At 69.0% G+C, this 57,671-nt stretch carries 42 protein-coding genes and 1 pseudogene (1 of these 43 running past the window's edge); 28 read left to right on the forward strand and 15 right to left on the reverse strand.

Translation table 11 applies throughout. The features are described from left to right. Positions 1–309: pseudogene (locus tag HUA78_RS22105) on the reverse strand (AAA family ATPase); the annotation flags it as partial. A 263-nt stretch (positions 310–572) separates the two neighbouring features. Between HUA78_RS22105 and HUA78_RS22110 the strand changes: the two are divergent. From HUA78_RS22110 to HUA78_RS22125, 4 genes are all read left to right on the forward strand, one after another. Then, the gene (locus HUA78_RS22110) at positions 573–2,252 is read left to right on the forward strand and encodes a DUF1592 domain-containing protein (protein WP_371745637.1); all 1,680 of its coding nucleotides are present in this window, start codon (positions 573–575) and stop codon (positions 2,250–2,252) included. Then, entirely contained in the window at positions 2,249–3,595 is a 1,347-nt protein-coding gene (locus HUA78_RS22115; RefSeq protein WP_174460623.1) for a DUF1552 domain-containing protein, read from the forward strand. Before HUA78_RS22110 ends, HUA78_RS22115 begins: the two co-directional genes overlap by 4 nt. Before the next feature lie 71 nt (positions 3,596–3,666). Continuing rightward, on the forward strand, positions 3,667–4,320 hold the full coding sequence (locus HUA78_RS22120) for a CAP domain-containing protein (protein ID WP_174460622.1): 654 nt from the start codon (positions 3,667–3,669) through the stop codon (positions 4,318–4,320). 71 nt (positions 4,321–4,391) lie between these two features. After that, entirely contained in the window at positions 4,392–5,120 is a 729-nt protein-coding gene (locus tag HUA78_RS22125) for a CAP domain-containing protein (RefSeq protein ID WP_174460621.1), read from the forward strand. A 9-nt stretch (positions 5,121–5,129) separates the two neighbouring features. On the opposite strand, the gene HUA78_RS22130 is transcribed toward HUA78_RS22125, so the two are convergent. The 4 genes from HUA78_RS22130 to HUA78_RS22145 all read right to left on the reverse strand — a co-directional run bounded on the left by HUA78_RS22130 (position 5,130) and on the right by HUA78_RS22145 (position 9,414). After that, the gene (locus HUA78_RS22130; protein WP_174460620.1) at positions 5,130–6,428 is read right to left on the reverse strand and encodes an alpha/beta hydrolase; all 1,299 of its coding nucleotides are present in this window, start codon (positions 6,426–6,428) and stop codon (positions 5,130–5,132) included. A 116-nt stretch (positions 6,429–6,544) separates the two neighbouring features. Next, complete coding sequence (locus HUA78_RS22135; RefSeq protein ID WP_174453790.1) at positions 6,545–7,375, reverse strand: dienelactone hydrolase family protein; 831 nt, start codon at positions 7,373–7,375, stop codon at positions 6,545–6,547. 112 nt (positions 7,376–7,487) lie between these two features. Further along, positions 7,488–8,273, reverse strand: a complete 786-nt coding sequence (locus HUA78_RS22140) for an FKBP-type peptidyl-prolyl cis-trans isomerase (RefSeq protein WP_141645450.1) — start codon at positions 8,271–8,273, stop codon at positions 7,488–7,490. A gap of 190 nt (positions 8,274–8,463) precedes the next feature. Continuing rightward, a complete protein-coding gene (locus HUA78_RS22145; RefSeq protein WP_174453789.1) occupies positions 8,464–9,414 on the reverse strand; it encodes a DUF3445 domain-containing protein in 951 nt (316 codons plus the stop codon). 208 nt (positions 9,415–9,622) lie between these two features. Between HUA78_RS22145 and HUA78_RS22150 the strand changes: the two genes are divergently transcribed. The 7 genes from HUA78_RS22150 to HUA78_RS22180 all read left to right on the forward strand — a co-directional run bounded on the left by HUA78_RS22150 (position 9,623) and on the right by HUA78_RS22180 (position 17,285). Continuing rightward, complete coding sequence (locus tag HUA78_RS22150; RefSeq protein ID WP_174477094.1) at positions 9,623–11,155, forward strand: parallel beta-helix domain-containing protein; 1,533 nt, start codon at positions 9,623–9,625, stop codon at positions 11,153–11,155. Between the two features lie 25 nt (positions 11,156–11,180). Continuing rightward, on the forward strand, positions 11,181–12,461 hold the full coding sequence (locus HUA78_RS22155; protein WP_174453788.1) for an SO2930 family diheme c-type cytochrome: 1,281 nt from the start codon (positions 11,181–11,183) through the stop codon (positions 12,459–12,461). 124 nt (positions 12,462–12,585) lie between these two features. Continuing rightward, positions 12,586–13,632: an ABC transporter substrate-binding protein gene (locus HUA78_RS22160; RefSeq protein WP_174477095.1), complete on the forward strand. Its 1,047-nt coding sequence runs from the start codon at positions 12,586–12,588 to the stop codon at positions 13,630–13,632. Beyond that, on the forward strand, positions 13,629–15,290 hold the full coding sequence (locus tag HUA78_RS22165; protein ID WP_174460616.1) for an iron ABC transporter permease: 1,662 nt from the start codon (positions 13,629–13,631) through the stop codon (positions 15,288–15,290). The genes HUA78_RS22160 and HUA78_RS22165 overlap by 4 nt, the downstream gene beginning before the upstream one ends. After that, positions 15,290–16,324 carry an ABC transporter ATP-binding protein gene (locus tag HUA78_RS22170; protein WP_174453785.1) on the forward strand — a complete coding sequence of 345 codons (1,035 nt, stop codon included), beginning with the start codon at positions 15,290–15,292 and terminating at the stop codon, positions 16,322–16,324. The genes HUA78_RS22165 and HUA78_RS22170 overlap by 1 nt, the downstream gene beginning before the upstream one ends. 106 nt (positions 16,325–16,430) lie before the next feature. Beyond that, complete coding sequence (locus HUA78_RS22175) at positions 16,431–16,844, forward strand: hypothetical protein (RefSeq protein ID WP_141645443.1); 414 nt, start codon at positions 16,431–16,433, stop codon at positions 16,842–16,844. 21 nt (positions 16,845–16,865) lie between these two features. Next, positions 16,866–17,285 carry a VOC family protein gene (locus HUA78_RS22180; protein WP_141645442.1) on the forward strand — a complete coding sequence of 140 codons (420 nt, stop codon included), beginning with the start codon at positions 16,866–16,868 and terminating at the stop codon, positions 17,283–17,285. 68 nt (positions 17,286–17,353) lie between these two features. Here HUA78_RS22180 and HUA78_RS22185 read toward each other — a convergent pair whose 3' ends face one another. Then, positions 17,354–18,676, reverse strand: coding sequence for an amidohydrolase family protein (locus HUA78_RS22185; RefSeq protein ID WP_174477096.1), 1,323 nt, complete (start codon positions 18,674–18,676; stop codon positions 17,354–17,356). Between the two features lie 98 nt (positions 18,677–18,774). Next, entirely contained in the window at positions 18,775–20,196 is a 1,422-nt protein-coding gene (locus tag HUA78_RS22190; RefSeq protein ID WP_174477097.1) for an MATE family efflux transporter, read from the reverse strand. Between the two features lie 378 nt (positions 20,197–20,574). Here HUA78_RS22190 and HUA78_RS22195 point away from each other — a divergent pair, with 378 nt between their 5' ends. Together HUA78_RS22195 and HUA78_RS22200 are read left to right on the forward strand one after the other, a co-directional pair. Continuing rightward, complete coding sequence (locus tag HUA78_RS22195; RefSeq protein WP_254623844.1) at positions 20,575–21,540, forward strand: gamma carbonic anhydrase family protein; 966 nt, start codon at positions 20,575–20,577, stop codon at positions 21,538–21,540. Positions 21,541–21,724: 184 nt separating this feature from the next. Further along, positions 21,725–27,439 (forward strand): AAA family ATPase, encoded by a 5,715-nt coding sequence (locus tag HUA78_RS22200; protein ID WP_174477099.1) that lies wholly within the window; start codon positions 21,725–21,727, stop codon positions 27,437–27,439. Between the two features lie 105 nt (positions 27,440–27,544). On the opposite strand, the gene HUA78_RS22205 is transcribed toward HUA78_RS22200, so the two are convergent. Further along, entirely contained in the window at positions 27,545–29,779 is a 2,235-nt protein-coding gene (locus HUA78_RS22205) for a M4 family metallopeptidase (protein ID WP_174453781.1), read from the reverse strand. A 390-nt stretch (positions 29,780–30,169) separates the two neighbouring features. Here HUA78_RS22205 and HUA78_RS22210 point away from each other — a divergent pair, with 390 nt between their 5' ends. The 8 genes from HUA78_RS22210 (at position 30,170) to HUA78_RS22245 (ending at position 37,436) form a co-directional block, all read left to right on the forward strand. Then, positions 30,170–31,351 carry a DUF2169 domain-containing protein gene (locus HUA78_RS22210; protein ID WP_174477100.1) on the forward strand — a complete coding sequence of 394 codons (1,182 nt, stop codon included), beginning with the start codon at positions 30,170–30,172 and terminating at the stop codon, positions 31,349–31,351. Then, on the forward strand, positions 31,348–31,866 hold the full coding sequence (locus HUA78_RS22215) for a DUF6484 domain-containing protein (RefSeq protein WP_174453775.1): 519 nt from the start codon (positions 31,348–31,350) through the stop codon (positions 31,864–31,866). The genes HUA78_RS22210 and HUA78_RS22215 overlap by 4 nt, the downstream gene beginning before the upstream one ends. A gap of 95 nt (positions 31,867–31,961) precedes the next feature. Continuing rightward, complete coding sequence (locus tag HUA78_RS22220) at positions 31,962–32,426, forward strand: DUF4150 domain-containing protein (protein ID WP_174465711.1); 465 nt, start codon at positions 31,962–31,964, stop codon at positions 32,424–32,426. Between the two features lie 10 nt (positions 32,427–32,436). Then, the gene (locus HUA78_RS22225) at positions 32,437–33,750 is read left to right on the forward strand and encodes a TIGR02270 family protein (RefSeq protein ID WP_174465712.1); all 1,314 of its coding nucleotides are present in this window, start codon (positions 32,437–32,439) and stop codon (positions 33,748–33,750) included. Beyond that, positions 33,747–34,949, forward strand: a complete 1,203-nt coding sequence (locus HUA78_RS22230; RefSeq protein ID WP_174477101.1) for a beta-ketoacyl synthase N-terminal-like domain-containing protein — start codon at positions 33,747–33,749, stop codon at positions 34,947–34,949. The genes HUA78_RS22225 and HUA78_RS22230 overlap by 4 nt, the downstream gene beginning before the upstream one ends. A 3-nt stretch (positions 34,950–34,952) precedes the next feature. After that, positions 34,953–35,951: an AHH domain-containing protein gene (locus HUA78_RS22235; RefSeq protein WP_174465714.1), complete on the forward strand. Its 999-nt coding sequence runs from the start codon at positions 34,953–34,955 to the stop codon at positions 35,949–35,951. Positions 35,952–36,013: 62 nt separating this feature from the next. Then, positions 36,014–36,613, forward strand: a complete 600-nt coding sequence (locus tag HUA78_RS22240; protein ID WP_174465715.1) for an imm11 family protein — start codon at positions 36,014–36,016, stop codon at positions 36,611–36,613. 22 nt (positions 36,614–36,635) lie between these two features. Beyond that, positions 36,636–37,436 (forward strand): immunity 49 family protein, encoded by an 801-nt coding sequence (locus HUA78_RS22245; protein WP_174477102.1) that lies wholly within the window; start codon positions 36,636–36,638, stop codon positions 37,434–37,436. Positions 37,437–37,439: 3 nt separating this feature from the next. Here HUA78_RS22245 and HUA78_RS22250 read toward each other — a convergent pair whose 3' ends face one another. From HUA78_RS22250 to HUA78_RS22260, 3 genes are all read right to left on the reverse strand, one after another. After that, positions 37,440–37,829 (reverse strand): hypothetical protein, encoded by a 390-nt coding sequence (locus tag HUA78_RS22250; protein WP_174465717.1) that lies wholly within the window; start codon positions 37,827–37,829, stop codon positions 37,440–37,442. Between the two features lie 114 nt (positions 37,830–37,943). After that, a complete protein-coding gene (locus HUA78_RS22255; protein ID WP_174477103.1) occupies positions 37,944–38,441 on the reverse strand; it encodes a CinA family protein in 498 nt (165 codons plus the stop codon). Between the two features lie 179 nt (positions 38,442–38,620). Next, complete coding sequence (locus HUA78_RS22260; RefSeq protein ID WP_174460610.1) at positions 38,621–39,736, reverse strand: GRAS family protein; 1,116 nt, start codon at positions 39,734–39,736, stop codon at positions 38,621–38,623. Positions 39,737–40,070: 334 nt separating this feature from the next. On the opposite strand from HUA78_RS22260, the gene HUA78_RS22265 reads away from it, so the two are divergent. The 3 genes from HUA78_RS22265 (at position 40,071) to HUA78_RS22275 (ending at position 44,821) form a co-directional block, all read left to right on the forward strand. Next, the gene (locus HUA78_RS22265; RefSeq protein ID WP_174460609.1) at positions 40,071–42,833 is read left to right on the forward strand and encodes a TonB-dependent receptor domain-containing protein; all 2,763 of its coding nucleotides are present in this window, start codon (positions 40,071–40,073) and stop codon (positions 42,831–42,833) included. A 1-nt stretch (position 42,834) separates the two neighbouring features. Further along, positions 42,835–44,124, forward strand: coding sequence for a hypothetical protein (locus tag HUA78_RS22270; RefSeq protein WP_174453770.1), 1,290 nt, complete (start codon positions 42,835–42,837; stop codon positions 44,122–44,124). A gap of 100 nt (positions 44,125–44,224) precedes the next feature. Continuing rightward, positions 44,225–44,821, forward strand: coding sequence for a hypothetical protein (locus HUA78_RS22275; RefSeq protein WP_174453769.1), 597 nt, complete (start codon positions 44,225–44,227; stop codon positions 44,819–44,821). 194 nt (positions 44,822–45,015) lie between these two features. Here HUA78_RS22275 and HUA78_RS22280 read toward each other — a convergent pair whose 3' ends face one another. After that, entirely contained in the window at positions 45,016–47,607 is a 2,592-nt protein-coding gene (locus tag HUA78_RS22280; RefSeq protein WP_174460608.1) for a glycoside hydrolase family 15 protein, read from the reverse strand. Between the two features lie 211 nt (positions 47,608–47,818). Between HUA78_RS22280 and HUA78_RS22285 the strand changes: the two genes are divergently transcribed. Further along, a complete protein-coding gene (locus HUA78_RS22285; RefSeq protein WP_174477104.1) occupies positions 47,819–50,563 on the forward strand; it encodes a YncE family protein in 2,745 nt (914 codons plus the stop codon). 138 nt (positions 50,564–50,701) lie between these two features. After that, complete coding sequence (locus HUA78_RS22290) at positions 50,702–53,845, forward strand: P-loop NTPase fold protein (RefSeq protein ID WP_174477105.1); 3,144 nt, start codon at positions 50,702–50,704, stop codon at positions 53,843–53,845. On the opposite strand, the gene HUA78_RS22295 is transcribed toward HUA78_RS22290, so the two are convergent. Then, entirely contained in the window at positions 53,816–54,400 is a 585-nt protein-coding gene (locus HUA78_RS22295; protein WP_217442559.1) for a Crp/Fnr family transcriptional regulator, read from the reverse strand. The two genes, HUA78_RS22290 and HUA78_RS22295, sit on opposite strands and share 30 nt — an antisense overlap. 87 nt (positions 54,401–54,487) lie before the next feature. Here HUA78_RS22295 and HUA78_RS22300 point away from each other — a divergent pair, with 87 nt between their 5' ends. Both HUA78_RS22300 and HUA78_RS22305 read left to right on the forward strand, forming a co-directional pair. Continuing rightward, complete coding sequence (locus tag HUA78_RS22300) at positions 54,488–54,934, forward strand: isoprenylcysteine carboxylmethyltransferase family protein (RefSeq protein ID WP_174477107.1); 447 nt, start codon at positions 54,488–54,490, stop codon at positions 54,932–54,934. A gap of 223 nt (positions 54,935–55,157) precedes the next feature. Next, positions 55,158–55,682, forward strand: a complete 525-nt coding sequence (locus HUA78_RS22305) for a hypothetical protein (RefSeq protein ID WP_141642623.1) — start codon at positions 55,158–55,160, stop codon at positions 55,680–55,682. A gap of 36 nt (positions 55,683–55,718) precedes the next feature. On the opposite strand, the gene HUA78_RS47540 is transcribed toward HUA78_RS22305, so the two are convergent. After that, positions 55,719–57,053 carry a PAS domain-containing sensor histidine kinase gene (locus HUA78_RS47540; protein ID WP_217442565.1) on the reverse strand — a complete coding sequence of 445 codons (1,335 nt, stop codon included), beginning with the start codon at positions 57,051–57,053 and terminating at the stop codon, positions 55,719–55,721. 35 nt (positions 57,054–57,088) lie between these two features. Beyond that, a protein-coding gene (locus HUA78_RS22315; RefSeq protein WP_217442560.1) for a sigma-54 dependent transcriptional regulator crosses the window boundary here: on the reverse strand, positions 57,089–57,671 show its end. 857 nt of this gene lie beyond the right edge of the window; 583 of the gene's 1,440 nt are visible here — the last part of the coding sequence; its start codon lies beyond the right edge, outside the window; the stop codon is at positions 57,089–57,091.

Genomic DNA, 57,671 nt, shown 5'->3' on the forward strand with positions numbered 1-57,671 from the left:
CCGCCCCCGCCGATTCCGGATGGCCGAGACGCGATGCAACGTCCGCTCGATGCCCGCCCGGTTGTCCTCCCCCGGCGCCCCCACCCGCTCCAACACCTGCTGCAAATCCTCGGGCCCCACCAACGCCTCTCGCAGCCGCACCACCCGGTCCACCAGCCGCGCCTCGGGCGCTCGCCCCAAATCCAGCACCACCTCCAACACCCCCGAGACAGCAAGCGCCCGCACGCCCTCCCTCAACCCCTCTGGCAGCACGTCCACCAGCAACAGGAAGTCGTCAGCAACGGCGGCATCGGCACGCGATGAAGTCATGGCGCGTCTCCTCTACCGGAGCCTCGAGGCCGCTTCCATGCCCCCCACGAATCCCCTCGTGCTCGGCCACCCGGTGCCCACCCAGGGAAACCCTCTTCACCCCCACATCCCTTCCGCGACCCAGGCGAGCACGGTCCCCACCCGTCCACCCCGCCCCCCAGGACGCCCTCCGCGTTCACTGCCCATCGCGAAGCCTTGGTGAGCGTCTTGCTTTGCCCCGACCGGATTCCGCCAGGCGCGGCGCTGCGAAAGGGGTTGAGGACGTGACTTCCAGGCCTCACGAACGAAGGCTCGGGCACTGGCTCGCGAGCGCGGGCTGCATGCTGCTGCTCGCCGGCTGCAAGGGCGACTCACTGCCCAAGGCTCGCGTCCTCCCCGACCAGGACAATCCCCACACCCAGAATGACGAGTGCGAGAACGTCTCCGGTGACCCCGGCCGCGTCACCCTGCACCGCCTCAACCGCGCCGAGTACGACGCCACCGTGCGCGACCTGCTGGGCGACACCACCCGCCCCGCCCGCGACTTCCCGACCGACGACCACGGCTACGGCTTCGACAACAACGCGGATGTCCTCAGCCTGTCTCCCCTCCTCCTGGAGAAGTACGCCACGGCGGCGGAGAAGCTCGTGGAGACCGCCTGGGCCCAGGGCAAGCTGCGCACCTGCGCACTGGACGCCATCAATCCCGAGCCCTGTGCCCGCGACATCGTCTCGCGCTTCGCTCGCCGCGCCTGGCGCCGCCCCGTGACTTCCGAGGAGGTGGACCGGCTGCTGCGCGCCCTCACGCTCGCGAAGCAACAGGGAGACACGCCCGAGGCAGGCGTGAAGCTCGCCCTGCGCACAGTGCTCGTGTCGCCCCACTTCCTCTTCCGCGTGGAGAAGGACCCGGAGCCGACCTCCGCCACGCCGCGCCGGCTCGACGACTTCGAGCTGGCCAGCCGCCTCTCCTACTTCCTCTGGAGCAGCATGCCGGACGAGCCGCTCCTCCAGGCCGCCGAGCAAGGCAAGCTGCGCACGCCCGCGGAGCTGGAAGCCCAGATGCACCGCATGCTCGCGGACCCGAAGGCCCAGGCCCTGGTGAGCAACTTCGCGGGACAGTGGCTGTTCACCCGCGCGCTCAACTCGGCGGAGCCAGACCCCGCGCTCTACGGCGCCTTCAACGAAAAGCTGCGCGAGGCCATGCGCCAGGAGACCGAGCTGGTCTTCCAGGAGTTCATCACCGGCGACCACAAGCTGAGGGACCTCATCGACGCGCCCTTCACCTTCGTGAACGACGCGCTCGCCACCCACTACGGCCTGCCCCCACCCGGCAGCGGCACACCGCGACGCGTGGACCTCTCCGGTCATCCGGAACGCCAGGGCATCTTCGGCCACGGCTCACTGCTCACCGTCACCTCCAATTCGGACCGCACCTCGCCCGTGCAGCGCGGCGTCTGGGTGCTGGAGCAGCTGCTGTGCTCCGCGCCGCCACCGCCGCCGCCGAACGTGGAGGGCCTGCCGCCCCCCGTGAATCCTCACATGACGATGAAGGAGCGCATGGCGCTGCACCGCAGCCTACCCCAGTGCCAGGGCTGTCACCGGATGATGGACCCGCTGGGACTCTCGCTGGAGAACTATGACCCCATCGGCCGCTGGCGGCTGAACGAGGTCAGCGGCGCGCCCGTGGACGCCACCGGAGACCTGCCCGACGGCACCGTGCTCAACGGCAGCGTGGACATGCGGCGCTTCATCAAGGAGGACCCGAAGCTGCCCTCCTGCTTCACCGAGCACCTGCTCACCTACGCGCTCGGCCGAGGCATGGCGGAGGCCGACCACTGCGCGGTGAGGGAAATCGCCGCGACGGCGGAGGCCAGCGGCGGACGCCTCAGTGACTACATCCTCGCCATCGTCCTCAGCGACCACTTCACCTCCCGACGGGGAGACCCGGAGGCCCAGTCACCATGAGCAAGAAGCTGTCACTGTCCCGTCGGACCCTGCTGCGCGGCGCGGGCGCGCTGATGGCGCTCCCCCTGCTGGAGCGGATGGTGCCCGGCACCGCGCGCGCCGCTGAGGCCCTGCCCACCGCCCGCCGACTGGCGGTCTTCTACGTGCCCAATGGCATTCACATGCAGAAGTGGACACCGACAGGCACCGGCGCCACCTGGGAGCTGACGCCATCGCTCCAGCCGCTGGCGCCCGTGAAGAGCGACGTGCTCGTCATCAGCGGGCTCGCCAACGACTCCGGCAGGCCGGACGGAGACGGGCACCACGCCGCGGGCACCGCCGCGCTCCTGTCCTGCACCAAGGCCTTCAAGACGGAGGGCACCGACTTCCACGCGGGCATCTCCATGGACCAGGTCATCGCCAACCACCTGGCCCAACAGAAGGCCACGCGTTATCCCTCGCTGGAGCTGGGCAACGACGCGGGCCGAGGCATCGGCAACTGCGACTCCGGCTACGCATGCCCCTACGCCAACAACATCTCCTGGGCAGGGCCCCGCACCCCCATGGCCAAGGAGGCTCGCCCCAAGGCTGTCTTCGACCGACTCTTCGCGGGCGTCGACCCCGGGACGACGCAGGCCCAGATAGAGAAGCGCCGCGCCTACGGCCTGAGCATCATCGACTTCGTTCGCGAGGACGCCACCACGCTCCAGAAGCAGCTCGGCGCCACGGACCGCCGCAAGCTCGATGAGTACTTCACCAGCGTGCGCGATTTGGAGAAGCAGATGGAGGCCCTGGGCCAGCAAGGCATCACGTGTGGAAGCCAGGTCGCCCCCAGCGAAGACGAAGACCCGCGCACCAAGACGAAGGCGATGATGGACCTCATCGTCCTCGCCTTCCAATGCGACCTCACCCGCGTCGCGACCTTCATGATGGCCAACGCGCGCAGCAACAAGGTGTATGGCTTTTTGGGACTCAGCGGCGGACACCACGCCTACTCGCATCACCAGTACGTCCAGTCCAACTACGACGCCCTGGCGCGCATCGACCGGTGGGAGGTGGAGCAGTACGCCTACCTCGTGCGGCGTCTGAAGGAGTCCCAGGATGGACCAGGCGCGTCGCTGCTCGACAGCTCGCTGGTGTACTTCACCAGCGAGGTCGAGGACGGCAACGCGCACATCCACCGGAACCTGCCCGTGCTCCTCGCGGGCAAGGGGGGTGGAGCCATCGGGACGGACCGGCATCTGCGCGCACCGGGCATGCCCATCGCGAACCTCTACATCTCCATGATGCGGGCCATGGGCGTCCCCAACGTCACCACTTTCGGCGCGGATGGCACGGGCGAGCTGGCGGGGCTCGGGGGGTAGACGCCGACCTCGCGGACGCGGGGATTCAACGTCACATGCACGCGTGGGAGTCCTGACGCATCATTCTCGTCATGCGTCCGTCTTCCCTCGCGCTTCGCTGGCCTCTCCTCGTCCTGCTCGTCCTTCCGCTCAGCTGCGTCCCGGCCACCTCCAAGTCGGGGCAGCGCAAGTCCTCGACGGCCCCGCGCGCCGCGACCACCGCGTCCCGGGGGCAGCAGACGTCCGCGCGCGGCACGCCCCAGGAGTCGCGCCCCACGCCGTCCCCCGCGAAGGACTTCGCGCGGGACATGGTGGAGGCGCACAACGAGGCCCGCGCGCAGGCTCGGCCGACACCGAAGCCTTCGCTTCCGCCGCTCGTCTGGTCCGAGGACGCCGCGCGACAGGCCGCCTCGTGGGCGAAGGCGTGCAAGTTCGACCACAACCCCGACCGGGGTGACTTCGGGGAGAACCTGGCCGCCGCCACTCCGGATGCGTGGGGGACACGACAGGTGGTGAAGAGCTGGGCGGATGAAGTCGCGGACTACGACCACGCGCGCAACACCTGCAAGAAGGGCAAGGTGTGCGGCCACTACACGCAGGTGGTGTGGCGCAAGACGGGCGCGGTCGGCTGCGCCACGGTGCTGTGCAAGAAGAACTCGCCCTTCGGCAGCCAGTTCCCCACGTGGCAGCTCTGGGTGTGCAACTACACGCCGCCCGGAAACTTCGTCGGACAGCGGCCCTACTGAGTCGGGCTGCCCGTGGGTACGCGGTCCGCACACCCTTTCGGACGTGGCGAGGGCGGCGGATAATCCGCGCCATGAACCGCTCCCTCGTCCGACCTCTGCTGACCTGCGGTCTCCTCGTGGCCTGGCTCGCCGGTGCCGGCTGCGGCTCGGATGAGCCGGACGATGACGGCCCGGACACCGGAGACTCCGGCACTCCCGACTCGGGTTCTGGCACGCCGGACTCCGGTTCGGGCACACCTGACTCGGGTTCCGGTACGCCGGACTCCGGTTCGGGCACACCTGACTCGGGCTCTGGTACGCCGGACTCTGGTTCGGGCACACCCGACTCGGGCTCTGGCACGCTGTCGCCGTTCGCCCAGGACATGCTCGCGGGACACAACGCCACCCGCGCCGCCGCACAGCCCACGCCGAGCCCCGCGCTGGACCCACTCACCTGGGACACGGCGGCGGAGAACGTCGCGAAGGCGTATGCGGCGAAGTGCAAGTTCGAGCACAACCCCGACCGTGGCAGCTACGGCGAGAACCTCACCGCCGCCACGCCGAACTCCATGTCCACCCGGAACGTGGTGGAGGGCTGGAGCAGCGAGGTCAAGGACTACAACTACGCGAACAACACGTGCACGAGCGGCAAGATGTGCGGCCACTACACGCAGGTGGTGTGGCGCAACACGAAGCGCGTGGGCTGCGCCACGCAGGTGTGCACGATCAACTCGCCCTGGGGCAGCCAGTTTCCCACGTGGCAGCTCTGGGTCTGTAACTACGCGCCCCCGGGCAACTACTCGGGCCAGCGGCCGTACTGAGTCTGGCCCTCAGCGCTCCAGCGCGCGAAGCCACGCGGAGAGGGTGTCGAGCGCATCGCTCGTCACCACCTCCACTCCCGGCTGGTCCTCCCGCGCCGGCTCCGCGAGCCAGTGGTCCGCGCGAGCAATCACCTTCACCAGCGCCCTTCCCGGCGCGCCGGGCCGCAGCTTCAGCCCGCGATTCAGCGCGCGCGCCGTGAGCGAAGCGGGCGTCGTCTCATCGCGCTCGCCCAGGAGCGCGAGCACCGGCCCGCGCACCCGCCGCAGGTCCTCCGCCGCGTCGTAGGACAACACGTTGCGCCACATCTTGCGCTGCACGTCCAGGAAGCGCGCCACCGGCAGGCCCTTGAAGGGCGGCATCGCCGTCACCGCATACCAACGCTTGCGCTTGGCCCGCTGGAGCTGGAAGTCGAGCGTCTTCAACGCACGCGCCGCGCCCTCGTCCGTGTACAGGCGCGCGTCGTACAGCACGTCGAGGAACTCCGTCAGGTCCACCAGCTCCGGCCCCGTGAGGCCCCGCCGCCGACCCTCGTTGCGCATGCGGTGCTGCTCCTGCTTCCACACCGCGCCGCCCCCTCCGGACACCAGCACCAGGAACCCCACGTCCTCCGGCGACTGCGCCGCCGCGCTCACCGCCGTCCACGCGCCCTGGCCAAAACCCATCAACCCCACCGCGCCACCCGGCGCCACCCGCTCCCGCAACAGCCGCGCCGCCACCAACCCATCCACCGCCCGCTCCCGCACCCCGGACTCCCACGGCTGACTGTCCCCCGTGGAGCGCCCCGTGCCTCGCGCATCGAACGTGAGCACCGCGAGCCCCTGCTCGACGAGGAACGCCGGATAGGGCTCCAGCGACTCGCGCGTGCCCTGCCCCGCCTCGTGCAGCAGCACCACCGCGTGCCGGGGCGGCCCTCCCGCCGGCAACCACAGCGTCGCGGACAAGGTGACGTCGCCGCTGCGCAACGAGAGCTCCTCGGTGCGCACCGGCACGGGCTCCAGCACGAGCGCCCCGGCGGCCACTCCGCTCAACGTCAACGTCGGCGCGCGCCACACGGCCAGCGCCGCGGGCCGGCTGCCCTCCAGCGACCACAACCCCTCGCCCCGAGGCTCCAGCCGCCAACGCCGCCGCGAGGCGAAGTCCATCAAGAAGGCAGACGACGCGTCCCGGCCCACCCGCACCAGGCCCCCATCGGGACGCCGCCACGCTCCCGCGAACGGCGGAGGCGCGTCAGCCACCACGGGCGACGCCGCCAGCGCCACGCTCCCGGAGAGCAGCAGCCCCAGGCCCACCACGACACTCACACCCATCCTCGACAACCGCACCTCCCGAAGCCGTGCTCCTGTTCAAGCCGACCTGGAGCCCAGGAGCAACCTCGCGTCACGCTCCCGCGAACACATGTGGACCGCTGGACATCCGCGCCCTGTCAGCGCCGCAGGTGGTGCTCGAAGAACATCGACGTCTCCGCCCAGGCCATCGCCGCCGCGCGCTCGTCGTAGCGCTGGCCGGACGGGTTGGCGAACGCATGCTCCCCTTCCAGCTCGACGATGCGGTGGCGCACCCCCGCCGCGTTCAACGCCTCCCGGAACTCTTGCACCGTCTCGGGCGGAATCGACGCGTCCTTCGTCCCGAAGATGCCCAGGAGGGGCGCCCGGATGGCCGCCAGCTCCTGAGGGTCCGTCACCGGGTTGCCATAGTAGATGACCGCCGCGTCCAGCTCCGGAATCGCCATGGCCGCATGCAGCGACCAGCTCCCACCGAAGCACCAGCCCAGGCTCCCCGTGCGAGTCGCGCGCACCCGCGAGTCCTCCCGCAGGAACGCGTGCGCCGCCTTCAGCACCTGCATCCCACGCGCCGGGTCCACCGCCTTGAGCAACGCGAGCGCCTCATCCGACGTGGTGGCCACCTTGCCGCCATACAGGTCCACCGCCAGCGCCGCGTAGCCGTTGGCCGCCAGCCGGTCCGCCCAGTGTCGGATGTGAGGATTCAGGCCCCACCACTCGTGGATGAGCAGCACGGCGGGCAGCGGCGCCTTCGCGTCGGGCGGCAGGCTCAGGTACGCCTTCGTCCCGGCCACCTCCACCTCCTGACCCAGGAGCTCCGGCGGCGCGTCACCGCGCAGGGTGTGCATCGCCTTGAACTCGGCCTCGGAGACCGCGCCCGTGGACGACGGCTCGCGCAGCACCTCGTGGGGCTTGCCCCGCGTGCAACCTCCCACCAGCAACAACGCGCCCAACAGCAGCAGGTGACGGTGCATCGCGTTCCTCCCTCGGCGTGTGGCGCTCCGAGCGCCCCAAACGAAGAGGGCTGGCAAGGGATTCCCCTGGCCAGCCCTCCTCTCTCCCGCTCCGAGTGGAGCAGGGAGGTGACTACTTCTTCTGCGCGGCCGACGGAGGCGTCGCGGGAGCACCCGGCGCACCCGGCGCGCCAGCAGCAGGCGCCTCGGGGGGCTTGACGATCTCCAGCAGCTCCACCTCGAACACCAGGGCCGAACCACCCGGGATGTTCGGGGGCGCGCCGCGGTCGCCGTAGGCGATGTCGGACGGGCACACCAGCTTGGCCTTGCCGCCGACCTTCATCTTCTGCACGCCCTCCGTCCAGCACTTGATGACGCCCTGGAGCGGGAACTGCGTGGGCTCGCCCCGCTTGTAGGAGCTGTCGAACTCCGTGCCGTTGGGCAGCGTGCCCTTGTAGTGGACCTTCACGATGTCCGTGGCCTTCGGGGAATCACCCGTGCCCGCGGTCAGCTCCTTGTAGACGAGACCCGACTCGGTCTTCGTCGCGCCGGACTCCTTCGACGCCTCGTCCAGGAACTTCTTGGAGTTCTCCTTCTCCTTCTCCGCCTTCTGGGTGCTGCGCGCGCGCGCCAGCTCCTGCAGCTTCGGCCCGTACGTCTCCAGCTCCACCGCGGGCTTCTCGCCCTTGACCTGCGCGGTGAGGCCCGCCTTGACGTACTCCAGCTCCTCCGGAGTCATCTCGAACACGCTGATGCTCTTGCCGATGGACAGGCCGAGCGCGTACAGCGTCTTCTGGTCCTCGCTCTGCGGGGTGGCCGCCGCGCCCGGCGTCGTCGCCGTGGCACTGCCATCCTTCGCACCCTGAGGCTGGCACGCCGCCACGCTCAGCATCATCGCAACCAGACACATCTTCCGCATGTGTTTGCCCTTCCTTGGCTTGCAGCGGCAGCGAACCCGCTGCCAGTCACAGTTCCGGAGGGGCGACTTACTACAGAAACGCGCGTTCATCTGCTCGCCGGCACCACCTGGACGCTCAACAGCGCCAGACTTTGGCCTTCATTCCATCTGGGTGGGATATTTCTCCACCCGGCGTCTTCGTCGCCCGGACTCAGGGTGACTCGGACGGACCTTCACCCGTGGGGGGCGCCTCCAGGTACGCCAGCAGGGGCTCGCGCAGGGGGCCCAGGCGTTTGTAGCCGCTCATGTCATCGGGGACGGTGCGCAGCACCTGGGCCAGGCGGCGGCGGCGCTCGGGCGTGGGCACCTCGCCGGCGACGGGTGCCAGGTACGTGTGGATGGTGAAGAGGACGGCGCCGGACTCCGGGAGGCGGCTGAGCGTCTGGCGCTCCAGGCGCAGGAAGCAGCGCTCACCGGCGTTCTGGGGGGTGAGGCCGTCGAAGAGGTGCAGCCACTCCGCCCGCGCCCGCGGCTCCATGCACAGCCGGTCCGTGACGGTGAGGGCCCAGTTGCAGCGCGTGACGGTGCGCCCCGGCTTGAGGCCCTCCATCAACCGCAGCGTGGCGGCACCCACCTGCTCGGCGAAGCGCGGCACTGGTGCGTGGACCTCCAACAACGGCCGGCCCAGCTTCTGGTCCAGGCACCACCCGGAAGGAAAACAGAGCTGGCCGGCGACCAGCGGAAAACCCTCACGCGCGCCGTCGAGCACCAGCAGATCCTCCTGCACCTGCCGGCCCACCCAGTCCAGCGGCGCCAGGGGCAGGCTTTCCGCGTCTCCCGGCACGAAGCGGGAATCCGTGCCGAGCAGCGCGTTGCGCCAGTGCCAGCGTCCGCCCTCGCCTTCGAGCCGCGTGAAGTGAGCGGGCGACTCGTCCGCCATGCGCGTCAGTAAAAGCCTCAAAACCTCCCATTGAAGCGGCTCCGTTCCTGGCAATGCCTGGAATCGCGCGCGGAAATCCTCGCGCAGCAGCGACGCCTTCAACGCCAGCTCAGCCGCATAATGCGGTGCGTCTATCTCGATGAGTGTTTCACCTGCCCGCAGGGCGCGTACTCCAAGTGCCGTCGCATAGGTGTCCTGCTCGAAGGGGAAGTAGGGCAGCACGAGGGACGCATCTCCTGACCCGCGAAAATACAGGCTCCATTCCATTGCACATCGCACCGCGTCACGAAACCCAGGCGTGGAGGAATTCCTCACCGAACGCTTGAGGTCGGGCGGCGCGGAGACGAGTATTCGCGCATCCCTCGCCGCGCTTCTCAGCATCGCACTCATGTGAGTCGAAGAGGCGCGCCTTTCCGCAGGAGGAAACCTGATGAACCGTCTGCCGCTTTCGCGCGTGTCACGTGCCGTGCTCGTCGCCACGCTGGGTCTGCTCGCCATTCCCGCATGCTCGGATGATGACGATGACCGGACGTTCGCGAGCGCCAACCCGGACCCGGGCCCCGGTGTGCCGGACTCGGGCACGCCGGATTCGGGGACCCCGGACTCCGGGACTCCTGACTCAGGTACCGTGTGGCCCGCCGAGTTCTCATGTACCGACGCCCAGCGGACGACGGTGACCTTCAATCCGGGTCAGGAGCAGGCGCTGCAGAACGAGGTCAATGAGCTCAAGCCCTGCACCACGATTCAGCTGGGCGCGGGCACGTTCCGCTTCGACAACGCGGTGACCATCCGCCAGGACGGCATCACCATCGTCGGCGCGGGCCGGGGCGCGCAGGGTGAGGGCACCGGTGGCACCGCCAGCACCGTGCTGGACTTCTCCAACGCCGCCTCCAACACCAACGGCATGGACGTGATTGGCAAGCTGTTCACGGTGCGCGACCTGGCGCTGTGGAACGCGAAGAAGGACGCGCTGCGCGTGGAGAACTCCGCCAACGTGTTCATCCAGCGCATCCGCACCGAGTGGGCGCAGGAGAACAACCCGGACAACGGCAAGTACGGCATCTACCCGGTGAAGTCGCGCTACGTGCTCGTCGAGGACAGCGAGGCGTACAACGCCGCCGACGCCGGCATCTACGTGGGCCAGACGCGCTACACCATCGTCCGCCGCAACATCGCGAAGAAGAACGTGGCGGGCATCGAAATCGAGAACACGAAGTACGCCTATGTGGAGGGCAACACGGCCATCGACAACACCACGGGTCTGGTGGTGTTCGACCTGCCGGGCAACCCCATCAAGGGCACCGACATCCTCATCACCAAGAACATCATCACCGGCAACAACCGCCCCAACTTCGCGTCGGTGACGACCAGCAGCAGCACGGTGTCGCAGGTGCCGGCGGGCACGGGCACGTTCATCCTGGCGTCGCGCCGGGTGGAGTTCGTGGGCAACACGTGGGGTGACAACGAGACGGTGGACATCGCGGTGCTCAGCGGCCTGTCCATCGAGCCCAACCCCGTCCTGTGGGCAGCGGCCTTCTACAACTTCGCCAGCGCGGACGTGAGCATCCACGACAACACCTTCACGGGTGGCAGCGGCGGCAACATCGACCATGGCGCGCCGAGCATGACGCTCCGCCCGCTGGGCTTCCTGATGTCCAACCTCTACGCCTACGGCAAGGCCGTGCACGGCGTGGAGCGGGTGGAGCACGTGCTGTGGGACGGCATCGACCCGTATCCGCGCAACGAGACCATCGCCAACGGCATCAACATCTGCTTCGTCAACAACACGCTGCCGGCGTCCTCGAAGGAGTCCGTGGTGGACCTGGACCTGATGGCCGTGACGGCGAAGCTCACCGCGACGACGCCCGACCCGACGGGTGCCTGGGCGGAGACGCGCCGCTACAACCAGGGCGTGGCGCCGTTCAACTGCTCGGGCTTCAGCCCCGCGCTGGCGCTTCCCTGAGCAGCGGTTCAAGGACTGACTCGCCATGCGCGCGCCGTACATGACTCGCCTGGGCCTCGCCGCGGTGCTGTTCGCCGCGGCGGTGGCCGCCTGCTCGGGTGGAAACGATGACCCACCGGGCGGCGACAACCCGCCTGACTCGGGGAACCACGACAGCGGCACCCCGGATGCGGGTGACTCTGGCACTCCGTCCACACCCGACGCGGGGCCGGACGCTGGACCGGATGCCGGTGAACCCGACGCCGGAGTGGATGCGGGGACGGACGCGGGCACTCCCGATGCGGGGCTGCCCGAGGGCACCGTCACCATCCCCAACAAGCTGTCGGACCTGGGGCTGTTCACCGGGAGCCCGGCGACCAGCGACTTCCAGCCCGTGGCGGGCAACATCCCCTACGAGCTGACCACGCCGCTGTTCTCCGACTACTCGCTGAAGTCCCGCACGCTGTATGTGCCCGCGGGCAAGGCGGCGGTGTACTCGGCGTCGGACGTGTTGGATTTGCCGGTGGGGACCATCATCACCAAGACGTTCGCGTTCCCCGCCGACTTCCGGGAGCCGGACAAGAACGTGCGCCCCCTGGAGACGCGCATCCTGGTGCGGCAGCCGGGCGGCTGGGAGGCGTATCCCTACGTCTGGAATGACGCGCTGACGGAGGCGGACAAGGCCGTGGGCGGCAAGGTGTTCAAGAACTTCGAGTTCATCGACGCCCAGGGCGTGGCGAAGAAGTTCGACTACCTGGTGCCCCAGCGCAACCAGTGCCAGAAGTGCCACCACGTGGTGGATGAGCAGGACAACCAGCAGCTGCTGCCCATCGGCGTGAAGGCCCGGTATCTCAACCGGGACCATGTCTACGACGGACAGACGCTCAACCAGCTCCAGCACCTGGCGGACCTCGGGAAGCTGACGGGGTTGCCTCCCGCCATCCAGATTCCTCGCGCGCCGGACGCCTTCAACACGGCGGAGGCGAGCCTGGAGATTCGCGCGCGCACCTACCTGGATATCAACTGCGCGCACTGCCACAACCCGAAGGCGCAGCCCGGCATCACCAGCCGGCTGTTCCTGGACATCAAGACGACGGACGAGTTCAGCCTGGGCCACTGCAAGCGGCCGGGCTCCGCGGGCAACGGCGTGGGCGGTGAGTTCGACATCGTCCCCGGAGACCACTCCACGTCCATCCTCTGGTACCGCATGAACACCGAGGAGTCGGGAAAGATGATGCCGGAGATTGGCCGGGCCCTGCGCCACGACGCGGGCTCGCAGCTCATCGCCGACTGGATTGACGCCATGACGCCCCGCACCTGCAAGTAGGGCGACACGCGTATCGGCTGACAGCCCCCTCAGTGCCTTCCGGGCGCGGAGGGGGCTTTCCTTTTGAAGATGCGTCCGTGAGGGACGGCGACTTTCGGCGGGGGTGCCGCATAATCCCGGGCGCATGTCCCTTCCCGCCCTGGCCCGAGCGGCCGGCCTCGTCCTCGCGCTGGCCGTGTTCGCCTCGTGCCGCATCGAGTCCGCCGCGCCCTCGTCCGGCGCCACCCTCTCCCACGAGGGCGCGCCGTCCGGCGAGGTCTGGGTCTACACGTCCATGTACCAGCACGTGCTGGACGCGCTGGAGCCGCTGCTGAAGAAGAAGCTCCCCGGCGTCACGGTGCGCTGGTACCAGGCCGGCAGTGAGAAGGTGGCCAGCCGGGTGGAGGCCGAGCGCGCCGCCGGCGCCGTGCGCGCCGACATCCTCTCCGCGTCGGACCCGTTCTTCGTCGAACGGCTGGCACGCTCCGGCGCCTTCCTTCCCTATGCCTCCCCGCATGTGCTGCGCGTCCCGCGCTCGCTGCTGGATTTGGACGCCCGCCATGCCTCCATCCGCGTATCCACCATGGTGCTGGTGCACCGCGAGGACTCCCCTCCTCCGCCCACGTCCTTCGCGGCGCTGGTGGACGGGACGTGGACGGGACGGGTGGCCATCGGCGACCCGCTCACGTCGGGCACGGCCTTCACCTGGGCGGTGTTCTGTCAGTCGAAGTATGGCGACGGGTACTTCACCGGCCTGCGCGAGCGCGGCGCCATCGTCGCGGGCGGCAACGCGGCGGTGCTCCAGAAGGTGGAGAGCGGCGAGGCGGACGCGGGCGTGCTGCTGCTGGAGAACGCGCTGACGGCCCGCTCACGCGGCAGTCGGATTCGCGTGGTCTGGCCCACCGACGGCGCCGTCACCATCCCCGGGCCCGTGGCCCTCTTCGCGACGACACCCAACCCCGTGGCCGCGAAGGCGGTGGTGGACGTGCTCCTGTCTCCCGAGGGCCAGCGCCTCATCGTCGAGAAGGGTGACATGCACGCGGTGGATCCACGCCTCCCCGGCCCCGGCGGCGAGCCCGGCGTGGACACCCTGCTGACACGCACGCAGCCGTGGACAGCCGCGCTGATGGAAGAGGGCCTCACGCGCGGTGGCGTCATCAAGGAAGCCTTCAGCCGGGCCTTCTCGAAATGAGCCCCCCGGCGCGGTGGCTCGGGCTGTTCGCGTGGCTTGTGCCCCTGGTCCTCTTCGCGGTGGGCCCGGTGGTGCTGCTGCTCGCGCGCGGCGCGGGAGCCCCGGGAACGCTCGGCTGGGATTGGCTGGCCTCGGAGGCGGGCGCGCTGGGCAACACGCTGGCCATCTCCGGCGGGGCGGCGGTGCTCGCGCTCGTCCTGGGCACGCCCCTGTCGCTGTTGCTGTTCCGCACGGACCTGCCGCTGCGCGGCGCCTTCACCGTCCTCTTCACCCTGCCCTCGGCGATTCCCGCGTTCATCTGGGGCATGGGTTGGCTGTCATTGGCCAGTCCGCGCGCGGGCTATCTCAACCGGCTGCTGGGTGAGGGCACGCTCGACATCCACGGCCCGGTGGGCATCGCCTTCGTGGAGGGATTGTCCGGACTGCCGCTGGTGCTGCTGGCGGGCGCGGCGGCCTTGCGACGCGTGGACCCCGCATTGGAGGAGGCCGCGCGCGTGTGCGGCGCCTCGCCCGCGCGGGCCCTGCTGACGACGACGGTGCCGCTGGTGCTCCCCTCGCTCCTGTCCGGCGCGGTGATGGTGTTCCTGATGGCGGCGTCGTCGTTTGGCGTGCCGTACCTGCTGGGCGTGTCCGCGTCTCCGCCCACGCGCGTGCTCACCACGCGCATCTACGAACTCGTGCTGCTCGGGGACGAGGGCCTGGGCCGGGCCTCCGCGCTCGCGCTCGCGCTGCTGCTCCTCACACCCCTGTCCCTGCTGGCGACGTGGGCCCTGGGCCGCTCGGGCCGCGTGCGGCTGAGCACGGGCAAGGGCCTGGCCTCGCGTCCCCTGCCCCTGGGCCGCGCGCGCACCGGGGCCACCGTGGGGGTCGCGAGCACGTGCGCGCTGCTCGTGTTGCTGCCGCTCGCCGCCATCCTGCTCACCTCGCTCCAGCGCAGCTTCGGGGCGAGGCTTGCGTGGGAGGAGCTCACGCTCGCGCACTGGTCCGGCGTCCTGCTGGAGCCGCGCACCCTGCGCGCCACGGGGCTCAGCCTGCTGCTCGCGACGGGAGCGGGCGCGCTGGTGTGTGGGCTGGGGCTCGCCGCGGCCCTGCTCCAGCGGGCCTTCCGCCGACTCGGCGCGGGCGTGGAGGCCGTCGCCGTATGGCCCTATGCGGTGCCGGGCACGGTGCTGGCCCTGGCGCTGCTGCTCGCCTTCTCGCGGGACTGGCGCTTCATCCTCGTGGACAAGGTGGCCTTCGTGCTCGCGCTGGCGCACACGCCGTGGCTGCTGCTCATCGCCTACGCGGCGAAGTACCTGGCGCTGGGGACGCGCAACAGCGCGGAGGCGCTGGCCCAGTTGGACCCGTCCCTGACGGAGGCGGCGCGCATCAGCGGAGCGGGGCCGCTGCGGGCCTTCGTCGACGTGCCCCTGCCCCTCTTGCGACCCGCGCTCACGGTGGCCTTCATCCTGGCCTTCCTCTCGTGCGCGACGGAAATCACCATGTCCGTGTTGCTGGTGCCCGCGGGCTCGGAGGTGCTGGGCAAGCTGCTGTTCGACCTGCAGAGCTACGCGGACCCTGCCGCGGCGGCGGTGCTGGCCTGCGCCTTCGTCGCGCTGGTGGTGCTGGGACAAGCGGTGCTCGCGCTGGTGGCCCGGCGCGCGGCGGAGGCGCGGTGATGGCGGCGATTTCGTTGGAGGGGTTGTTCAAGTCCTACGGCGCCACGCCCGTGGTGCGCGGCCTGAGCCTCGAGGTCCGCGAGGGCGAGCTCGTCTCGCTGCTGGGCCCGTCCGGCTGCGGCAAGACGACGACGCTGCGGATGCTCGCGGGCCTGGAGCACCCCGACACGGGCGTCATCCGCATTGGCGGGGAGATGGTGGCGGGGCCGGGCGTGCGCGTGCCGCCCGAGCGGCGCGGACTGGGCATGGTGTTCCAGGGCTACGCCGTCTGGCCGCACCGCTCGGTGGAAGAGAACGTGGCCTATCCGCTGACGCTGCGTCGCATGTCGAAGACAGAGGTCGCCGCGAAGGTGCGCGAGGCCCTGCGTTGGGTCCGCCTGGAGGCGCTGGCGACTCGAAGGCCCCACGAGCTGTCGGGCGGACAGCTTCAGCGCGTGGCCCTGGCGCGCGCCCTGGTGGCCAGCCCCCGCGTGCTGCTGCTGGACGAGCCGCTCTCCAACCTGGACGCGGCGCTGCGTGAGGAGCTGCGCGCGGAGCTGGCGGCCCTGCGCGCGCGGCTGGGCACCACGCTCGTCTTCGTCACGCATGACCAGGGCGAGGCGCTCGCGCTGTCGGACCGCATCGCGGTGATGAACCAGGGCGTGCTGGAGCAGGTGGACGCGCCCGAGACGCTGTATCGCGAGCCGGCCACGCCCTTCGTCGCGGGCTTCGTCGGCGGAGCGAACGTCCTCACCGGCGAGGTGCGCGAGGGCGCCTTCCACACCGCGCGGAGCGGCACGGTGTTCCAACTGCCGGCCGACACCTCGGCGCCCCCCGGCCCCGCGACCCTGGTCGTGCGGCCCGAGGACCTGGCGCTCGGTGAACAGGGCACCCCTCTGCCCCTCTCCGCGCGCCTGTTCCTCGGACACGCCGCCGAGTACCGCTTCCCCGTCGACGGCACCCTGCTGCGCGTGGTGGCCCCACCACTTGAAGTGCGCCCGGGTCAGACACTCAAAGTCCAACTCCGCAAGGCGCGCCTGTTCTCCGTCGGCTGAGATTTCGAGAGTCTTCGGAGGAGTCGCCCTGGATGATTCCGGACTCGTTGATTGAAAAACGAGGCTCCGACAACAATCCCGTGTCCCCCCGGTATTCGGAGTCACCTTGCCCCGTCACATCCCCTTGCTCGCGCTCCTCGTGCTGTCCCTTGGCCTCTCCGCCTGCACCGAGGACGACGTCTGTACGGAGATTTCCACCTGCGGCTCGTGCGCGAGTGAGTACGTCGCCAATGCCTGCAAGTGGTGCCCGTCCGACAGCACCTGCTCCGCGTATGGTGAGAACAGCTCGTGCTCGTATTCGGAGCTGAAGGACGACGCGGACGAGTGTGGCGGCACGTCGGGCTCGTGCACCAGTCCGTACTCGGGGCCGGCGGCGGACCCGCAGTCCTCCGCGTTCTGCCAGGCCGCGTACCACTACGGCTGCCAGGGCAACACATTGAAGCGCAACGACAACTGCCGCGTGTACGCCCAGTTCGAATCAGACAATCCGGGCATGCCTTCCTGCCCCTACTGCCCCTGAGCCGATAGGTTCGAGGAATCCATGAGCGACGAAAACCCGAGCATCCTCTCTCACGTCTCCGTCGGAACGAATGACTTCGCCCGCGCGGTGGCGTTCTACGACCAGGTGCTCGCCACGCTGGGCTGTCGTCGGGTGCTCGACTTCCCCAACGCCGTGGCCTACGGCAAGCAGTTCCCGGAGTTCTGGGTGCAGATGCCCCTCGACGGACAGCGCGCCACCGTCGGCAACGGCACGCACTTCGGCTTCATCGCCACCTCGAAGCAGATGGTGCACGCCTTCCACGCGGCCGCGCTCGCGGCGGGAGCCACCGACGAGGGCGCCCCCGGTCCGCGCCCGCTCTACGGCGAGCCCTACTACGGCTGCTTCGTGAGGGACCCGGACGGCCACAAGGTGGAGGCGTCCTTCTGGGATGCCTCGCTGGGTGACGCGCACGGCGCCTGAAGCAGCCCCCACCCACGAGCGATGCGGGCCCGCGCGAGGAGGACTCGTCGGGCCCGCGGAAGGTTCGTTCAGCGGGCGGCGGAGGGCACCGCGGGCTCGGTGTCATGGCGGTAGATGACGCCCTCCTTCATCACGAAGAACACGGCCTCCGTCTTCCGGATGTCCTGGAGCGGATTGCCCGGCACCGCCACCACGTCCGCCAGCTTCCCCAGCTCCAGCGTGCCCAGCGTGGCGGACACGCCCAGGAGTTCCGCCGCGTGCACCGTCGCCGCGCGCAGGGCCTCGGCCGGCGCCATGCCCGCTTCCACCAGCAGCGCGAACTCGCCCGCGTTGCGCCCATGCTCGAAGACCCCCGCGTCCGTGCCGAAGGCGATGCGCACGCCCCGCGCAATCGCCTTGCGCAGCGACTGCTTGCGCGCCTCGTCCACCGCGCGCACCTTGCGGATGTTGTCCTCCGGCAGGCGGCCCTGGTCCGCGCGCTCCTTCACGCCCTGGAAGGCCATGGCGGTGGGCACGAACCAGGTGCCCTTGCGCTTCATCAAGTCGAGCGCCTCGTCATCCAGCAGCGAGCCGTGCTCGATGGAGTCCACGCCAGCGCGGATGGCCCGCTTGGCGCCCTCCGCGCCGTGGGCATGCGCCGCCACCTTGCGCTTGCGCGCGTGCGCCTCATCCACAATCGCATCCAACTCCGCCTGGGTGAGCTGCGGCGAGTCCACATCCGAGTTGAGGCTCAGCACGCCGCCCGTCGCGCACACCTTGATGAGGTCCGCGCCGTACTTGAGCGTGTCGCGCACCTTCGCGCGCAGCGCCTCCGGCCCGTCCGCCACGCCCGCGCCCGTCTCGTCCGCCAGCACGCCCTTGCGCCAGGAGTTGCCCTCGTCGCAGTGGCCGCCCGTGGTGCCCAGTCCCGCCGTGGCCGTCAGCATGCGCGGCCCCACCACCGTGCCTCGGCGGATGGAGTTGCGCAGCCCCACGTCGATGAAGTCTCCGGCGCCCAGGTTGCGCACGGTGGTGAAGCCCGCCATCAGCGTCGCGCGCACGCGCGGCAGGGACTCCAGCGTCTGCTCCGGAATGGTCCGCTGGAGCGAGTCGATGACGTCCTGCCTCCAGTCCTCGCCCGGCTCGCCCGTCAGGTGCGTGTGCGAGTCCATGAAACCGGGCAGCAACGTGGCATCCCCCAGCTCCACCACGCGCGCGCCCTCCGGCGCCTTCGCGCCCGCGCCCACCGCCGCCACCTTGCCGTTCGTCACCACCACCACGCCCGGCGTGACGAGCCTCCCCGTCTTCGCGTCGAACAGGCGCGCGGCCTTGAGCACGTAGGCCCGGGGCGGCTCGGCCGCGGAGGAAGGGAGTCCCAACAGCAGGCAGGCCACGAGGAGCGCACGTCTCATGGGGCCCATTGCCCTCCGCTCCCCCCACCCGAGTCAAGCGCCCGGGTGCATTCCCACCGTGAGCGCACCGCGCGCTCACGGAAGAAGCCGGAAGCCCCCTACACCTCGCGGAGCTTCCAGGTGCCTCGCCGGAAGAGGATGGCGGAGACGATGGCCAGCATGGAGAAGGCCACCGTGAGGGCCAGGAAGACGCCCGAGGGCCCCATCCCGACAGGCCCCGACAACACCCACGCCAGCGGCAGCTCGAGCAGCCAGAAGCAGAAGATGTTGATGAGGGTGGGCGTGGCGGTGTCCCCCGCGCCGTTGAACGACTGCGTGAGCACCATGCCGAAGGCGTAGAAGAGGAAGCCTCCGCTGATGATGCGCAGCGCGTGGGCCCCGTAGTCCACCACCGCCGCGTCGGGCGAGAAGGCGCTCACCAGGGGCTGGGCGAAGACGATGAACAACAGCCCCAGCGAGCCCAGGAAGACGGCGTTGATGACGCCCGCGGTCCACACCGCGCGCTCACCGCGCTCCGGCTGCTTCGCCCCCAGGCTCTGCCCCACCAGCGTGGCCGCCGCGTTGGCCAGGCCCCACGAGGGCAGGAGCGCGAAGAGGACGATGCGCATGGCGATGGTGTAGCCCGCCACCGCCGCGCTGCCGAACGTCGCGACGATGCGCGCCAGCACCACCCAGCTCGTGGTGTTCACCAGCGACTGCGCCGTGCCCGCGCCGGACAGCTTCAGCATGGCCAGCATCGTCCCCGGCTCCAGCCGCAGGTGCTCGCGGCGCACCTGGAGCCGCCCGCTGCCCCGCGCCAGCCGGTAGAGCTGGTACACCACGCCGCAACTGCGGCCGAACGTGGTGGCGACCGCGGCGCCCATGACGCCCAGCTCCGGGAAGGGCCCCAGGCCGAAGATGAGCATGGGCGCCAGGACGATGTTGATGGCGTTGGCCAGCCACAACACTCGCATGGCGATGGCCGCGTCCCCCGCGCCCCGGAAGATGGCGTTGATGAGGAACAGCAGCAGCACGCTGCCCATGCCGCCGAGCATCACCTGCGTGTAGCGCACGCCGTGCTCCAGCACCCACGGCGAGCCGCCCATCAGCTCCATCAACGGCCGGGCGAACACGACACCCGCCACCGCCACGGGAATGGCCAGCAGCACCCCCAGGCCAATGGCTTGCACCGCCGTGCGCGCGGCCCGCTCCGGGTCCTTCTCACCGATGCGGCGCGACACCAGCGCCGTGGCGCCGATGCTCAGGCCCGCCGCCGCCGCGTAGATGATGGTGAGCAGCGACTCCGTCAGGCCCACCGTCGCGACGGCATCCGCGCCCAGCCGCCCGACGAAGAACACGTCCACCACGGCGAAGATGGACTCCATCACCATCTCCAGCACCATGGGGACCGCGAGCAGGAAGATGGCCCGCTTCACCGGCAGACCCGTGAGGTCCCGCTCGGTGCCATGCATGGCTTCCTTCAGCGAAGCCCAGAGCCCCACCACGGGTTCCCGCGACGACGGCGCATCCACCTCCGACATTTCCGGCCTCCATGCCGCCCCGAACCTGGGCCCTTCTGGCAGGAAGGCGCGGGCGCGTCCAGGGACGGCCGCCGCCGTCATCGGCTGACCCCGGGCCCGGAGCACGGCGGACGGACGAGCGGGCGGGCCCTTGTCCTTCGCGCCCGGACGAGCGTGCGTGGAAGTCTCTTGCCCCGTACCGGAGGCGGAGCCCCGAGGGCTCGGTCGTCCTGCCTCGAACACCCATCCAGCGCCGGCGGGCCGTCCTTCTGTCCCGGGCCGAGGTGTAGCTTGCCTCCACTCATGGTGACGAGCTTCTCGCGTGCTGCAACCCCCACGGACCCCAGTCAGGGCGCCGCTCATTTCCGTCTGGCCAGCAGTGCGCGCCTCCTGGGACGCATGCACCTGGGACCGGGGGTCCACGTCGCACAAGGCGCGGTGGTGTGCTCTCCAGAAGGCGCGGTCCAACTGGGCGCGGGCTCCGCGGTCCGGGAGAACGCCGTGGTCATCGGCACGGCCCGACACCCCGTCGCGGTGGGAGAGAAAACCGCGCTCGGTCCACGGAGCCTCGTGCTCGGCGCATCCGCGGGCCACCTGTGTGACGTGGGCGCTGGCGCCATCCTCATGCCCGGCGCACAACTGGGAGACCGCTGCCTCGTGGCGGATGGCACGCTGGTGCCCGCGGGCATGTTCGTGCCCTCCGATTCCGTCGTCGTGGGGCGGCCCGCCCGGGTCGTCCGCCGGGTCGACACCGGGGACCTGGAGCGGCTGCGCACCGCGCGAGGCGGCACCCTCTCGCTGCCCGAACAACCCCTCACCCCCTTCTTCGCGAGAGACCGCGCCGAGGACGCCCCCATGGGACAGTTGTACTCCTTCCGAGACAAGCACCCGCTCGTCCACCCCACCGCCACCCTCTTCTCCTCCTGCGAGGTGACGGGAGACGTGCTCATCGGACCGGGCGCCATCATCGGCCCCGGTGTGAGAATCGTGGGCGAGTCCCACGTCCCGCTGCGAATCGGCGCGGGGGTGCGCATCCACGCCAACGCGGTGGTGCACCTGCAGCCGGGCGGCTCGCTCGTCATCGAGGACGGCGTCTTCATCGGGCCGGGCTGCCTGGTGCACGCCTGCTTCGTGGGCGCGGGGACGGTGGTGGAGCCAGGCGCCATCCTCTGCGACCGAAGCCGCCTGGGCCGGGGCTGCATCGTCGGCGCGGGCAGCCTCGTCCGCGCGGGGACCTTGTTCCCGGACGCGGCGCAGGTGGATGGCTTTCCCGCGGTGCAGACAGGCTTCCTCTCCGCGCTGCCACCCGCGCCCGTCTGGGCCCTGCGGCCCGAGGACCTGCCCGAGCTGCGCCGCGTGAGCTGAAGGCGGGCGCGCCGCACCCGGAGGCCGTGCGAGGCCCCGGCGGGTCGCCCGTCAGCGCGTGCGCCGCGCGTGCCGTGGGGCACCTCCGTCCAAATCGTGAAGGAAGCGGGAAGCCGCGCGGGGAGTGGCCGGGTGGGCCTGGCCGCGTGGGGACCGGACGGAGGGCTTTCACGGCGAGGGCGAGATGTGGCAGGCGCCGGGCACCGAAGGGCTTCAGGAGATTCATCGAGGACGCCGCTACGTCGTCCTGCGGACCTGGGGACAGGACGGCAGGCCCCTGGTCATCAAGCAGGTCCGCCGAGGTCCGCTCGCCGTCGGCAGCGGCCCCATGCTGCGCCACGAGGACGCGCTCCTGCGCGAGCTGCGCGACGGGGTGCCGGACATCTCCCGCGTCGTCTCGCTCACCGAGGAGCCCTCGCAACCGCTCGCGCTCGTCCTGGAGGACGCCGGGCCCCACAACCTCCAGGAGTGGCTGCATCGCAGGCCGGTGGGCGTGGAGGTCTTCATGGAGCTGGCCCTGCAGCTCGCCGGCATCCTCTCCCGCCTGCACCAGCACCACGTCATCCACCGCGACCTCAACCCCACCAACCTCGTGATGAGCGCCAGCGGCCAGCGCCTCACGCTCATCGACTTCGACCTGGCCACGCGCGTCTCCGGACTCGCGCCCTCCGGGGACATGCCCGGGGAGCTCCAGTGGGCCCTGGCCTATATCGCCCCGGAGCAGACGGGCCGGATGAACCGGCTCATCGACCACCGCGCGGACCTCTACTCCCTGGGCGCGACGTTCTACGAGCTGCTCACGGGTCTGCCGCCCTTCACGTCCGCGGACCCCGTGGAGCTGGTCCACGCCCACCTGGCCCGGCATCCCGTGCCGCCCGCGTTCGCCAACCCCGCCGTCCCTCGCGTCGTCTCCGACATCGTCCTCAAGCTGCTCGCGAAGATGCCCGAGGAGCGCTACCAGAGCGCCGACTCCCTCCTCGTGGACCTCCAGGAGGTCCGCCGCAGGAAGGGCGCGGACCTGTCCGACGACTTCGAGCTGGGGCGGCTGGACCTGGCCCGCCAGCTGTCCCTCCCCGAGCGGCTGTATGGCCGGGAGCCGCAGCAGGCCGAGCTGCGCGCGGCACGGGAGCGGGTGCGCCAGGGCACCAGCGAGCTGCTCCTCCTGTCCGGCGCGGCGGGCATCGGCAAGTCGGCGCTGGTCCACGAGCTGGCGCGAGACGCGGCGCGCGGCGACCGACTGCTGACCGGCAAGTTCAACCAGCTCCAGGGCAACGTGCCCTACTCCGCGTTCGTCCAGGCGTTCCAGGGCCTGCTGCGCGAGCTGATGGAGGAGGCTCCGGAGGCGCGGGACATCTGGCGTCAGCGGCTGCTCGGCGCCCTGGGCCCCCACGCCCGCGTCATCAGCGACGTCATCCCCGCGCTGGAGGAACTGCTCGGCCCGCAGCCCCTGCCACCGAAGCTGGGACCGGTGGAGGCGTCCGCGCGCTTCCATCTGCTCTTCCAGTCCTTCGTGCAGGCACTGGCGACACCCCGCCATGTCCTGCTCCTCTTCCTGGATGACCTCCAGTGGGCGGACCCCGGCTCGCTCCAGCTCCTCAAGAGCCTCTGCGGAGACCCCGGCTCGCTCCACGTCCTCTTCGTCGGCGCCTGGCGCTCCCAGGAGGTCGGCCCCGAGCATCCGCTGCCGCGGCTTCTGCGCACGCTCGAGGAGCAGGGGGCGATTCCCTCCCACTCCTTCGAGCTGGCGCCGCTGGATGCCGCCGCCATCACCGCGCTGTGCGCGGACACCTTTCGCCGCGAGCCGTCGGAGGTGGCGCCCCTGGCGGAGCTGCTCCTGAACAAGACCGCGGGCAACCCGCTCTTCCTCACCCGCCTGCTGCGGCTCCTGCACACGTCCGGGCTGCTCAGCTTCGATTTGGAGCAGGGCACGTGGACGTGGGAGCTGGAGCGGCTGCGGCGCGTGGAGGTGACGGAGAACGTGGTGGAGCTGATGCTCGCCGCCATCCGTCGGCTGCCGGAGCGGGCGCAGTACGTGTTGGAGGTCGCCGCCTGTCTGGGGGACCGGGTGGAGCTGGGCCTGCTGTCATCGCTCGTCGACGAGCGCGCGACGGAGGACACGGCCTCCGCCTTGTGGAGCCTGCTGCGCGAGGGGCTGCTCATTCCGGAGAACGAGCCCTCGCGCCCGCAGGCGCGCACGGAGGACACCCCCATCACTCCCGAGGCCACGTATCGCTTCGCGCATGACCGCGTCCGACAGGCCGCGTACTCGCTGCTCACCGAGGACCAGCGCGAGGAGCTCCATCTGGCGGCGGGGCGCCAGCTCTTGCGCGGGGCGCGAGGGGACGTGCTCGAGGAGCGCCTCTTCGCGGTGGTGGACCACCTGTCTCGCGGCGCGCGCAAGCTCAGCGGCGCCGGGGAGCGACAGACGCTGGCGGAGCTGCTCTTCCGCGCGGGGCTCAAGGCCAAGGAGGCGTCGGCCTTCGGCGCGGCGCTGGTGTACCTCACGCGGGGACTGGCCCTGCTGCCCCGCGAGGACTGGCCCCGGCGACACGAGCAGATCTTCCAGGTCCACAAGGAGGCGGCGGAGTGCGCCTACCTGTCCGGCAACGGGAAGCTGGCCGAGGAGCTGCTCCACACCGCCCACGAGCACGCCGCCTCCGCGCCGCGCAAGGTGGACCTGTACGTCCTCCAGGTGCTGGCGCTCCTGATGAACGGCCACTACGCGGAGGCCCTGCGCGCGGGCCAGGAGGGGCTGCGTCTGTTCGGGCTGGAGCTGCCCGAACATGGCTACGCCCAGGCGCTCGCGTCGGAGCGGGCGCGGATGGAGCAACACCTGCGCGGGCGCGCGGTGGAGGAGCTGCTGGAGGCGCCTCTGCTGGAGGACCCGCGCCACCTGGCCTGCGTGCAGCTCCTGTCCGAGCTCGTCACGCCCGCGTTCTTCGTCGACCCGAACCTCTTCTCGTACCTCAACACCCTCGCCCTGGTGCTCACGCTGGAGCACGGCAACTCCCGCTGGGCCCCCGCGGTGTACGCCTGTCATGGGATGCTGCTCGCCAGCGAGGGCGACGCCGCGAGCGCCTATACCTGGTGCAACCTGGGCGTGGCGCTGGCGCGGCGGCTGGGTGACGCGCGCCAGGAGTGCCGGGCCCTCATCACGCTGACCCTCAACATCAATCACTGGCGCGCGCCCCTGCGCACCAACCTGTCGCTCTTGCGGCGCGCCGTCACCACGGGGCTGGCCAGTGGAGACCTCCAGTTCACCAGCTACGCGCTCACCACCGTCGTCTCCACCGAGCTGGCCATGGGCACCGAGCTGGTGCGCGTCCTGGGCTCCATCGACACCAGCCTGTCCTTCGCGCGCCGCGCGGGCGTCCAGGTGATGGCGGACGTGTCCATCCTCTCCCGTCAGGCCATTCGCGCGCTCCAGGGCCGCACCCACCAGCTCGCCCGACTCAGCGACGACGACTTCAACGAGCAGGACTTCCTCGACTCGGGGCTGACGACGCACACCAGCCTCTATCTGCACGCCCTCTTGAAGCTGCTGGTGGCGTATGTGCTGGGCGACCTGGACGAGGCCCTGAAAATGTCGCGCGAGGCGCTGCCCTACGAGCACTTCGCGCAGGGCTTCTTCCGCAACGTCGACTTCAACGTGCTGACGTCGCTGACGCTGGCGGCGCGGGCCACCCGTCTTCCCGAGGAGCGCGAGGCGATGCTCGGCCTGCTCGCGGAGAACCAGCGGAAGCTCGGCGGCTGGGCGGAGACCTGCCCGGAGAACTTCCGCCACAAGCACCAGCTCGTCTCGGCCGAGGTGGCCCGCCTGGAGGGGCGGCACCTGGAGGCCATGGCCCTGTACGACAGCGCCATCGACGGCGCCCACACCGAGGGCTTCCTCCAGGACGAGGCCCTCGCGAACGAGCTGGCGGGGCGCTTCCACCAGCAGCTCCATCACAAGCGCTTCGCCACGCTCCACCTGCGCGCGGCCCTGGACGGGTACACGCGCTGGGGCGCGCAGGCCAAGGTGGTGCTGCTGGAGGAGGAGTTCCCCGAGCTCAAGTCCCTGGTCGACCGCCCCTGGAGCGAGCCGGGAATCACCCCGACGAGGCCTGATGCCCCCGGCGCGTCGCTGGATTTGCTCACGTTGCTCAAGGCGTCGGAGACGCTGGTGGGCGAGGTGGTGCTGGACCGGCTCCTGGAGAAGCTGATGGCGGTGTGCTTCGAGGCCGCGGGCGCCACGCGGGGCGCGCTGGTCCTGGATGAAGCGGGCGCGCTCCGGGTCCGCGCCGTGGGCGCCATCTCCGAGCCCGTCAGCCTGGAGCGCACGCCCCTGGCGCATGCCAGCCAGGTGCCCATCACCCTGCTGGAGCACGCCTTCCGCACCGGGGAGACGCTGGTGCTGGCCGACGCCGCGCACCAGGGGCGCTTCGTCCAGGACGCCTATGTCCTCCGCCGCGCCGTGAAGTCCGCGCTGGCCATCCCCATCCAGCGCCATGGCAAGACGGTGGGCGTGCTCTACCTGGAGAACGACCTGGCCACCCGCGCCTTCACGCCCGAGCGCGTGGGGGTGCTGCGCACGCTGTCGTCGCAAATCGCAATCTCCCTGGAGAACAGCCGCCTGTTCGAGCAGCTCCATGTCGAGGTGCAGGAGCGCCGCCGCGCGGAGCGGGCCGTGCGCTTCCTGGCCGACTCCGGACTCGCGCTCGCGGAGTCGCTGGATTTGGAGCAGACGCTCGCGAAGGCCACGCGGCTGGTGGTCCCCTTCCTCGCGGACTGGTGCATGTTCACCGTCGTCGAGCGAGGCGACACGCTGCGCACGCTGGCGGTGGCCCACGTGGACCCGGTGAAGGAGGCGCGCCTGCGCGAGCTGCTGGAGCACTACCCCGTGGACTGGACGTCTCCGCCCGCCGTCATCCACGCGCTGCGCACCGGCCAGCCCTTCCTGCGCGCGGACGTCACCGACTTCATGCTGCGCGAGCACGGCCACGGCCCGGAGTATGTCGAGCGCCTGCGCGAGCTGGGCTCACAGGCGGCCATGCACGTGCCGCTCATCGCCGGAGGCAGGACGCTGGGCGTCGCGACGTTCGTCTCCGGCACGCCCGGCCGCCGCTACAGCGAGGTGGACCTGGGCCTGGCGCAGGAGCTGGCCCGCCGCGCCGCCGTCTGCATCGACAACGCCCGCCTCTACCGCGAGTCCCAGGACGCCATCCGCCTGCGCGACGAGTTCCTCAGCGTCGCCTCCCATGAGCTGAACACCCCGCTCACGTCGCTGCGCCTCATGGTGCAGACGCTCTTGCGTCACACGCCCCAGGGGCTGCCGCCCGTCGCCATCCGCGGACTCAAGACGCTCGACAGCCAGAGCCTGAAGCTGGCCACGCTGGTGGAGGAGATGCTCGACATCTCCCGCCTCCAGGCGGGGCGTCTGGATTTGCACCTGTCGCGGGTCGACCTCGTGGAGGTCCTCGACGCCGTCACCCGGCGCATGCAAGAGCCCCTGAAGCGCGCCGACTGCGAGCTGGCGCTTCATGTCGCGGGAGGAGCGCTGGTCGGCCGCTGGGACGCGGCGCGGCTCCAGCAGGTGTTCGTCCACCTCGTCTCCAACGCGCTCAAGTTCGGCGCCGGCAAACCCATCACCCTGCGGGCCTGGGGCGACGCGGACGTCATCCACGTGAGCGTCCGGGACGCGGGCATCGGAATCGCCGCCGACCGGCTCGCCTACATCTTCGAGCGCTTCGAGCGCGCCGTCTCCGTGCGCGCCTATGGGGGGCTCGGGCTCGGGCTCCACCTGGTGCGGGAGCTGGTCACCGCGCTCGGGGGCACCATCCGCGTGGAGAGCACGCCCGGCGAGGGCAGCACCTTCACCGTCGAGCTGCCCCGCGAAGGACCTCCGGACACGCCCGCGTGACGGGAGGGCTGGCGGACAGGTGCCGCCCCAAAAAGACAGCACCCGGGTGGCCGCCACGAAGGCCCCCCGGGTGCTTGCTTCAGACCTGCGATGTGACGTGAAGGACTAGTACGCGCCCTTCAGCGTGACACCGGTGTAGGCCGAGTAGCCACGCACCATCACGTAGTACTTGCCCGCCGTGGTGTTCGTCAGGGCGCACGTCTCGACGTTGCCCGACAGGTACGGACGGCAGTTGTAGGTGGTCGTGGTGGGGGCCGCGTTGAAGCGCACGTACAGGTCCGCGTCGCCCGTGCCGCCCGTGGTGGTGAACGTCACCCGGGTGTTGGCCGGCACGTCCATCGTGTAGTTCACGGAGGAGCTGGCGGCGCCCGCCAGGCCCGTCACCGGCACGTTGTTCTGCAGCACGTTCGGCGGAGGACCGCCCGTGGTGAACGAGCCCGTCAGCGTCGCGCCGGAGTAGGTGGCGTACGCGCTGATGAGCACGTGGTAGACGCCCGCCTGGGCGGTGGTGATGGTGCACGTCTCCGTGTTGCTGCTGCTCTCCGACTTGCAGTCGTAGGTGGAGGAGCTCGGCTGCGAGCCGAACCGGACGAACAGGTCCGCGTCACCCGTGCCACCGGCGAGCGTGAACTTGAGGTTCGTGGCGCCGGCCGGGACGGTCAGGTTGAAGAACTTCTGGTTGCCCGTGGCACCGCCCAGGTTGTTCACCGGGATGCCGTTGGTCAGCACGACGGACGGCTGGGGAGGCAGGGTGACGCCCACGCCCACCGCTTCCCACGCGGCCTTCACGGCATCCTGCGTGGCCTGGTCATAGCCGAGGTCCAGCGCGGCCTGGATGGTCCACGTCTTCGCCTGAACGAAGGTGGTGGAGGCCGTGTAGATGTCGGTGTTGGCCTTGTACCAGATGCGGGCGGCCTTCTCGACGCCGATGGCCGGCACGGAGATGGTGGAGCGGCCGCGCGGGTGCGTGCCACCCTTGGAGAGCAGCGCGAACGCCAGGTTCGGGATGCCCGAGCTGTAGTGCACGTCCGTGCTGGAGGTGAAGTCGGAGGCGAAGTCCAGCGAGGCGCCGTCCTTCTTCGGGTCATCCATGTAGCGCAGGGCGTCGTTCGCCGTGCCCGGCGTCCACACGTCCTCGCCAATCATCCAGATGGCGGGCGTGGTGGCCCAGGAGCCGGAGGCCCAGCTCTCGCAGATGGCGGAGAAGGTGTCCGACATCGCCTCGTTCAGACCGCCGGACTGGCCGGAGTACGTGAGGTTGGACTCGTTCTCCGTCACGGCGTGGGTCAGCTCGTGGACGGTGACGTCCGCGTCCTTGCCCAGCTCGATGGAGTTCACGCCGTCGCCGTCGCCGTACACCATCTGGGTGCCGTCCCAGTACGCGTTCACGTAGTTGCTGCCGTAGTGAACGGTGCTGATGAGGGTGGCGCCCGCGTTGTTGATGGAGTCGCGGCCGAACAGCGTCTGGTAGCAGTTGTACGTGTACCCGAGCTGGTCGTAGTTCATGTCAACGTGGGCGTCGCCGATGGCGGCCTGGCCCTCGCTGCGCTTCAGCGTCCCCGGCGTGGTGCTGCCGTTGTTGGCGCTGTACACGCGGCGGTTGAGCGCGGAGTGGATGCGCGGGTGACGCGCGACCACACCGGCCTGGCCACGGGCGTCGACGAACACGTCGTCCACCAGCGGGATGCCCTCGACCTGGGTGCCGACGACGCGCACCTGCCACGCCAGGAAGAGCTGCTCGTTCACGTCACGCACATAGACGAGCCGGGGCTCGCCCTCGGTGGAGATGCCGGTGCCGGCCGTGGCGCGGGCCGCCGCACGGGCCGCCGCGGAGCCATCCACGCGGGGAACCGCGGGCAGGTCCTGTCCGTCGCGCGCGGAGCTGTTGGCCGCGTACACCTGGCCGTCCGGGCGAACGTGCAGCACGAGCTCGCCGTTGACGACCTCCAGGCCGTTCTTCGTCTGCCGGTAGCGCAGGTGCTGGTTGCCCTGGGCGTCGGTGCGGGCCTTGTTGAGGAACATGTCGTCCGCGCTCAGGCGGAAGATGGGGGCGATGCCCGACAGCGCGGGAGCCGCGGCGAAGGCCGCGTGGCCCACGGAGAGCGCGGACAGCGTGCGCTCCACCTTGCCCAGCTCACCGACCACCGTGAAGGGGATGCCGTCGGAGTGCACGCCCGCCACGCCCGCACCCGGCAGCTTCCCGAGGGAGCCCTGGATGTCGCCGCCGGACTTCGCTTCAGGAGCCTTCGTCTCGTCTCCCGTGGAATCCACGGTGCCGCACGCAGTGAGCGCTACTCCCAGCCAAGCCGCACCAATCGTCTTCAGGACTCGATGAGCCAAACGCACTACCTCCGGTAGAAAGACGGGATAGTCGTGACACACCTGGAATCAGGATTTCAAATACAAAATCGAAAATTCATGTTTCCGATTATTTCCTGACATGATTTGTAAAGTCTATTTACGCGTTTTTCCTTGTTGAGCAAGAAACGTCCAGACCGGGTGCGGGGTAGCAGCTCGCAGGGAGAAGCGGGCGGTAGAAGTCGACCCTGCCTGAAACACGGGCGCGTCTGTGAGGAATTCGAACGTTCTTGAGAGACATTGATGTCGAAGAAATGAGCCGATGTGACGACGGGGGGGAGGCGGGCCGGCCTCGCGGAGGTGGGTGGCCTGCTACAGTGACGTACTTGTCCGGCGCGAGGGCTTCGCGCCTGGTGCCTGGGGGCGCGCGCCATGGGGCATCCCGCCGTCGAGAACGAGACTCCGTTCGCCTTTGACCTGATGGGGCTCTGCGACGAGGAGGGGCGTCCATTGCTCCTGCTCGTGGTGAAGGCGACGTATGGACTCGGCGAGGCGGGGCTGACGGGGGTGAAGGAGCAGCCGAAGGTGAGCTGGCAGGGACAGCCCTGGGGCGAGCCCGGGGAGTCCAGCTACCGGTACGAGGTGGAGGGCGCGTTCATCAAGCCCGCGACGGACGTGGTGTTGCTGGGCCATGCGCATGCGCGGCGCAAGGGGGACACGGAGGTGCTGGTGGCGCTCCAGGTGGGGCCGCTGACGAAGGCGGTGCGGGTGTTGGGGGAGCGCACGTGGTTCCGGAGCCTGGGGCGGGTGTCGGCGACGAAGCCGCTGCCGTTCGAGCGGATGGCGTTGCAGTGGGAGCGGGCCTTCGGTGGGTGGGACAGGACGGATGCGGGGAGGCCGGCGTTCGAGCCGCGCAACCCGGTGGGCACGGGCTTTCGCGCCAGCGCGAGACACTTCGAGGAAGGGTTGCGGTTGCCCAACCTGGAGGACCCGGCGGAGCCGCTGCGGGAGTTGGGGCAGCGGGTGACGCCGGTGGGGTTCGGCTTCACGTCACCGGACTGGCAGCCTCGGGCGAGGTACGCGGGGACGTATGACGAGGCGTGGAGCAAGACGCGCAAGCCGCTGTTGCCCAAGGACTTCGACCGGCGCTTCTTCAACGCGGCCGCGCCGGGGCTCGTGGCGCCGGGGTACTTGAAGGGGGACGAGGCGGTCATCATCGCCGGGGCCTCGCCGAAGGGACGGCTGGCCTTCTCGCTGCCCGGGCAGACGCCGCCGGTCGTCACGGTGGAGCTGGCGGGCACCGAGGACGCGAAGCCCGCGATGCACCTGGACACCGTCATCCTGGATGCCGACGCGGAACAGGTGACGCTGCTGTGGCGAGGGCATGTCCTCCTGGGGGACGGCCTGCACGACGTGCGGGGACTGCGTGTCACGGCGGAAGGTGTGTCGAAGCCCACATCGAGGGGCCGCGCTGGCCGATTCCGCGCACGGCGAGGGCCCTCCGGCACCTGTCAGGCGGCCTCTCGCATGAATGCGCTATCATTCGTCGTCAGCCTGGTCGCGGCTGAGAGCTTTCGTCTTCATCCACCTCGTTCGCCAGGGCCTTCCGCATGAGCTCACACCCCGCCAGCAAGTCGAGCCAGCCCGGCCCCCAGGTGCGGGAGCCCATCCTCGGGAGTCGTTCCGGACAGCTCGTGGGACTCGAGGCCTCGGGAGCACCGCTCGTGGATTTTCCTGGCAACTCCTCGGGCCCCGTCCCCGCGCGACTGGCGGTGGCCCTGGAGCCCCGGGGCCTCCAGGAGGCCGTGGCCCGACGCCAGAAGGTGGTCCTCCTCTTCGAGAACGGAGACCCGGCGCTGCCCTTCATCATGGGCCTCATCCACGAGCCCAGCCCCACGCCCTTGCTGGATGCCTTGCTGGAGACCGCCGAGCCAGCGCCACCGCCTACCGAGGCACACGTCGACGGCAAGCGGGTGGTCATCGAGGGCCAGGACGAAGTCGTCCTCAAGTGTGGCGAAGCCAGCATCACCCTGCGCCGCAATGGCAAGGTCATCATCAAGGGGACCTATCTGGAGTCGCGAGCGACGGGCACCCACCGCATCAAGGGTGGCTCGGTGGAGATCAACTAGACGACATCCAGCGCGCCCCAGGACGCTCTCTGGGGAGGGGGACTCGAACCCAGACTCACGCGCAGTGTATCCTTGACGGACCTGGAGGTGGGGCCATGGCCGTCAACACAGGCGTCAACAAGATGTCCGTCGTCACCAAGGACAGTGGGGGCGTGACCACGGCCTTCCCGGATGTGTGCAAGACGCCCAGCCCCGCGGGGCCCGTCCCCATTCCCTATCCCAACGTGGCCCAGTCCTCCGACACCGACAAGGGCACGAAGAAGGTGTCTGTCGCGGGCAATCCCGTGTGCGTGAAGGACTCCAACTTCAAGACGAGCACGGGTGACGAGGCGGGCACGGCCGGTGGCGGCGTGGCCTCCAGCAAGACAAAGGGCAAGGCGGAGTTCATCAACTTCTCCTTCGACGTGAAGTTCGAGGGGAAGAACGTGGCCCGCGCCTTCGACCTCATGCTCCACAACGACAAGAATACGCCGCCGTTTCCTCTCATGCAGGGACCGGTGGTCGCGGGCGCGGGGAGCAAGAAGGAACCCAAGTGCCGCGTCTGCAAGAAGCACCTCTAGCAACGTGGCCATGACGCTGCGGACCGACATCGTCTTTAATTGGAACCACTACGAGCAGCACCTCGATGAGGCGAGCTTCCAGTGGGGCCAATGGGAGCAAAGCCTCTCAGCGCCAGACGAGATACCCGCAGAGGCCCTCGCAAGCGAGGAGCGCCTGCTCGCGCGAGTGGATGCCCTGGTCCTCGGTGGAGAACCGGTGGCCCGGAAGCTCCTGAGGCCCGCGCTCACCACGGAGGAGCCTGAGCGCCTGTCCACCGCGGTCTTCGCGCTCCTCGAAGGTGGCATCGACTGGGCGCCCGAGGTCCTCCTGCAACACCTGCGAGAGGCGCCGCCCGAAGCTCTTCCAAGCATCCAACGAGCGCTCGAAGTCCTCACGCCCGGGCCACGGACAGCCTGGCTCCAACCCCTTCTCGGTGCTTCCGAGCCGCGACTGCAAGCCCTGGCTTTGGACGTGCTCGGCTTCCAGTCCACTCAGCCTCAGGCCCTCGTCGAAGCGCTCGCCATATCGACCGACCCGAAGGTCGCCGCTTCGGCGCTTCGCGCGGCGGTCCGCGCGAGGAGAGGGGTCGACTGGCGCGGGGTCCGTCAGGCCCTGTCCTCGCCCGAGCTCGAGGTTCGCGATGCGGCGCTCCTCGCCGGACTGCTGTCAGGTCATCGGGAGACGTGGGCGGTCTGTAGGGAGCAGCTCGCCTCACGGGAGCGTGTCCCCGGTCTGCCTGCCTTGCTCCTGTCGCTCGGCACGGGCCCCGAGGCGGCGGCGCTGTTCGCCGGGCTGCTGCGCGACTCCGAGCTGCGTGCCGACGCACTCTGGGCCCTGGGGTTCAATGGCCACGTGTCCGCCGCCGAAGCCTGCCTGGAGCATCTCGAGGATGAGGCCGTGGGCCATCTGGCGGCGGAGGCCTTCAGCGCTATCACCGGCCTCCCTCTTGAAGGAGATTTCGTGGCGCGACCTCCCGACAGCTCCGAGGACCCCGACGAGGCCCCCGCGGCGCCCGAACGACATCCACTCCCGGGCGCGGGGCTGCCCCTCCCCAACGCCGGTGCCATCCGCGCCTGGTGGGAACAAACCCGCAAGCAGTTCCAGCCCACGGTCCGGTACCTGCGCGGCCGTCCCTGGACCCAGACCTCGCTGCTCGAAACCCAGTGGACGGAGCCCATGCGGCGACGGCACGCCTGGAGCCTGGAGCTGACCCTGCGCAGTCAGGGGGCCTGCCAGCTCCGAACGCGGGCCTTCCTTCGCCAGCAGCTCACAGCCCTTGCCGCGCTGCGAAGCACCGCGCTCACGCTGAATACCCGTCAGCTCGCTGGAGGCGTCCTCTCATGACGGCCCCCGTGTCAGCTCCCCCACTGCCAGTGGGAGCCATCGCCATCACCGCGCTGGGAATGACCACCTCGGGGGGATTGGACGTGGCCTCGGCCTGTGCTTCCGCGCGAGCTGGAGCCACCCACTGGACCCAGCTCGACGTCGAGGAGCCCGACCTCGACACGCTGGAGAGCGTCCCCTTGAAGGGACATGCGGTCCGGGGGCTGACGGATGGCTTCGAGGGAATCGGTCGTCTGCTCCGCCTGGGAGACGCGGCGCTCTCCGACTTGATGACCTCCGCGAAGCTCGAGCCCGCGCATCATGCGCGCACGGGCTTCCACCTGTGCCTCCCCGGCCACTTCCATGCCACCTGGCTGCTGCAGCTCGAGTTGCTGGGGCAGGGCCCCGCGCCCATGGACGTCGCGCGGGCGGAGTTCGCGCGTCATTTCGAGGAGCAACGTCAATGGCGCGACAAGCTCGAGACCTCCCTGGTGCCGTCGCTGCTCTCCATGCAAGACCTGTCCATCCCTCCCGCGTTGCGCTCTTGTTTCCATGGGGGACCCGCCATCTTCGCTCAAGCGGTGGAGCAGGCCATTCAACGGCTTCGCTTGCGCGAGTTGGACCGGTGCATCGTGGGCGGTATCGACACGTGCGTCCACGGTGACGCGCTGACCACGCTTCACACGCTGGGGCTCTTGCGGACCGAGGAGCAGCCTTCGGGCTTCTTCCCGGGCGAGGCCTCGGCGTTCGTCTTGTTGGAGCGAGCCGATGCCCTCCGTGCGCGGTCCGCGCCCGCGGAGGCGACGGTGACCGCCGTGGCCACGCGGCCGGCCGCGCATGACCGCGCCGCGGACAAGCCCGAGCATGGCGTCGCGCTCTCCGCCGCGGTCGAGGCCTGTCTCGGGGACCCGAGGCGCAAGCCGAACCTCGTGGTCGTCAACCTCAACGGAGACGAGTTCCGAGCCCGTGAGTTTGGAATGGCCCTGGTGCGAATGAGGGAGGCAGGGCTGCCCGCCGAGCTCCGTTACTGGTACCCGCCCGAACCCTTTGGAGAACTTGGCGCGGCGACGGGCGCCGTTTCCGCGTGCCTCGCCGTCCGCGCCTTCACACGGAGCTACGCCGAGAGCGATCAGGCTCTCATCCTCCTCATGGGAGATGACGCCGCGCGGGGCGCGCTCCTCCTTGATGACATCCCCACTCAGTCTCGCTCGACGAGGTGATCGATGAGCCTGGAACTCGCCCAAAAAGAAGCCGTCGCGCAATATCAAGACAAAGCGGCCAAGGCCCGGGAAGCGAGCGAGAAGGCGAAGAAGGCCCGGGAAGCGGCCGACGCGGCCCCGGACTCGGACAAGCTCGCGGCGGAGGCGGCGAAGGAAGAGGACAAGGCCAAGACCGCCGAGAAGAACGAGCATCTGGCGGAGCTCAAGACACGCGACACGCATGAGGCGGGCGAGGAGAACGGGTGCGTGACCCGCTGCGTCTGGACCCACCCGCGCCAGTATCCCTTCGAGCGCAAGTGCCTCTTCGAGGGGCATGACCACAAGAAGAACGCCGTCACGTACCACACGGCGAATGACCGACACTGGTACAACCTTCCCTTCCACAAGGAAGGCAACCGGGCACGCAAACGGCTCGAGGCAGCCCTCGGCTTTCGCTACCAACCCAAGGCAAAAGAAACCAAGAAGTCACTGGAGGCGGGCAAGAAGATTGAGATGGGCATCCGGATGGCCGGCCGGGATGACAAGAACAATCCCCTGGTCACGGCGGGAGCATGGGACCTCGGCACGGGAGACAACTTCAAGAGGGCCGGCAAACAGGCCAGACCCTGGAGCCACCATGCCCATCACCTCATCCCGACGGATGCCCTCTATCAGGTCTTCGAGGACGAAACTCCCATGCTTCAACAACTGAAATACAACATCAACAGAGGAATCAACATCATGGTGCTGCCGACGAGACCCATGATGGGCTGGGTGTATCTGCTGCCCGCGCACGTCAACAATCACCTCGGCTACAGCCGCGTCGTCGAGAGCCACGTCAAAACCGTGCGGGACAAGATGGGCAAGCAACAAGCCAGGACAGACGAGCATCCCGACTTATCGGACGCGCCGACCGAGTTGGAGAACATCTCCACGTCACTTCGCAAGCTCCTTCGGAAGACGGGGCTCGCGAAGGGCTTGTCGGGCGAGTTCCAGTTCGCCACCGTGGATGACGCCGTCTAATACGGTGCGCGCACGCGCCTTCCGAGCCCCTCCTTTTCCTTGAGACCTCCGTCGACACGACCATGACCACGAACACCCACCAGTATTTCTACCTCACCCAGGAGGAAACCGTGGAGTACTGCTTCGTCAACGAGTTTCCCAGCCCCATGAAGGGGTCCATGTGGCCCGCCTCCGAGGGGACGTCCATGGCGGCGAACTATCCAACGGGCGTCCGACTGAACATGGCTCGACGCCATCGCGGCATCGTCGTCCCAGACTTCATCCCCAACTCGCTGCTTGTCTACCTCATCACCGGGCGACTCAAGGCATTGCTCGACAAGGAGGCTGGCGCTGAAATCGAGTACCTCCCCTTCGCCCTCTGGAACCACAAGGGCCGCGTCGCCGCCGAGGGCTGCTTCATCGCCAACCTCCTGGGAGTCCAGGACTGCGTCGACCTCAAGAAGACGCGAGGCGAGAAATCCATCATGTCGCCCGGGGAGTTCCAGGTCATCAAACAGCTCTATCTGGACCTGGAAAAGGTGCCCAAGGACGCCAGGCTCTTTCGCATCAGCGTCATGCCTCGCTTCTTCGTCATCCGCGATGACTTGCGTGCCATCCTCGACCAGAACGGCGTCACAGGAATCCGTTACGTCGCCATGGGCGAGAAGGGCTACTTCGTCTGACACACGAAAGGAGCCACCCGCCATGGACCTGGAAACCATCCAAGACAACGCCTGGTACACGCTGACCATGGCCCTGAAGGCCATCACCGTAAAGGCGGCCGTCGAGCGCTCCGGGCGCGCCTATTTCGTCGCTTCGAAGATGTATCACCGCCTGGCCATCGGAGAGCTGCTCTCCGAGGCTCGCACGGACCGCTTTCAGGTCCTCCTCTGCAAGTCCGCGCAGGCACAGCTCCACTTGCTGCGATTGCAGGCGGGAGGACGCACCTTCGAGCCGCTCATCACCTGCCCGAGCCGGAACTCGTCCTTCCATGATGCCCTCGCCGCCGGACAGCTCGGCCTGGCCGTGGAGCTTGCTCGACTGGCCTCGGAACACCACGAGGCTCGGGCGGAGTACGAAGACGACTTCCTCCTGCAGCACTTCATGCACAAGCGACTCCTGCAACTGCACACCCGAGCACCCTTCGACTTCCAGCCGTTATTGGAGCGTTGGGGCGTCGTCGTCAAAGGCGAGCACGCCCCCTTCCTCAGCACCTGCAGGGCCCTCCTCGAGCGGGACGCGGAGGCCTTCCACGACGGCCTGCTCGCGACCATCGCGGAGCGTGGCCGACAGTTCCGTCAGAAGGATGCCTTTCCCGTGGAGATACGGCGCACGGATGGCCCCGTCTTCATCCAAGGCATGGCCCTGCTTCGGCTGGCCGAGCTGGATGCGCTCCCCATCCAACGTGAGTACCCGACCATTCCGCACTTCGCGCGATTGCCCGTGGGACCGTTGTCGCTCCCGGACGAAGCCTGGACGGAGCCTGAAGTCGGATTTCCTGACTAGGCGCTACGCCGCTCCATCCTCCACGTCGCCGTGGATGAGCCAGTGACGCGCGGGAGCGTCTTCCCAGAAGCGGCGCAGAATCTTGTCCGTGTGGCTGTTCTCGGCGACCCGGTTGAGCTGGAGCGCGACAATCTCGCTCTCCACCAGCTCCGCGACTCGCACCACGCCAGAGCGCAGGCCGTACTCCTGCACCCGGCGAATCATGTTCGTCGCTTCCGGTGACGCGGGACGGAACGTCCTCAGGTCCGCCTTGATTTTGATGTCGCGCCCCGCAAGCGAGTCTGTCGCCGCCTCCAGCTCCGACACGAACACTTCCATCTCCTGGACCCGGATGTAGCCCTCCAGGACGAACTCCACGATGGAATGCTCGACATCCACCCCGATTCGGAACACCGGGCGCTCCTTCGCCACATGGACACATGGAGGCACTTCTCTCCGACGTCCTACAGCGTAGGGGTCACCTCGACGGGTGCCCAGACACCCGGGAGTGCGGGGTGAACGTCCAGTTCAAGATTCGACGTTCAACCGCGCCAGCAACAACACCAGCGCACGTCGCGCCACCGCGTGCCGCACTTCACTCCGGTTCCCCTCGAAGACGTGGCGCTCCACCGTGGCCGTCCCGCCTCGACGCAGCACCGCGATGAAGGCCAGTCCCACGGGCTTCAGCGGCGTGCCCCCGCTCGGCCCCGCGATGCCTGTCTCCGCCACCGCCCAGTCCGCGCGCGAATGCGCAAGCGCCCCATGCGCCATGGCATCCACCGCCTCCGCGCTCACCGAGCCGTGCTCCTGGAGCAGCGCCAGCGACACACCGAGCTGCTCCACCTTGGACTCATGCGAGTACGGCACGAAGCCGCGCTCCACCACCGCGGATGCGCCCGGTACGTCCGTCAGTTGCGCGCAGAGCAGGCCCCCGGTGCACGCCTCCGCCAACACCAGCCGGACCCCCGCGCGTCGACAGCGCTCCAGCACCTGACCGGCCAGGTCCTCACGTCCCTCGTCCGTCACCTGTGCTCCTCCGACTCCATGACCTCGACCTCACGTGGCCCCGACGTTCATGCCACGCGAATCACATCTTCGCGAAGCCTCGGTTCCCACACTCAACGCACCCCATCCTCGCACGACCCGGACGCCCAGGCCTCGCTGGACCACGGCCCCGCGAAGCACACGCACCACGCGCCGCGCCCTCATGCACGTGCCCCCTCCGGCCTCACGCCCATCACCGCCACCAGCACTTCGTTCTTCCAGCTCAAGCCCACCAGCCCTGGCTCCCGCCGCAACTCCAGCACCGGATGCACGCCTTCGGGCTCCACCTGCTCCAGCAGCTCCAGTGGCACGAAGCCCGCGCGCTTCAGCCTCGCCATCCACGTCTCCGCCAGCTCGTGTCGCTCGCAGCGCGCCGACTCATCCACCGTCCCCACCACGTCCTCCACCTCCCTCCCGAAGAAGCGCTTGATGGCGGCTCGCTCCTCGCGAGGAACCTCCAGCGTGTCCAGCAGGTGGAAGACCTGCGTGAAGTGCTTCCACGCGTTCAGGAAGCGCTCCAGCGGCGGCGCGCGGAAGTGGTCCGTATTCGGCTCGCACAACACCACCCCCGACGGCTCCAACGCTCGCAGCCGCCGCAGCACCGCGTCTCGCACCGCGCCCACGCTCCCGGGCTCCTCCGCCACATGGTGCAGCGCGAAGGCGGCGTTCACCACCCTCGGCCCCGGCAACCCTCGCAACACCGACCAGGTCGACTCGGACAGGCTCTCCACCGGCGCCTCCACCCCCACGAAGCGCACCGACGCTCCCACCTCGCGCGCCACCTTCGCCGTCGATTCCTCCGCCTGCGCGAGGCTCGCTCCGCTCGGGTCCACGCCCACCAGCGTCAACCTGCGCGGCAGCGCTCCCTGCTCCGACAGCGCCTTCAACAACCGCCCCTCCTGCCGCCCCTGGCCGATTCCCACGTCCACCAACGTCGCCTCGTCCCGCTTCCCCAACAACTCCACCAACACCGCGTTCGCCAACGCATCGGCGGCGGAGGCCAGCGGCATGTGCGTCATCAACAGCCGGAACAAATCAATCTGCCGCGCCCCCTCTTCGGGATGCGGATACAGATAGGGATTGCGCGCCCCCACCCCCACGCCCTCCAGGCGATGCGACACCGCCGTGGCGAAGAGCAGGTAGCCCAGGTCCTCCGGCACCGAGTCCACATCCAGCAACGTCTCCAACGACGCCAGCTCGTGCGCCGCCTCGATGGGCTGGCCCGACAGGGTGTGCTCCACCGCTCGGAAGAGCAGCTCATCCTTCACCGTGCGCATCGCCCCACGACTCCTTCCCCCAGAGACCCCTGCTCGACTCAACGGTAGTGGTGCCCTCCAGGGACCTCCACCCGGTCAGCCCGCCTGCATGCGCTCTTCGTGAAGCGCCATACACGCGAGCAGACGAACGGACAGGCCAACGTCCTGGCGCTTACGCCTCGCTTGTACCTTTCGCACAGACAGCCGCGGGTCCCGTTTCCGGGACCCCGGGCCATTCGTGCAATCCCATGTCGAGAACAGTGGACGCCCGTGCCCGGGGAGGTGAGGCTGCGCGGCGTGAGAGCACACCGGCCGGGGTGACAGTTCTCTGCCCATCCGGTGTTGAAGGGTTCCCATGCGTCTTGAGCGCAGCTCTCTCCTGCCACTGCTCGTCCTGGCGGCAGTGCCCTTCCTCGTACGAGCGCAGGGCCTCCCCGCCCCCTCCGCCGAGTCCCGCACCGTCGAAGTCGAACTCCAGTCCACCGACGGCGGCACCTCCGTGTCCGCCGAGGACGCCACACGACTGGGCCTCACCACCGATGGCGGTGAAGCCACGCTCGTGCCACCGACCCTCGTCGCTGACGCACCCGCCGCATGGCCCGTGGGCCTGGAGGGCACTCCCGGTGAAGTGACCCTGGAGCTGCTCGTGGACGAACAGGGCGCGGTGGCCGAGGTGAAGGTCGTCGACGCACCGCACGAGCCCCGCCTCACCGAGGCCGCGCTCCAGGCCGCGCCGGGTCTGCGCTTCACTCCCGCCACCCTCGCCGGAGTGCCCGTGGCGGTGCGCCTGCCCTTCGTCTACCGCTTCGTGCCTCCCGCCGCGCCCGTCCCCGTCTCCACCGCGCGACTCACCGGAGAGGTGCGCGCGCGCGGCACGCGCCGTCCCCTCGCCGATGCGCTCCTCTTCGTAGACGGGAGCACGGAGCCCGCGGGCACCGTGGACGCACAAGGGCGCTTCACCCTGGAGCTGCGCCCCGGCACCCACCGCGTGGAAGCGCGCGCCCCCGGACACACGCCGAGCACCTTCGAGGAGACGCTCTCCGAGGGCCAGTCGCTCCAGGTCATCTACCGCTTGCAGCCCGGGCGCGTGAATCCCTACGAGACGGTGGTGCGGGACGACCGCCCCCGCACCGAGGTGACGCGCATCACCCTGCACGAGCAGGAACTCCGCGAGGTGCCCGGCACGCTGGGAGACCCGTTCCGTGTCGTCATGTTGATGCCCGGCGTGGGCAGCCTCGCCTCGGGCATCAGCTACCCCGTGGTGCGTGGCAGCCAGCCCGCCGCCACCGGCTTCTTCCTCGACGGCGTGCGCATCCCCATGCTGTACCACCTGATGCTCGGGCCCGCGGTGATTCACCCGGACTTCATCGACACCGTCGACTTCTTCCCGGGCTCGCCGCCAGTGCAGTACGGACGGCTGCTGGGCGGCGCGGTGGAGGGACGGCTGAGCCGACCGCGCGAGGACCGGCTGCACGTCACCGCCTACGCGGACCTGCTCAACAGCGGCGGCTTCATCGAGTACCCCTTCGAGAGCACCGGCACCTCCGTCAGCGTCGCCGGCCGCGTCAGCTACTCGGCGTTGTTGATCTCCCTGGGGTCCAAGCTCCTCAGTGGGTCCGACGCGGAGAAGGTGCACGCGAACTTCTGGGACTACCAGGCGCGCATCGAGCAGAAGGTCGGCGAGGGCCGCGTGCGCCTGTTCGCGCTGGGCAGCTCGGACGACGTGGGCTCCAGCCCTTCGACCTATTACATCGGCTCCACCGGCGGCAGCATCGTGTCCCGCTTCCACCGGGTGGACCTGCGCGGAACCCATCCGCTCGCGGGGGGTGATGCGGAAGTGGGCCTCACCGTGGGCTCGGACGCGCTGGGCCTCGACGGAGAGGAGTCGGAGCGCCTGCCGAGCGGCGCCATCTCCTTCCGCAAGGTGGGCGAGTACGCCCTGCGCCAGACGACGTTCGCGATGCGGGCCGGCTGGAAGCGCCGCCTGGACTCCACGCTGGAGCTCGCCGTGGGCGGCGACGTGGAGCACCGGCGCGCCGCCACCGACATCACCGGCACCGGCATCCCCCCGGGCACCAACCCCGACGACCCGGTGGACCCCATCAAGAGCCCCTCCTCGCTGGCGACCTTCTCCGGCGTCTACGCGGCGGTGACGTGGGTTCCCGCCGAAAAGTGGGTGCTCCAGCCGGGCGTGCGCGTGGACAACTACCACCTGTCCCCCGGCATCAATCACGCCGTGGTGGAGCCTCGGCTCACCGTGCGCCACCAGCTCACGGACGCGCTCGTGCTCAAGGGCGGCGCGGGCGTCTTCCACCAATCGCCCACCGTGCTGGTGCACCTGCCCGCCGTGGACACCTCCAGCCTCCGCTACGGACTCCAGGAGGGCCTCCAGTTCGACGTGGGCGCCGAGTGGAAGGCGATGGACGGCCTGGAGCTGAGCGGCGACGCCTTCTACAACCCGCTCACCCGCGCGGTGGAATTGGACCTGCAGCAGGTGGTGGAGAACCGACGACGCCGGGGACTCGCGACACCGGACCCCTCCACGAGCGGCTACGCGTATGGCTTCGAGCTGATGGCCCGGCACCCGCTGGGCCGCGACTGGTTCGGCTGGGTCTCCTACAGCTTCCTCCAGAGCAAGCGCCGCGTGCTCATCGACCGCTACGGCGACGATGACCACGTGGTGAGTACTCAGAAGGGCACGCTGCCCTTCGCCTTCGAGCAAGCCCATGTCATCAACGCCGCGCTCAGCTACAAGTTCGGCAACAACTGGACGGTGGGCACGGTGGTGCACTTCAACACCGGCCGCCCCGAGTCCGGCGAAATCACCACCCTCACCCAACGCATCGTGACGACGCCGGAGGGGGAAGCGCACTGGGTGCGACAGGACCGGGACAAGTCCGAGCGACTGGACGCGTTCTTCCGCGTGGACCTGCGCGTCGCCAAATCATGGGCCATGGAGGACTTCACGCTCGACGCCTACCTGGACGTCCTCAACGTGTCGGCCCGGCAGGAGGTGATTGCCTATGACTATGGCTTCGACCGCCAGGGAACTCCCCAGCGCAAACCCCAGAGCCTGCCCATCATCCTCCCGCTCCTCGGCGTGAAGGGGACCTACTGACATGCGCCACCTGCTCCGCTCCCTGCCCCTGCTCGCGCTCGTCGCCGCGGGCTGCGACCGCAAGCCCGAAGACCCCATCTTCGTCTATGGCCGGCTGCAACACCTGGACGGCTCTCCGAACTCCGACACGACGGTGACCGTGGAGCGCAAGGTCCACACGCGCTCCGGCTTCGTCGACCCCACGGTTGGCGAGTTCGAGCGCTACGGAGAGAGCCGCAGTGAGCGCTCGGGGGCCTTCACGCTGGAGGTCCTCTACGGCGACTCCATCGACGAGCGCCTCTCCGACTTCACCCAGTATCGCTTTCGCGTGGCGGCGCCGCTGGAGGAAGGCCACGGCGTCTTCAGCTCGTTCGTCTTCTACGACGACGCGGAGCTGCCACCGCTGCGGCCCTGGGCCCCCCAGCTCGCGCTGGCCCTGGGCGCGGAGGGCCCCGAGTTCTCCTTCGCCTCGGCGCCTCCACCGCCCGCGCTGCCGGCCTCCGCGGAGCTTCCGGAAATCTACTTCCAGGACAACGGCGACCCGACGCCCGTGGAGCCCCTCACCCCGTACCCCGTGCTGCAGCTCCATGGTCCCGGAGGCCGCGTGTGGGAAGTGCACGACCCCACGTCGCCCTGGCATGCCAATCCCTATCTTCTGGAGGACTTCCCGGGCGTGGAGGCGCAGGTCCGCGCCGTGACACTGGGCTCGTGGCTCTTCTATCCCCTGGCCGCCAACAGCAGCAGCGTGTCGTTCCGGGTGGAATGGCGTGGCCCTTGGCTGCCCGTTCCCAGCGGAAGCCTGCGCCCCATCAGCCGCGGCGCCTCGTGCGTCCCGACTCCCACGGGAGCGCCGTGCCCGTACACGGATGGCTCACTGCTGACCGTGCGGACGGACCTGACTCGCGAAACGTCGGGCGTGAACAACGTGACGCTCCAGTGGGAGACCGCCGTGCGGCCCCGGCGCGCCGTCATTCGCGACCTGCAGATGGTGACGGGGTTCGACCCCATCATTCAGGTGCGCGTGGAGGGCAGCGCGGATGGCGCCACCTGGTCGACGCTCGCCGAGGTGCCCTACGTGAACCACGACCCCTCGAGCCCGTTCGACCCGGTGTTCTCCACCACCATCGAATCGACGGGGGAGGACAGCCCCTATGGGGATGGTCCGCTGGACATGGAGCGCAAGGCGCGCTTCCTCGACGTGCCGCTCACGGGTGACGCGCCGGTTCGTCAGGTGCGGCTGCAGGTGAGGGCGGGGAACGCGGGAGGACCCGTCCTCATCTACGCGCTCTCCGAGTTGTCCATTTTCGAGTAGCGCCAGCGCCCCCAATCACCCTGGAGAGCAGGTTGCTGCGCGGGGGACACGTGCCGACGTTTCCGCGAGGAAAGCCACACTGCCTTGAAGGAGCAGGCCCTTGCGTACGATTCCCTCGAAGAAGATGTCCCTGTTGTCGGAAACCGAAGCCAGGCTCGTGTTGTCGAGCGCCCCGCGCAACCTCACGGAGCTGTCGACCCGGGAGCTGCGCGGTCGCGTCCTGCGCGCGCGGCGATTGATGACCAAGTACGAGAGCCTGGCGCGCCGTCAGCGGCGTGAGGCCCTGGGCCGGCGGCAGCCGACCCGTGCCCGTCGCGCCGAGGGCAACGCCAACACCCTGCGCAAGGCGACGTACTTCCGTCAGGCCCTGATGCGCTTCGAGAAGCGCCTGGCCATGATGGAGCGCCGCGAGGCGGTGGCGGCCAAGCGGGCTCGCACCGTGCGAAAGGTGAGCAGCACGCGGAGGACTCGCGCCTCGGCGCCGGCCCGTCGGGCGACGAGGACCGTGGGTGGGCGCAAGCCCGTGCGCCGCGCGCGCACCGCCGGACGCACCGCCACCACGTCCGTGCGAGCGACGCGGGCCCAGCGCCGCAAGGGCGGTGCGCGCAAGCAGCAGCGCTTCGGCGCCGTCCGTCGCAACGCGCACACCACCTCTCGCAACCGTCGCACCCAGGCCCGGAGCGACCAGCGGCGCTGAAGCACGGCGGACCACGGGGCGGGCGGTCATCCACGCCCGCGCTTGAGGCGAACTCCAGCGACATCCCGTTGCCCCGACACCGGATGGAATGTCTCCATCTGGAGGTCTGGGGCGCGTCATGTCTCGTTGGAGTGTCCACAAGCGCCGGGCGTTGTCCCGCCCTGCTCCCAGCCCCTTGAGCCGAGCCCCTTGCCTCAGGCCCGGCGACGCCGCGTCAGCGCGGTGAGTCCCGCGAGCGCCAGCATCAGCCACACCGCCATCGCGCCGGGGCCCGAGGCGCTGCACCCGCCGCCACTGACACGCGGCGCCTCCGAGTCCCCCGCATCCGGCACGAACGGGCCCGCATCCGGTTCGCCCGAGCCCGCGTCCGGCTCACCCGAACCCGCGTCCGGCGGTTTCGACAGCGTGCTCTCATCCAGGTACGCGCCACACGCCGGGTCCGCCGTGCCGTCCGCGCGGTGCGCCAGCGCGAGCGCGTACGCCCCCGCGCCAAAGCCCACCATGGGCGAGTTGAACTTGTACGTGCCGTTCAGCTCGTCATACGTCTCCGACACCGCCAGGTAGTTCTTCAGCGACTGGTCCGTCACCCACTTGAGCACCCGCTCCGCGCGCTCCGAGTCCCCCGCCATCCGCTTCACCATCGCGCCGCGCAGGCTCACGATGACCCACTCCGCGCTGTCGTACTCGCTGCCCCACGGGCTCATGTCCGCGCCACCCGTGTGGTCATAGCGGTCATCGTTGCGCGACCAGCCCGCGCCCGCCGGAGACGACAGCCTCAAGTCCAATCCGCGAATCGTCTCCCGGGCAATCTTCCCCGCCGGGTCGAACAGCTCGAACGCGAACGCGTCGAACACCGCCGTGTCCCAGTACCCCCGGCCCGACTTCAACTCCTCCAGGTTGGAGGCCAGCGCGAAGTTGCCGTCCGTCAGCTTCTCCGCCATCGCCCGGCGGATGGACTCGCCCGCGGCGCGGTAGCGCGTCGCACGCTCGGCGTCACCCACGCGCTCGGCCAGCACCGCCGCGTCACACAGGCCGCGCGCCGCCGTCAGGCTCGTGTACGCCCACGCGCGCTGCCGCCCGTTCCAGTGCGTCTCCCAGATGGACGAGTCCGGCCGGATGAGCCCCGTCTCCGGGTCGATGAGCGCCACCAGCGCGTCGCCCACCTTCGTCGACACCGTCTGCCAGTGCTGGTCCACCAGCGTGACGTCCCCCGTGGTGCGCTCGTAGTGCCGCAGCGCCCAGAGGAAGAGCCCGAAGCCGTCGAACTCGAGGTTGGGCCCCGCCTCGTTGAAGTCCGTCTCCTCCACACCGAAGCCGTGGTAGCGCGTGAGCGTGATGAGGTACGGCGGCATCGAGTACGGCTGCAGCTCGCGCCAGTTCTGGAACCGCCCGCTGTCCGCGTTCAGGTAGTACGTCAGCGCCTCGCGTGCGTCGCTCCGCATGCCCAGCGTGGCCATCGCCGCCGCCGCGTAGGCGCCGTCTCGAATCCACGCATACGTCCACTGGCCCGGCGGAAGGCTCGCCAGCACCGCGCCCTTGCCCGCGTGTTTCACCATGCCCGGCAGCGTCGCCGGCGCGCCGTTGGGCGCCTTGAAGCGAGTCAGGCGCGTCTCGCCATCCCGGCTCAGCGACTCGCGCATGAACGACTCACCCTCGCGGACCTGCGCCATGTGCAGCACCACCGCCGAGTGGCGCACCAGTGATTCCTCGTTCTCCACCGTGCCCGTCGGCACCTTCACGGTGTCCGTCTGGAAGGCCGCCCAGCGCGCGACCTCCGCCTCCACCAGCGCCTTCGCATCCAACGCGCCCACGTAGTCCGTCAGCCACTGCCGCGCCGTGGCCGTCCCCTCCGGATTGCCGAAGTGAACGAAGGCCACGCCGGCCCACTTCTCCGCGCCCGCCGCGATGTCCCCCAGGTTGAACTGATACGCCGTGGCCCAGCCCGTCCCCGCCGACGGCTGCGCCGTGAACTCCTGCAGGTCCTGCTGCCCGCCCCCCTGCACCACGTTGAACCCGTTGCCCGCCCCCGTCGCCCCCGACAGCCACGCCGCCTTCCGAGTCACCGTGCCCAACGGCCGCCCCACCACCACGCCCGCGAAGCCCTTCTCCACGAAGTCGCTGCCGCTGACCTCCACCGTCTCGCCGTTCTCATCCAGGTCCGCCAGCACGCCGGGCCGACCGAAGCCGACATGGAAGTTGTGGAGCGAGAACACGCTCACACCCGTGGACGCCGTCGCGCCCGTGTTGCGCACCCGCACCGCCATCACGAACGATGCGTGCGGCACGGACTGGGGCGCGAAGACATACGTCGTCACCTCCAGCGTCCCCACCCGCTGCACCATCGTCGCCAGCCCCGTGCCGCCCGTCTTCCCCGGCGCCCACGTCGCGTAGCCGCTGGCGTCCAGGTCCGCGTCCTGCGTGCTCAACCAGCGCTGCGTCCCGCCCGAGCGCAGGCCGAAGAACGCGTCGAACAACACGTCACGCGAGTGCACCACCTGCGGCTGCCCGCGCACGAAGACGTCGTTGCCCAGCGCATCGATGACGGGCTCCTCCGTCGCGAAGCTGTGCTCGCGGAAGTGCGACACCTTCTTCTGCTCCAAATCCAACATCACCGCGCCATGCCCATTGGAGGACGGCAGCTTCAGGAAGGTGCGCCGGACGGCGACCTCCGCGTGCGCGTCCGACGCCAGGCCACACAGCAGGGAGGTCAGGAAGAGGGCCACGGCACGCGCGACACTCGAGGTCGCCCGGCCAGGGCCCAGACACAGGTGGGGGAAACGCTTCATCCGGCGGATTCTGGAGTGCTTCCCTCCCCGGGCCAACGGGGACCTCCCAACCCGGTGACGCCCAAGGGTGCCCGAGGACCCCTCGCCCCCTTCCGCGACCCGAGTCAGCCGCTCGTGTTACAGGTCCATATTTGTCAGAATAATCTGACTTAACAGACTTAGTGGAATTCTCCATCCAGAGCGAGCCGGGTGCTCGAAGCCAGGGGGTCCCATGTCCGTTGTCCGCAGGGTGCTGGTCGCGTTGTTGCCGTGCCTCGTGCTGCTGGCGAGCGCGTCCCGGGCGCAGTCGCCGGGCGCGTTCGTGAACTGGGAGCATCCGCATGTCCATCCGCTGGAGCTGACGCCGGATGGCACCCGTCTGCTCGCGGTGAACACGGCGGACAATCGGCTCCTGGTGTTCTCCGTGTCGAGCGGCACGCCCGTGCTCACCGCCTCCATCCCCGTGGGCCTGGACCCCGTGTCCGTGCGAGCCCGGAGCAACACCGAGGCGTGGGTGGTCAACCATGTCTCCGACAGCGTCAGCATCGTCGACCTCACCACGCTCAACGTGAAGGTCACGGTGCCCACGGATGACGAGCCCGCCGACGTCATCTTCGCGGGCTCGCCGCAGCGCGCGTTCATCTCCTGCTCGCAGGTCAACCGCGTGCTGGTGGTGGACCCGTCCACACCGCTCGCCGCGCCCACGCGCATCGCGCTGCAAGGCGAGGAGCCTCGCGCGCTGGCCGTCAACGCCGCGGGCACGCAGGTGTATGTGGCCTTCTTCGAGTCTGGCAATCGCAGCACGGTGCTCGGGGGTGGCAACGCGATGGGAGGCGGGGGCTTTCCGCCCAACGTGGTGAGCAGCAGCGTGGGGCCCTATGGGGGCGTCAATCCTCCGCCCAACTCGGGCAGCACGTTCAAGCCGCCGAGGAAGAGTGGCAACCCGGCGCCTCCTCCCGTGGCCCTCATCGTGAAGAAGGACGCCAGTGGCCGGTGGATGGATGACAACAGCCGTGACTGGTCGAGCGTCGTCTCGGGGAGCAACGCCGCCGCGTCGGGGCGCCGCGCGGGTTGGGATTTGCCGGACCGGGACGTGGCCATCATCAACGCATCCACGCTGGCTGTGACGTATGCCAGCGGGTTGATGAACCTGGACATGGCGCTGGCGGTCCACCCGGGAGGCCATGTCGTCGTGGTGGGCACGGACGCGGTGAACGAGGTCCGCTTCGAGCCCAACCTCCAGGGCCGCTTCCTGCGCGTCATGGCCGCGTCGTTCGACCCGGCGATTCCGTCCGTCGTCTCCCGTTTCGACCTCAATCCGCACCTGACGTACACCACGGGCACGGTGCCGCAGGCGACGCGGCAGTTGGCGCTCGGAGACCCTCGGGGGCTTGCGTGGAACGCGGAGGGGAGCCGCGTCTACATCACGGGCATGGGCTCCAACAACGTCGCGGTCATGGACGACGCGGGCGGCCGGATTACCCAGGTGGCGGTGGGTGAGGGGCCCACGGGCGTGGTGCTCTCCGGGACGCGGCTCTACGTGCTCAACAAGTTCGCGGCGAGCGTGTCCGTGGTGGATACGGTTTCGAATACCGAGGTGGCGCGGGTGCCGTTCTTCGACCCGTCCCCGGGTGCCATCAAGGTCGGCCGCAAGCATCTGTATGACACGCACCGGAGCTCGGGCCTGGGGCATGTGTCGTGCGCGTCGTGCCACATCGACGGACGGCTGGACCGGCTCGCGTGGGATTTGGGAGACCCGGCGGGGGACCTCAAGGCCGTGACGGGGCAGAACCTGGGCATGGGCATTCCCGGACTGACGGGTGGCTTCCAGCCGTGGCACTCGATGAAGGGGCCCATGACGACGCAGACGCTCCAGGACATCATCGGCAAGGAGCCGCTGCACTGGCGTGGAGACCGCGCGGGCATCGAGGAGTTCAACGGTGCGTTCCTCAGCCTCCAGGGCGACGACACGCAGCTCACGGTCATCGAGATGCAACAGTTCGAGGACTTCCTCGCCACGCTGACGTTCGCGCCGAATCCGTTCCGGAACCTCGACAACTCGCTGCCCACGAGCCTGCCGCTGCCGGGACACGTCACGACGGGACGGTTTGGCACGGCGGGGTTGCCGCTGCCCAATGGGAACGCGGTGAACGGGCTGCAGATGTATCGGCCGCCGCGCTTGCTGGACTCGGGGGCGTTCGCCTGCTCGACGTGTCACACGCTGCCCACGGGCCTGGGCGCGGACGTGCGGTGGACCGGGAGCCAGTTCGTCACCGTCTCCGCGGGCCCGAGCGGCGAGCGTCACACGGGGCTGGTCTCCGTGGATGGGTTCACCAATGTGACGATGAAGATTTCCCAGCTGCGCAACCTCTACGAGAAGGTGGGCATGGATTTCACGCAGACGTCGAACCTGGCGGGCTTCGGGTTCTCGCATGACGGCAGCGTGGACACGATTGCGCGCTTCCTCACCGAGCCGGTGTTCACGCTCCAGAGCAACCAGGAGGTCGCGGACATGGTGGCGTTCATGCTGGCGTTCTCGGGCTCGGATTTGCCCAAGGGCTCGGCGACGACGGTGGGAGAGCCGCCGGGGCCGGACAGCAAGGACACACACGCGGCGGTGGGGAGGCAGGTGACGCTGACCACGGCGAGTCCCACTCCGGCGCAGCTGAGTACGCTGTCCACGTTCCAGGCGCTGGCGGACAGCGGCAAGGTGGGTCTGGTGGTGAAGGGGAACCAGGGAGGCATCGCGCGAGGGGCCACGTACATGGGCGGCGGGTTGTTCCAGACGGACCGCGCGGCGGAGACCGTCACCGCGTCACTACTCCAGACACTGGCGCTCACGGGGAGTGAGCTGACGTACACGGTGGTGCCCAAGGGCTCGGAGGTGCGCATCGGCATCGACCGGGACTTGGACGGTGCGCTGGACCGCGATGAGCTGGACCGTGGCACCCGGCCGGATGACGCGACGAGCCGGTAGGGCTGTGTTGTGAGGTGCGCCGTGGACCTGGGGTGATGGGGTCCACGGTGGTGCCGTGGAGGTCGATGGGACCCGGCTATCCTTCCTGGGTGGGACGGTGCCAACATTGGTGGCGCTGTGAATCCGCGCGGGGGGACGATGGCGGTCAAGGCAGAGCACGAGGGCCTCGATGAATTCAACGAAGAGTACGACAATGACTCCGTTGAGAGCGTAGAGGCCGCCGAACCCGACGAGCCTACGGAGGACCCTGGCCCCCAGGAGATCCATTTCCAGGACATGGGCCCTGGTGGCGAACTGACGGTGTTGGGCCCTGCATCCCAAGAACTCGAACAGTTCCTCGGTTGTGCAGCCCTCCTCAGCGTCAGCGGCATCGTCCGGCAGGAGCTCCCCCTGAATGCGGAATCGACCGCGCACCTCTCATTCCCTTCGTTGATTGGCGCACTCGCATACGCACAGGACCCGATGTCCCAGTGGCTGAGACGAACCACCCAGGAACATGGCGAGGGGATGCTCACCGCGCTGCGCAGCCTCGGGGCTACCCAAGCTCCCGAGGAACTGCAGACGGAAGACTTCTACGTTCGCCCGTTCTTTTGGACGCGGTCGGCCCGAAGGGCCCTCACCGAGGCCAATGAGCTTCGCAGGCGCTTCGATGCGGCTCCCTTCTACGCCATTCTCGACGTGCGGCACCTCATCGCCGCATTGTTGTTCCTCCCCGACTACCACGACGTCGACTTCGAGAAGATGCGGCTGGACCGGCAGCAACTTCGCAAGGACTTCGTCCATTTCGTCGCGTCGGAGTACCCAAGAGAAGCAGTTGGCTGGGAGGCCTTGCTCAACGAGGACAATCCCCCTGCGCGTCAGCAGACAGCCTCGCACCCCTCCGCGCCAACTCATCCCTTGAGCTGGATGGACAATGAAGCCCAGCGCACTCTCTACTCACCTCGCTACGACGCCGACGGACGAGAGAGCAAAGACCTCCTGAGGATCGACCGCGACGTCGATGCGCTCAGCGCACTGATTGCCTCGCGTACCATGACCCCACCGCTATCTATCGGCGTGTTCGGAGAATGGGGCTCGGGCAAGTCTTTCTTCATGCATCACCTGCGCAGGCGGGTGGACGAACTCGCGGACCGAGCCTCCAAGTCCCAGAGACACCAGCGGGAAGTTGCCTTTTACAAGAACATCATCCAGATCGAGTTCAACGCTTGGCACTACTCGGAAGGTAATCTGTGGGCCAGTCTCGTCGAGCACATCTTCCGCAATCTCCGGAAGACCCCTGGCGAAACCGAGGAGGAGGTCGGCAAGCGACGCAATGCGCTGCTGAAGCGACTCGCGCGACGCGAGGCGAGTCTCCTGCGTAAGGAGGAGATGGTCATCAAGAGCGAAGCCCAAGTCGCTCGCGCCGGAACGAAGGTCGAAGAACTGGAACAGCAGAAGAGATTGAAGCAGTCCGAGCTGGAGAAGCTCCAGGAGAAGAAACACAGCGCTCTCAGAACCCTTCCCTCCACACTCCAGCTCGCCCCCGAGCTCCGTCAGAAGGCCATCTCGCTCTTGAAAGAGCTGGGCTTCAACTCCCTGGGGCGCACCGCTTTCGAATTGAAAGGGGCGCTCAGCGACGCCAGAACGGAACTGTATCGAGCCGATGGCTTCATCGCCTCACTGCTGGATACGCGCGGCCAAGGCACTCGACTGCGAGTGCCTGCGCTCATCCTCGTTCTATCCGTCTGCGCGAGCCTGGGCCTCTCATTCGGGCTCAACTGGCTTGGCAAGCAAGACCTCTCAGAGATATCAGCGCGTGTCACCATGCTTGTCGGCATCGTCGGCACAGCGACGACTTGGCTCCGGCGGCAGACCCAGTGGCTGCGCGAGCGGCGGGAACAGAGCGAGAAGACACTCCGCGCTGTCGAACTGGCCATCGAGAACGAACGTCAGCAACGGCTCAAACCGCTGGATGAGGCCGTCCAGTCCGCCAAGGACGACGTCACGGCAATCGAGCAGCAACAGGTCGAGCATCAAAAATCCCTGGCAAGGGCCCAGAAAGCAGTCCGCACACTCAAGAAGGAACTCTCAGATCTCTCCAATGCGCGGCTGCTGGACAAGTTCATCGAGAGCCGTACGGGCAGCGACGACTACCGCAAGCACCTTGGCCTCATTGCGCTCATCCGCAGAGACTTCGAAGAGCTTTCCCGGCTGATGGAGGCTGTCAATCGCGACGAGCAAACCGACCTGAACATCCCCCCCATCAACCGCATCGTCCTCTATATCGACGATCTGGACCGCTGCTCTCAGGACACAGTGGTCGAGGTACTCCAGGCCGTCCACCTGCTCCTAGCCTTCCCTCTGTTCGTCGTCGTCGTGGGTGTGGACTCGCGCTGGGTGGCACGCTGCCTGAATCACACCTTCAAGAACCTGCTGAAGCAGGACGATACCAATGAACAGCCCGAGGACCCCATGACACCGGGAGCCACGGCCTATGACTACCTGGAGAAAATCTTCCAAATTCCCATCTGGCTGCGTCCTATCGGAGCAGACCGCCGCACGAACATGGTGCGCGGGCTGCTCGCCAGTCACACCTCCGACGAGCACTCAACGGGGGCCAAGGTCCTGGAGCTGAAACCAGAGCTTGTCGCAAACCACGGCACCACTATCGCATCCCCGGCGGCACAAGTTGGTCGTGCACAGAATAGAAGTCCCGAGCCAAAAGCCGAGACAAGTCACGGTAAGCCGAAGACCTCCACTCCCTCCAACGAAGCCCACGTCCCTCCGACCGAGCAGGAAGAGCTCGATCCTCCTGGCCTTGTCATCAGCGAAGAGGAACTGGCCTTCATCGACTGTCTCGGCCCGCTGCTCAATCCTACGCCTCGTGTGCTCAAACGCTTCGCCAACACCTATCGGCTCATCAAGACCTGTGTTCCGAGTACGGGACAGGCAGCGTTCACGGGAAACGGGCAGGAAGGGGGTTCTCCCTATCAGGTATGCCTGATGCTACTAGCGCTCGTTACGTCGCGACGAGAACGTGCCGAGAAGTTCTTTGCACTGCTCAAGCAGTTCGCCCACGACAAAGAGATTCTTACTCTTCATGCGCTCCTCATTCCCTCGCGCAAGCTGAGTGGGGAGGCCGATCTGGTAGAACTGTTCTATTGGCTCGACACCATGCCCCCGGAATTCCAACTCACCCCTCTCTCCTTGGTCCGCAAGCTCGTTCCCTGGGTCACCCGATTCAGCTTCTGGCAGGCACAATCGACGAACGACTCACGACGCCCGTCGCCTTCGCAGCCGTGAACGGATGCGGCTCAGCGCCACGGGCGTGACGCGGATGTAGCTCGCGATATCCCGCTGCGACAGCAGCGGCGCCAGGTCCGTGTGTTCGTCCAGGAACCGCTGGTAGCGCTCCTCCGCGGACAGCGTGAGCAGCTCCATCTCCCGCTTCTCCTTGCGCAGCCCATAGACCTCGAAGGCCCGGCTCACCGCCCGCTGCCACTCCAGGTGGCGCGCCGCCAGCCGTCTCACCTCGCCGTAGTCGAGCTGCTCCACCCGCGACTCCACCACCGCCTGCGTGGAGAAGCTCGTGACACCTCCCGGCGCCAGCGCCACCAGGCTCGCGAAACACGTCCCCTCCCCCGCGAACGCCTTCACCCAGGCGCCGCCCTCGCTCGTCTCGTAGACCATCTTCACCAGCCCGCGCGTGACGATGAAGATGCTCGGCCGCGCCTCGCCCACGTGGAAGAGGTACTCGCCCTTGCGCAGCGTCTTCGCGCGCAGCAGCGGCGCCACCGCGTCCCACCCCGGCAGCGCGCTCCCCGCCAACCCCCGCAGCACCTCCCTCGCCGTCGTCACGGACACCTCTCAACGTAAACCCGGGTTAACGACGTCGCTCCCCCGCACCGGAAGACTGCGCGCCACCAACGCACGGAGACATCCACGATGCGAGCCCTCTTCCTTCCCCCCGTGGTCCTGCTGGCGTCCATGGGCGTCATGGTCCTCCTGAACAGGACGGCCCCGCTGCACGAGCTGTGGGGGCGCCCCTGGAGCTGGCTCGGAGGCGCCTTGCTGCTCGCGGGCATCGCGGTCGCCCAATGGCATGCCCGACTCTTCAAGAAGCTGGGCACCAACATCAACACCTTCGGGGACCCCGGCACCCTCACGCGCGCGGGCCTGTTCCGCTTCACCCGCAACCCCATGTACCTGGGCTTCGTCGCGAGCCTCGTCGGCCTGGGAATCACCCTGGGGTCGATCTCACCCTTCGTCGTGCCGCTCGCCTTCGGCCTGCTCACCCACTTCTGGTACATCCGCGTCGAGGAGCAGGCCCTGCTCCAGAAGTTCGGCGGCCAGTACGTCGAATATCAACGCTCCGTCCGCCGGTGGCTTTGACGCCTGGCGTCGCCCGCATCGAGAGGTGTCAACTCCCGGAGTCTCCTCGGGTTTCCGCACCGGGCCCTCCACCGATGGCTGAATCCGCGTTCAGCCCGGCGCAACCCCCATGGCGTCAGGACACAAGCGGTTGTCGCCCACGATGTTTCAAGACATGGGACTCATCACGTTCTGTCAGATGAACAGCCCTCGGTCGCCCAGGCCGAAGCACGGGGGGGAACACATGGTTTCGCTCGACGGGTCCACGCTGAGACTCTGGAAGACGCTGAGTTGCTTCCTCCGGGTCCTCATGACGCAGGTGCTCTACGTCGCACCGCTCTTCTGGTTCATGGAGCTGTCCCAGAACGTGGCCTGGCGCTGGATGAACAAGGACTGGGGCTGGTACTACCCGGAGTCCCCGTACCACTGGTTCTCCTTCGGCAGCATGATGCTCTGGGCTGGATGCGTCGGCCTGCTGTGGACCCTGCACTACTTCTGGTTCTACCCGCAGCGCGTCAAGGTCTGGACGCGCGTCGCCATCGGCGCCCTGGTCTGCTGGATGGGCGAGTGGTTCGGCGGCTACATGGCGGCCAACGTCTTCAACCACCCGCTGCAAGTGTGGCCCGGCTCGCCGCTCGTCTACGTCCACTACGCCGCCATCTTCTTCTGGGTGAGCAACGTCATCGTCTATCACCTCGTCACGGTGAACGTGGTGGACCTCACGCCCACGTATGACGCGCCGCCGGACACCGGCGCCCAGGTGGCCTGAAGTCCCCAAAGCCTGGGAGCCCGAGGGCCCGACGTCTCAGCCCAGGGCCAGCGCCGCGGTGCTCGCGCCGTGAGCTTCCAGCGGCAACTTCAACCGCGCCCGGCACCCACGTCCCTCGGGACGGTTCTCCAGGCGCAGCGTTCCGCCGTGCGCCTCCGCGATTTGCCGACACAGCGCGAGGCCGATGCCACTGCCCTGCGGCTTCGTGGTGAAGAAGGGCACGAAGAGGTTGCCCGTGTCCGCAAGGCCCGGGCCCTCGTCCTCCACCCAGACCTCCACCGCGCCCGGCGTCAGCACCGCCCATGACACCCAGACCTGTGCGCCCGGGGCCTCGCCCAGCACCGCGTCCACCGCGTTGCGCACCAGGTTGATGAGCAGCTGCTCCAACTGGTCGGAGTCTCCGCGCACCGCCAACGCCGGCCCCGCCCGCACCGACACCGGCCGCCGCTTCTCCAGCGCCGCCACCCGCCGCACCCAGCCGTCCACCTCCACCCCCGCCAGCACCGGGGGCGGCAGCCGCGCCAGTCGCGCATACGCGGACATGAAGCGCGCCAGCGCCTCCGAGCGCCTCGCGACGATGCCCAGGCCGCTCTTCGCGTCGTCCTCCCAATCCGAGGGACGCGGCTCCATCAACAGCGTGTCGCGCAGCGCCTCGGCAATCGATTGGATGGGCGCCAGCGAGTTGTTGATTTCATGGCTCAGCACCCGCACCAGCCGCCGCCACGCCTCGCGCTCCTGCTCACGCAACGCCAGCCGCAGATCCGCCAGCACCACCAGGTGATGCGGCAGGCCGCCCTGGCGGAAACCACCGCGCCGCAGCTCGTATGGCCCGCCCTCCTCCACGAAGGAGCGCGACAACCTCCGAGGCGCCGGGCCGTCCAGCAGGTCCGCCAGCCCCAGCGAGCCAGCCCCCTTGCCCATCAACTGCGAGCGCGACTGGCCCAACAGCTTCTCACCCGCGCGATTCACCAGCCGCAGCGTGCCCGCGACATCGAAGGCGAGCACCGCGACGTCAATCTCCTCCATCACCTGCTCGAGCAGCGCTCCGGCCTCCAGCGCCCCCAGTCGCTGCTCGCGCAAGGTGTCGCCCAGGGCGTTCACCTCCAGCAGCACCTCGCCCAGCGCATCCCCCACCCGCGCGCCGCGACCGCGCGTCGAGTAGTCCCCCTCGCGCAGCGCCGCCAACAGGTTCGCCAGCGCGTGCAGGGGCCGCATCACCCGCTCGCGGACCAGGAGCCCCACACCCAGGAAGACGCCCACCACCAACGTGGACAGCGTCCAGCGGACCTTGGATGAAAAGTCTCCCGTCCACACCAGCGCGAGCGAGACCACCCCTCCCGGCAGACCCGCCAGCCACGTCAGGGCGAGCATCTGCAGGTCATGTGGCCAGGGCTCGCGCTTGCGTCTCACCGGGCTCCCTTGATTCCGTAGTACTGGAGCCGACGGTACAGCGCGCTGCGCGACAGGCCCAGTCCCTTCGCCGCCTCGCTCACGTTGCCCTCATGCCTCGCCAGCGCGCGCTCGATGAGGTAGCGCTCCACCTCTTCCAGCGTCATCTCCTCCAGCCGCGACAGGCCCTCGCGACCCGCCCGGCGCAAGAGCAGGTCCTCCGCGGACACATCGTCCCCCACCGCCATCAGCAGCGAGCGCTCCACCGCGTGCTCCAGCTCGCGCACGTTGCCCGGCCACGGGTAGGCCAGGAGCGCCTCCAGCGCCCCCGGCGTCAGCCGCGCCGCGTTGCGCCCGTAGCGCTTGCCGTGCTCGGCCAGGAAGTGCGACGCCAACAGCGGGATGTCCTCGCGGCGCTCACGCAGCGGCGGCAACGGCACCTCCACCGTGTTGAGGCGGTACAGCAGGTCCTCGCGGAAGCGGCCCTCGGCCACCGCCTTGGCCAGGTCCACGTTGGTGGCGCTCACCACCCGCACATCCACGCGCCGCGTCTTCGACGAGCCCACCGGGTGCAACTCCCCCGTCTGGAGCACGCGCAAG

Origin of the sequence: Myxococcus sp. CA033 (assembly GCF_013336625.1) — a bacterium.
GTDB lineage: Bacteria > Myxococcota > Myxococcia > Myxococcales > Myxococcaceae > Myxococcus > Myxococcus llanfairpwllgwyngyllgogerychwyrndrobwllllantysiliogogogochensis.

Excerpts from the sequence above, each read along its gene's own strand:
- HUA78_RS22115 (WP_174460623.1), top strand. The coding sequence starts at position 2,249 with ATGAGCAAGAAGCTGTCACTGTCCCGTCGGACCCTGCTGCGCGGCGCG.
- HUA78_RS22120 (WP_174460622.1), top strand. The coding sequence starts at position 3,667 with ATGCGTCCGTCTTCCCTCGCGCTTCGCTGGCCTCTCCTCGTCCTGCTC.
- HUA78_RS22125 (WP_174460621.1), top strand. The coding sequence starts at position 4,392 with ATGAACCGCTCCCTCGTCCGACCTCTGCTGACCTGCGGTCTCCTCGTG.
- HUA78_RS22130 (WP_174460620.1), bottom strand. The coding sequence starts at position 6,428 with ATGGGTGTGAGTGTCGTGGTGGGCCTGGGGCTGCTGCTCTCCGGGAGC.
- HUA78_RS22135 (WP_174453790.1), bottom strand. The coding sequence starts at position 7,375 with ATGCACCGTCACCTGCTGCTGTTGGGCGCGTTGTTGCTGGTGGGAGGT.
- HUA78_RS22140 (WP_141645450.1), bottom strand. The coding sequence starts at position 8,273 with ATGCGGAAGATGTGTCTGGTTGCGATGATGCTGAGCGTGGCGGCGTGC.
- HUA78_RS22150 (WP_174477094.1), top strand. The coding sequence starts at position 9,623 with ATGAACCGTCTGCCGCTTTCGCGCGTGTCACGTGCCGTGCTCGTCGCC.
- HUA78_RS22155 (WP_174453788.1), top strand. The coding sequence starts at position 11,181 with ATGCGCGCGCCGTACATGACTCGCCTGGGCCTCGCCGCGGTGCTGTTC.
- HUA78_RS22160 (WP_174477095.1), top strand. The coding sequence starts at position 12,586 with ATGTCCCTTCCCGCCCTGGCCCGAGCGGCCGGCCTCGTCCTCGCGCTG.
- HUA78_RS22165 (WP_174460616.1), top strand. The coding sequence starts at position 13,629 with ATGAGCCCCCCGGCGCGGTGGCTCGGGCTGTTCGCGTGGCTTGTGCCC.
- HUA78_RS22170 (WP_174453785.1), top strand. The coding sequence starts at position 15,290 with ATGGCGGCGATTTCGTTGGAGGGGTTGTTCAAGTCCTACGGCGCCACG.
- HUA78_RS22180 (WP_141645442.1), top strand. The coding sequence starts at position 16,866 with ATGAGCGACGAAAACCCGAGCATCCTCTCTCACGTCTCCGTCGGAACG.
- HUA78_RS22185 (WP_174477096.1), bottom strand. The coding sequence starts at position 18,676 with ATGAGACGTGCGCTCCTCGTGGCCTGCCTGCTGTTGGGACTCCCTTCC.
- HUA78_RS22190 (WP_174477097.1), bottom strand. The coding sequence starts at position 20,196 with ATGTCGGAGGTGGATGCGCCGTCGTCGCGGGAACCCGTGGTGGGGCTC.
- HUA78_RS22195 (WP_254623844.1), top strand. The coding sequence starts at position 20,575 with ATGCACCTGGGACCGGGGGTCCACGTCGCACAAGGCGCGGTGGTGTGC.
- HUA78_RS22200 (WP_174477099.1), top strand. The coding sequence starts at position 21,725 with ATGTGGCAGGCGCCGGGCACCGAAGGGCTTCAGGAGATTCATCGAGGA.
- HUA78_RS22210 (WP_174477100.1), top strand. The coding sequence starts at position 30,170 with ATGGGGCATCCCGCCGTCGAGAACGAGACTCCGTTCGCCTTTGACCTG.
- HUA78_RS22215 (WP_174453775.1), top strand. The coding sequence starts at position 31,348 with ATGAGCTCACACCCCGCCAGCAAGTCGAGCCAGCCCGGCCCCCAGGTG.
- HUA78_RS22220 (WP_174465711.1), top strand. The coding sequence starts at position 31,962 with ATGGCCGTCAACACAGGCGTCAACAAGATGTCCGTCGTCACCAAGGAC.
- HUA78_RS22225 (WP_174465712.1), top strand. The coding sequence starts at position 32,437 with ATGACGCTGCGGACCGACATCGTCTTTAATTGGAACCACTACGAGCAG.
- HUA78_RS22230 (WP_174477101.1), top strand. The coding sequence starts at position 33,747 with ATGACGGCCCCCGTGTCAGCTCCCCCACTGCCAGTGGGAGCCATCGCC.
- HUA78_RS22235 (WP_174465714.1), top strand. The coding sequence starts at position 34,953 with ATGAGCCTGGAACTCGCCCAAAAAGAAGCCGTCGCGCAATATCAAGAC.
- HUA78_RS22240 (WP_174465715.1), top strand. The coding sequence starts at position 36,014 with ATGACCACGAACACCCACCAGTATTTCTACCTCACCCAGGAGGAAACC.
- HUA78_RS22245 (WP_174477102.1), top strand. The coding sequence starts at position 36,636 with ATGGACCTGGAAACCATCCAAGACAACGCCTGGTACACGCTGACCATG.
- HUA78_RS22260 (WP_174460610.1), bottom strand. The coding sequence starts at position 39,736 with ATGCGCACGGTGAAGGATGAGCTGCTCTTCCGAGCGGTGGAGCACACC.
- HUA78_RS22265 (WP_174460609.1), top strand. The coding sequence starts at position 40,071 with ATGCGTCTTGAGCGCAGCTCTCTCCTGCCACTGCTCGTCCTGGCGGCA.
- HUA78_RS22270 (WP_174453770.1), top strand. The coding sequence starts at position 42,835 with ATGCGCCACCTGCTCCGCTCCCTGCCCCTGCTCGCGCTCGTCGCCGCG.
- HUA78_RS22280 (WP_174460608.1), bottom strand. The coding sequence starts at position 47,607 with ATGAAGCGTTTCCCCCACCTGTGTCTGGGCCCTGGCCGGGCGACCTCG.
- HUA78_RS22285 (WP_174477104.1), top strand. The coding sequence starts at position 47,819 with ATGTCCGTTGTCCGCAGGGTGCTGGTCGCGTTGTTGCCGTGCCTCGTG.
- HUA78_RS22290 (WP_174477105.1), top strand. The coding sequence starts at position 50,702 with ATGGCGGTCAAGGCAGAGCACGAGGGCCTCGATGAATTCAACGAAGAG.
- HUA78_RS22300 (WP_174477107.1), top strand. The coding sequence starts at position 54,488 with ATGCGAGCCCTCTTCCTTCCCCCCGTGGTCCTGCTGGCGTCCATGGGC.
- HUA78_RS22305 (WP_141642623.1), top strand. The coding sequence starts at position 55,158 with ATGGTTTCGCTCGACGGGTCCACGCTGAGACTCTGGAAGACGCTGAGT.
- HUA78_RS47540 (WP_217442565.1), bottom strand. The coding sequence starts at position 57,053 with ATGCTCGCCCTGACGTGGCTGGCGGGTCTGCCGGGAGGGGTGGTCTCG.